Source organism: Campylobacter sp. LMG 7929 (genome assembly GCF_024723595.1).
Lineage (GTDB): Bacteria > Campylobacterota > Campylobacteria > Campylobacterales > Campylobacteraceae > Campylobacter_D.
Genome location: NZ_JANQCY010000005.1, coordinates 57,672 through 115,342 on the forward strand (window position 1 = coordinate 57,672; position 57,671 = coordinate 115,342).

The following is a 57,671-nucleotide window of genomic DNA, read 5'->3' on the forward strand; positions in this document are numbered from 1 at the left end:
AATTCCTGAAAAGAAAATTTCATCCAAACCACTTGTATAAACCTTATCGCCCATTTTAAGCTCAAGCCATTTAGGAATATACTTAACTAAAATATAATCATTTCTTCCATGAGCTACACCTGGTGCTTGTTCTTTACCTATGTAAACAGAAAAAATACATTCTTCATCACCTTGCAAAAGACCCAAAGCTCTACCATTTTTTTCTATGACTATGCCTGCTGTATAGCCATTATAAATTAAGCCTTTGATTTTTCCTTTATAATCAACATCAAGCCAAACCTTATGATAATCACTAATTTGCGCATAAGAAGTTGCTTTAACTAAACTCACATTAGGATAATAAAAACTTGAGTTTTTATCACTTAAAATATTATTTAGCTCATTAGCAAAGTTTTTCATATAAATATTATTTTTTTCAAGCACAGCATTTCTTTCTCTTAAAGTTCTAATTTCTTCAGCTTGATTAAAATGTTCGTTGAATTTGTTTTTTAAAAGATCAATACTTTGAGAAAATTGATTAACAATAGCAATATTTAAATCTAAAACATTTCGTTTTATTACATCTCCATAATAAAACGAAATAAATACTAAAAAAGATAATATTAAAACGCTAAGAATTTTACTCTTCATTCGTTAGCTGGTGTAATAATGAAATTTCTTCTAAAGCTTTACCCGTACCTTTTGCAACTGCTAAAAGTGGCTCATCAGCTACATATACTGGAAGTTTTACAATTTCAGATAAATATTTATCAAGCCCGCGTATTAAAGCTCCACCTCCTGTTAAAACAACACCATTTTCAACAATATCAGCTGCAAGATCAGGTGGCATCATTTCAAGAACGATTTTTAAAGCATCAGCGATTTCTTTTAAATGTTCGCGCATAGCTTCTCTTACATCTTCACTTGTTAGTTCGATTCTATTTAACAAGCCTGTTACTTGATCGCGCCCTTTAACCACCATAGAAAGCTCTTTTGGAAGCTGAACTGCTGAACCAATAGCAATTTTAATTTCCTCACCCGTTCTTTCACCTATGACAAGATTGTATTTTTCTTTTACATAATTTACTATACTAGTATCAAGTTTATCGCCGGCTGTGCGGATAGATTTTGAAATCACAAGTCCACCTAAAGAAGTAACGCCAATCTCAGTTGTACCACCACCAATATCTACCACCAAGCTCCCTTGAGGCTCTCTAATAGGTAAATTTGCACCAATAGCTGCTGCCATAGGTTCTTCTATCAAAAATACTTCTCTAGCGCCCGCACTTAAAGCACTTTCTCTAACTGCTTTTCTTTCAACTTGGGTTAAACCATAAGGTACTGAAATGATAATTCTAGGTCTTAAAAAAGATTTTCTTCTATGAGTTTTTTCTATAAAATAACGGATCATTTTTTCAGTCATATCAAAATCAGCAATCACACCATCTTTCATAGGACGGATTGCTTCGATATTACCTGGGGTTTTTCCTACCATTTCCTTAGCTTCTTTTCCAACAGCTAAAATTTTAACCCTACCATATCTTTCACGCTCTACTGCAACAACTGAAGGTTCATCAATCACTATACCTTTATCTTTTACCAAAACTAAAGTATTTGCGGTACCTAAGTCAATCCCCATATCACTTGAAAAAAATCCAATTATTTGATCTAAAATCATTCTCAGCCTTTAACTTTTTTATTTTTTATAAATAAAGGTTTTGCACCTTCTTTAATTACCTCTTTGGTAATTACTATACTATATCCATTATACTCTGGCAAATCAAACATCAAATCTACCATCATCTCTTCAATAATACTTCTTAAACCTCTAGCCCCTGTTTTACGCTCCAATGAAAGCTTAGCAATCTCTCTTAGTGCTTCATCTTCAAATTTTAATTCCACATTATCAATAGCAAAAAGTTTTTGATATTGTTTAATAATGGCATTTTTTGGCTCTGTTAAAATACGCACCATGCTTTCTTCATCAAGCTCTTCTAAAGAAGCAAGCACATGCAATCTTCCTATAAGTTCAGGGATAATCCCAAAATGCACTAAATCATCAGGTTCTAATCTTTGAAGTAAAGCTTCTTTTTCATCTTTTTTATCATCAGTAAAAAAGCCCATGACATTATCGCCTAGTTTTCTTTTAATGATATCACTAATACCATCAAAAGCTCCACCACACACAAATAAAATATTAGTCGTATCTATTTGTATAAAATCTTGATTTGGGTGTTTTCTACCACCTTTTGGTGGGATATTTACCAAAGATCCTTCGATGATTTTAAGCAAAGCTTGTTGCACACCCTCACCGCTCACATCTCTTGTAATGGAGCGATTTTCACCCATCCTTGCGATTTTATCTATCTCATCAATAAATATAATCCCTTTTTGAGCTCTTTGCACATCTCCATCAGCAGCTTGCAAAAGACGAGTAAGGATATTTTCAACATCTTCTCCTACATAACCTGCTTCAGTTAAAGAAGTCGCATCGCAAATTGCAATAGGCACATCTAAAAATCTAGCTAAAGTTTGCGCCAACAAAGTTTTTCCACTTCCTGTTGGACCTACTAATAAAATATTTGATTTTGCTAATTCTGTATCATCATCTTCTAAGTCAGATCTAAAAAGCCTTTTGTAGTGATTATACACCCCTACACTAAAGATTTTTTTAGCCCTATCTTGCCCGATGACATATTTATCTAAATATGCTTTTAATTCTTTAGGGGTTATGTCTTTAAAATTTTCTTTATCAACTTCTTTATTTTTTAGCTCTTTTTCCTCTCCAAAGAAAATATTGCAAGCACTTTCAGCACAATACTCACATATAAAGGCATTATTATAATCATTTACTAAAATTCTTCTTTCGCTTGTTTCTATTTCGTTACAAAAACTACATCTTTTAACCATGGTTTTTTTCCTTATATATAGGAATTCCTCTTTTTGTTTCTAAGATAAAATTACACATTTTTTTAACATTTTCACTAGAAGTACTTTCTAATAAATTCAAAGCATTATCTTTTAAATTTCCTTGTCTGAATAAAAATTTAAAAGCCTTGCTTAAAACATCCACTTCTTCTTTATCAAAGCGTCTTCTTATACCCACCAAATTCAAACTTCTAATGCTTGCGCGATTTCCCTCAGCCAAGCAAAATGGCACCACATCTTGAGAAAGTGCGCTAGCACCTGCTATCATACACCCTTCTCCTACTTTTACAAATTGATGTATTGGAGTAAGCCCACCTACTACAGTATAATCTCCAAGTTCTACATGGCCTGCTAAAGTAGCATTATTTGCTAAGATGATATGATCTCCTAAAGTACAATCATGCGCAATATGAGAATAAGCCATGATAAAAGCATTATCACCTATCCTTGTAAAGCCATCGCCTTTAGCTGTACCTGAGTTAATAGTAACAAATTCTCTAATAACCGCATTCTTTCCTATGATAACACCTGAGCTTATCTCATCTTTATAAGATATATCTTGCGGGATATCTCCAACTATAGCATAAGAAAACACTTTTGAATTCTCACCTATAGTTACATTAGGTAAAATTCTTGCACCCTGTTTGATAATGGTATTTGCGCCTATGTTAGCATTTTTACCAACATAAGCATAAGCTTCTACTACAACATCATCTGCTATAATAGCTCCATCTTCTATAACTGCACTTGGATGAATTTTGCTCATCATTTATCTACTATCATGGCTTTAAGTTCAGCTTCTGCAACTAATTGTCCATCTACAAAAGCTTTTCCTTGGAAAATCCACATATTTCCACGATTTTTTACTACACTCATTTCATAATCAAGTCTATCACCAGGACGCACTGGATTTCTAAATTTTGCATTATCAATACCCGTAAAATATACTACCTTAGTGCTTGGATCTACTTTATCATCCATACTTTCAAATGCTAAAACCCCTCCAGTTTGCGCCATGCCTTCTAAAATTAACACACCCGGATAAATTGGATGATCTGGAAAATGTCCCATAAAAACATGATCGCTTATGCTAATATTTTTATAACCTCTGACAACTTCTTTGTTTTTTAATTCTACGATTTTATCTACAAGTAAAAATGGATACCTATGTGGTAAAATTTTTTGAATTTGCATTACATCTATCATAAATTTAGCCTTAAAATATATTCAAAATTCAGATTTTACAAAAAAAATATTAATAAATTAATTAAGTTTTATAACTTCACAATCTTTTCTTTGCTATCAAAATAAATTTCACTTTTTGCCATAAATTCATAAGCACCTTTAATAATATTTTCAACAATAATCACCGGTGAAAGATCATAAGCACCAAAATGCTTTTGTCTTATTTTGATTTCTTGCTCTATTTTTAAAGGATTTTGTAAAAAATCTTCGTAATTTTTAAATCGCATTTTACATAAGCTATTAAAATAATCAAAACTCCATAAATTAATCTCATCCTTTGCACTTTTATAATGCTTTAAACCCTCATCTAAAATACTAAATTTAGTGTAAGAATTTTTAAAATGTGAGTAAAATAAAATATGAGTTCTTATAGCTTGCTTGTTTTGTTTTATCAAAGCTCTTAATAAACGATAATTTAAAAATTTCTCTCTTTGAATTTCAAATTTAATGCCTTTTTTTTCTAACTTTTTTACTTGGTTGTAGAATTTAATTTTCTCTTCTATGCTTGAAGGCAATATTTGTTTATTAATAGGACTCATCAGCTCATCTATAAAGGCTTTTTGACCTTTTTGCTTAGAAAGCGCATAAATACATCCGCAATAATTTTGATGATAAAGCATATCTTGCTTTGCTAGGGCAAATTGTCTTTGCGTGCCTCCATTTTTTCTAAAATCAGGTGCTAAAAACTCTATACCAAATTTATCACATTCTTTTTGTAATGCTAATTTTAGTTGCTCTAGGTCTTTTTTAGGAGATGTTAAAAGAGTTGTTGTAAGTTTTTTTTCTCCTATTTTTTGAGCAAATTCAACACTTTTATGCATTCTAAAATCAAAACAAATTTGACATCTTGCACCTTTTTCAGGCTCATCCTCATAGCCCTTTATGCTCTCAAGCCATTTTTCATACTCATATTCACCCTTATAAAGTTTAATGCCTAATTTATCACAACTGCGTTTAACATCTAAAAATCTAAGCTCATGCTCACTATATGGATGGATGTTTGGGTCATAAAAATACCCGATGATTTTTTCTTCAGGATAGGCTTTGCTTAACTCTTGCATAAAATAATGACTATCCACACTACAACAAATATGAACTAACATAATTCTTTTAACACCTTAAAAGCATGATCTTTAGCTTTTACATTTTTATAAATTTTTGCGATATTTCCTTCCTCATTAATTACAAAAGTAGATCTTATAAGCCCTTCATACTCTTTTCCATAATTTTTCTTTAAACCCCAAGCACCATAAAGTTTGCAAATTTCTTTTTCGCTATCACTTAACAAAGTGTGCTTTAAATCATATTTTTTTATGAAATTTTCATGTGATTTCACACTATCTGGACTAATACCTATAATCACAGCATTTTGCCCTAAAAAATCTTCATAATTTTGACTAAATTCACAAGCTTGTGTAGTACAACCTGGGGTATTATCTTTTGGATAAAAATACAAAATAATTTTTTTACCTAAAAAATCACTTAGAGAAATTTTAACCCCATCTTGATTTAAAAGTTCAAAAACTGGGGCTTTATCGCCAATTTGCAATTCTTTCATTTTTTACCTTTCAATCTTAATTTTTCTACATTTTCACCACCAAAAGCAATATTATATGGCTCAATATCTTCTAGCATTATGACTATATTTTGCTTTGGTTTATTATATTTTGTATGCAAAAGCTCTGTAATATCTGCTATTAACTCTTCTTTTTGTGCTTTGCTAAATTCTGGTTTAGCGAGTTTGATACTAATAATAGGCATTGTTTTTCCTTACTTTAAATAAAGAATTTTACTATATTCTAGCAATTATTAGTATATTTTTGATAAAATTAGTTTTATTTTCAATAAAGGCTTATTTATGATTAGGGCAAAAAAAATTTGGATGGATGGAAAAATCATTGATTTTGATGATGCAAAAATTCATGTTTTAACACATTCATTACATTATGCAAATGCAGTTTTTGAAGGAACAAGAGCTTATAAAACACAAAATGGTTTAGCAATTTTTAGATTAAAAGAACATACCAAAAGACTTTTAGAGTCTGCAAAAATCACTTTAATCAACTCACCTTTTTCTCAAGAAGAACTTGAAAATGCACAAGTTGAACTTTTAAGAGCAAATGATTTTCAAAATAACACTTATTTGCGCCCATTGATCTTTTTGGGTGATGGAACTATGGGAGTTTATCATGCTAAAGCTCCTGTTAGAGTAGCTATTGCTGCTTGGGAATGGGGCGCTTATTTGGGCGAAGAAGGCTTAGAAAAAGGTATTAAGGTTAAAATTTCTTCTTTTGCTAGAAATAGCGTAAAATCTAGCCTAGGTAAAGCCAAAGCAAGTGCAAATTATTTAAATTCTCAAATGGCTAAATATGAAGCTATAGAAGCAGGATATGAAGAAGCTTTAATGCTTGATGAAGAAGGTTTTGTAGCAGAAGGGACAGGCGAATGCTTTTTTATGGTTAAAGACGGGAAATTAATCACCCCGCCAAATGATTTTTCATTAAAAAGTATTACCCAAGATACTGTTTTAAAAATTGCACATGATTTGGGCATAAGCGTAGTGCGCCAAAGAATTTCAAGAGATGAAGTTTATGTGGCCGATGAGGCATTTTTCACAGGAACTGCAGCAGAAATAACCCCAATAAATAATATTGATGCAAGAATTATAGGAAATGGAAAAAGAGGTGAGCTAACGACAAAGCTCCAAAATGCGTATTTTGATATAGTTTATGGACGCAATGAAAAATACGCTTCTATGCTAACTTATATTTAACAAAGGAACTAAATGCCAGCTGATTTGAATGATTATTTTAATAAAAAAAACAATCAAAACAACAATAAGCAAAATTTAAATTTCAAAGCCCCAGAATTTAATTTCAAAGGTTTTGGGAAATTTTCTCCATTAATTTATAGCGCGATTGCAATTGTTTTAGTCTTTGCGCTTTTTAAACCTTTTGCAATAGTTAATTCAGGAGAAATGGGGATCAAGTCTACCACGGGTAAATACAGCCCTACTCCGCTTGAGCCAGGACTTCATTTTTTTATGCCGGTATTACAAAAAATCACTATCGTAGATACTAGAGTAAGACAAATTAATTATGCTTCTATTGAAGGCGTAAATGAAAATTTACAAATAGGCTCAGGGGTTGTAAATAAAAATAGTATTTCGGTGCTTGATTCGAGAGGTTTGCCTGTGTCTATTGATGTAACTGTTCAATATAGATTAAATCCTTTACAGGTTCCTCAAACTATCGCGACATGGGGGCTTAATTGGGAAAATAAAATCATTGACCCAGTTGTAAGAGATGTAGTAAGAAATGTGGTAGGTCAATATACTGCAGAAGAGCTTCCAACAAATCGTAACACCATAGCAGTGCAAATTGATCAAGGTATTAGAAAAACTATAGAAAGCCAACCAAATGAGCCTGCTGAGCTTCAAGCAGTTCAACTTAGAGAGATTATCTTGCCTATAAAAGTAAAAGAGCAAATTGAAAGAGTACAAATTGCTAAACAAGAAGCTGAAAGAACCAAATACGAAGTAGAAAGAGCTAATCAAGAAGCACTTAAAAAAGCAGCTTTAGCTGAAGGGGAAGCAAATGCAACCATAATTAGTGCTAAAGGTAGAGCAAGTGCGGTTAAAATAGAAGCTGATGCACAAGCGTATTCAAATAGAGAAATAGCAAAAAGTTTAAATAATCCTTTGCTTGATTTAAAACAAATTGAAACTCAAAAGCAGTTTAACGAAGCACTTAAGGTTAATAAAGATGCCAAAATTTTCTTAACACCTGGTGGAGCTGTGCCAAATATTTGGGTTGATAGCAAAGATAGTAAAAGAACAAGCTCAGTAGCAAATTAAAAACTAAAGAAGTGATAATGAATGCCCAGCACATTCGAGAGCAAATGATTTTTTATACTACTCATTTACACTTAATAGATTTTTTATTAATGGCCTTGGTTGTATTTTTTTTCATTATCACTTTATTTTTAGCTTTAATCATCAGAAACAAGCCTGCTTTTGCCTTTATGGTGATTTTTTTAGGAATTTTATGTTCAGCAGGTATCGCTTATTTAGGATATTTTTTAATTGATACTAAAGTTAGATCAAGAATAACCAGCTTAGATAATGCTCAATTTTTTGTATATGATAACTCACTCAGCGTTGATTATAGCTTAACAAATACTTCTAAAAAAAGCTTTAGATACTGCAAATTAAAAGTAGAAGTTTTTAAGAAAAGTGATGATAATAGTACTTTTAAAAATTTAATACATACTATAAAACCTCTAAGAAGCAAATCAACCATGATAGAAAAAACAATAAATCCACAACAAACTATTAATTTAAAAACCAAATTTTCCGATTTTAAAGAAGGTCAAAATTTTGACATTGAGATTAGTTCAAAGTGTTTTTAATGGGATATTTTACATTTTTTCATATTTTAATCATTGTTATTATGTTAGCTTCTACAGGTTTAACTTGGGTTTTGCTTTACTTAAAAGTTCAAAATAAAAAATATATGATTATTTTTTGCATAGTGAGTTTTATACTAGCATTAATTTTAACCATTTCATTACTATTAACTATAGATCAATATACCAAAAAAGCAAGTTTGAGTAATTTTTCAACCTACAGACGCTTAGCAACAGAAAGTATTATTGTAAAAGGTAGAGTAACTAATGATACTAATTTTAAAATTTCTGAATGCTTTTTAGAGCTTAGGATAATTGATGATAACAAAAAACATGAGGTAAGTGGTGAAATCTTTAATCAACAAAATTTTGATAGCATAAAAAGAGCAAATCAAGAACAAAGAGATGCTTCGTATAATATCAATATTGCAAAAAATTTACCAGGGCATACTTATAAAGATTTTTCATTTGAAGTGGGATTACCGCCTCATTTTCAAAGCTATAAGGTATTTAAACAATTAAAATGCAGATAAGGATTATTTAATAAAATAATCCCCATCAAAACTAATTAAAGAGTATTTTCTTTCATCGCCTATACTTGAAACTAGTTCATTAATATCCAAAAAAGTCAAGCTATCTGCACCTGTATACTCTCTAACCTCTTCAACGCTTTTATTAGCTGAGATTAATTCTTCAAAGGTAGGTGTATCTATACCATAAATATCAGGAAATTTAATTTCTGGACATGCAATCGCTAAATGGATTTTCCTTGCACCTGCTTGTTTTAAAAGAGCAATAATTTTTTTAGAAGTTGTTCCTCTTACCACACTATCATCAATCACCACTATATCTTTGCCTTCTAAGACTTTTTTCATAGGATTGAGTTTTAATTTTACCTTCAAATTTCTCATTTCTTGAGTTGGCTCTATGAAAGTTCTTCCAACATAGTGATTTCTCACTATTGCCATTTCAAGTGGGATTTTTAAATATTGCGCAAAACCTATAGCAGCACTTACACCACTATCTGGAACTGGCACTACAAAATCCACTTTTTCTTTAAATTTTTTAGCCAAGGCTTCACCCATTTTTTTACGCACTTCATATACGCTTTTACCTTCTATAATACTATCAGGTCTAGCAAAATAAATATACTCAAATGCGCAAATTCTTGGATCTGTCTTATCAAATACTTGAATGCTTTCAAACTCATCACTACCTTGAGTAAAAATCAACATCTCGCCTGGTTTTACATCGCGGATAAATTCAGCCTCTATCAAATCAAAAGCGCAAGTTTCACTCGCTACAATATACCCACCATCTTTTAATCTACCCAAAGATAAAGGTCTAACCCCATAAGGATCTCTTACTACAAAAAGTTGATTTTTACTAGCAAGCATAAAGCAATACGCTCCCTTGCTTTGAGTCAAGCTTTCTATAAATCTATCTTTTAAAGTTTCTTTTTTGCTTTTTGCTATTAAATGCACCACATTTTCTGTATCCATATTAGAATGAAAAATAGCCCCATTGTTAATCAATTCTTTTCTAACTTCTTCTTTATTAATCAAATTTCCATTATGCACTAAAGAAATATCACCCAAAGAACAAGTAGCTGCAACAGGTTGAGCATCATGCAAAGAAGAATTTCCTGCAGTAGAATAACGATTATGTCCTATAGCTATCTCGCCTTTTAATCCTGCTAGAATTTGTGTATTAAAAATTTGCCCTACTTCACCTTTAGCTTTGTGTGTTTTGATACTCAAACCATCACTTACGCTAATCCCACTTGCCTCTTGTCCACGGTGCTGCATAGCAAACAAGGCATAGTAAGCCACAGTGCTTGCATTTTTTGAATTAATTACTCCAACTACTGCACACATTTAAATTCCTAAACAATCATCTATATCATATAAGCCATTTTCTTGAGAAACTAACCATTTTGCACATTTTATCGCACCTTTTGCAAAAGTAGCTCTTGAAGTAGCCGTATGATTTAATTCTATAAATTCACCTTCATTGTAAAAACCAACCCTATGTGAACCTACTATATCACCGCCTCTTAAACTCATCACCGCGATTTCATCTTTACTTCTTTGTCCAATAATCCCATCTCTACCGCTTACTCTGACCTTTTCTAAGTCTAAATTTCTAGCCTTAGCAACATTTTGTGCTAAAGTCATTGCGGTACCACTTGGAGCATCTTTTTTCTTATTATGATGCATTTCAAGTATTTCTATATCAAAATCTCTCAAAGTCTCACTAGCTAAATAAGAAAGCTTTTTTAAAATCGCCACACCCAAAGACATATTAGTTGCATAAAGAATAGGCATAGTAATACTTGCACTTTGCATTAACTCATTTTGCTTAGCATCTAAACCTGTAGTACCTATCACCAAAGGCTTGAGATTACTTCTTGCATATAAAAGTAAATCCTCACAACCCTTTGGAGTAGAAAAATCAATAATTACATCACATTTATTAAAAAAATCTTCATAATTTGATCCTTGATCAAAAAACGCACTAGCCTTTGCCTGCTCATCATCTTCTAGGCAAAGTCTTATTTGAGTACCCATACGCCCATTACTTCCATGGATTCCAATATTAATCATTTTAAATCTGCCTTTTTAGAATTTGGAAAATTGTAGCGTTTATTTATTTAAAAGCAACTAACGCTTTTAATTAATCATCCCATTTTTGCCCTAAAAAATTTCCATTTCTATCAAAAAACATTTCCATATTATTACTTAGTTTAATTTCATAACCAAATTCTTCCCAATCCACATCTACAATAAAAGCTCCAGGAAAAGAACTTTGAATTTTATCCATAATAGGTTTAGAAAGTCCATAATAATTTTGCGCATAAGGATTATGCTGAGGCATATGAGGCATATTTTGTTGATATGAATTAGTATTTTGTTGTGTAATATTTGCACTAGCCATTAGCGCTAAAGTTGTACTTAGAATTAGTATTTTTTTCATTTTAGATTCTCCTTGATTTTTTATAGGAGAATCTTAATTAATTTTTGTGAAATTTATGTGAAGATTAATGCAAGTTTTCAATATATGCTAAAGCACTAAGTGCTGCGACTGCTCCATCGCCTGCTGCACATATTACTTGTTTTGGAGCATCTTTTCTTAAATCACCTGCTGCAAACAACCCTGCTATATTAGTTTGCATTTTAAGATCAACACTCACTTGACCACTTTCTTCCATAGCACATAAAAACTCACCATTTTCTTGTTTTAAGATTTCATTTCTCACATTCAATCCAACAAAGGTAAAAATTCCAGGCACATCAAGATCTCTTTTAGATCCATCATTAAATGCTATTTTTACCTTATTAACACCCATATTATCACCACAAACCTCATCAACTACTGCATTTGTGATTAATTCTATTTTATCATTATTTCTTACTTTTTCTACCGTTGAAGGCGCTGCTCTAAACTCATCTCTTCTATGGATTAAATATACTTTTGAGCAAATATTAGCTAGATACAACGCCTCTTCTAAGGCTGTATCTCCTCCACCTAAAACAGCTACTTCTTTATTTTTATAAAAAAATCCATCGCAAGTTGCACAAGTACTTACACCTTTGCCAAAAAATTCATCCTCGCCTTTAAAACCTGCACGACGTGGAGTAGAACCTGTACAAACAACAACAGCCTTTGCTTGTTCGATTTTACCATTTTCTAATTTGATATTAAAACTACCATCAGTATTTTTGCTAATTTGTTCTACACCTATCATTTCATGTTTTAAACCAAAACGCATACATTGTTCATTCCATGGAGCCATAAAAGAAATTCCATCTAAAACTTGTGCAACTCCAGGATAATTTTCAATTTCTGAACTTGAAGTTATTTGCCCACCTGGTGTACCTTTTTCAAACATTACAACATTTTTTAATCCGCCTCTAGTAGCATATAATCCCGCACTTAAACCAGCAGGGCCACCGCCTATAATAGCTAAATCTAACATCATTATTTTCCTTGTGATTTATTTCAGAGATATTATACAAATTTTTCTTTAATTATAAATAATAAAAATTATTAAATAGTAAAAAATATGAAGAAAAGCCACTAAAAGTGGCTTGAGATTATAAAAGTGAGTTTAGTTTATCTGCTAAAACTTGTTTTGATTGAGCACCAACTAATTGATCAACCACTTCACCATCTTTAAAGAAAAAGATAGTTGGAATAGATCTTACACCAAATTGCGCAGCTAAATCACCTTGCTCTTCTGTATTTACTTTGCAAATTTTAGCCTTGCCATCAAAATCATTTGCAAGCTCATCAATTACCGGTGCAAGCATTCTACAAGGTCCGCACCATGGAGCCCAAAAATCTACTAAAGCTACGCCTTCTTTTGCTTGTGCAAAATTTTCTGCAGTTAAATCAATATATTTTCCCATGTTATCTCCTTTAATTTTTTAAGATTTTATTAGATTAAAATAAACATTCTCTTAATAACTAATGTTTTCTAAAAGTTTTATATCATCTTTATACACGCAAAGTAAATCTAATTGAAAATTTTCATTACTTTTGTGTTTCATAAAGTAATACTCTATGGTTTTAATAATTTTGTTAAATTTTTTGCCATCTAGTCTATAGGCTACTTCATAATTTCCTTGTGTACTTTTAACTTCAATAAAATGTAAAATTTTATCTTTTTTAGCAATAATATCAATTTCTCCAAATTTAGAATGAAAATTTCTTTCTAAAATTTCAAAATCTTTATTTTTAAGATATTCACATGCTATATCTTCACCTTTTATACCAAAAAGATACTGTGATAAAGCCATTTAATCTTCTATTCTCATCATAAAAACATCATCTTTAACAAATTCTTGTTCTTTAAGTTTTTGAGTTAAAATTTGTATATTTTTTTCATAAGTTTGATGAGTAATAAAAAATAAAGTACTACAATCTTGCTTTTCTTTTTTTGGCTTTTGCAAAAAAGTATCGATTGAAATTTGATGTTCGCTCATTAATTGCGTAATTTTTGATAAAACCCCTATTTTATCTAATACCTTTAATCTTAGATAGTATCTTGTATAAATTTCATCCTTATTTAAAAGCTTATAAGAAGTATCATTTAAATATCCAAAAATAGCACTATTTTTTTCTTTTCTTGCTATATCGATTAAATCTGCTACAACAGCACTTGCAGTTGCCTTACCACCTGCTCCTGGACCATAGTATAAACTTTCACCCAAAATATCCCCATCTATACTGATAGCATTCATCACCCCATCAACTTTTGCTAACATTTTATCTTTATTTAACATAACAGGATGAACCCTTAATTCTATTTTTTCATCTTTTATTTTAGCAATACCTAAATGTTTTATGGTGTACTCAAATTCCTTTGCAAAATAAATATCCTCATCGCTTACCTTACTAATACCCTCAATCAAGATATCCTCAGGTTTTACTCTTAGTCCATAAGCAATATTTGCTAAAATTAAAAGCTTGTGCGCAGCATCAAATCCTTCTATATCAAAAGTAGAATCAGCTTCAGCATATCCTAAATCTTGGGCTTTTTTTAATACCTCTTGAAATTTGGCATTATCTTCTGCCATCTTGCTTAAAATATAATTACTTGTGCCATTTAAAATGCCTTTAATAGAAACGATATTATTGGCACTCAAACCCTCTTTTAAAATTTTAATAATAGGAATTCCACCCGCTACACTTGCCTCATAACCAAAAGCTGTATCTTGTGCTAATTTTTCAAGCTCATAACGATGATAAGCAAGTAAAGCTTTATTAGCAGTTACTACTGATTTTTTTCTTTTTAAAATTTTTGAAATTATCTCAAAAGGTAAATCAATACCACCCATTAACTCCACAAATACATCAATATCTTCACACTCTAAAACCTCATCAATATCATTAACCACAGGAATCAATGCATTTGGTTTTGGATTTCTTGCTAAAGCAATTACCGGAATAATTTCTTCATCACATCTTGCTTTAATTAAATCTTGATTTTCTAACAAAGTTTCTACAACAGCACTTCCTACCGTGCCATAGCCTAAAATAGCTATTTTCATTTTATTCTCTTAAATATTTTTTGATATTTCTTGCTGCTTGACGGATACGGTTTTCATTTTCTATTAAAGCTATTCTAACATACTCATTACCCGCTTCACCAAAGCCAACTCCAGGACTTACTGCTACATTTGCTTTTTGTAAAAGCTGCTTAGAAAATTCCATACTACCAAGATGAGCCTTGCTTTGAGGGAGTTTTGCCCAAACAAACATACTTGCATTAGGTTTTTTTAATTCCCATCCTGCTTGGTAAAATGATTCTAGTAAGACTTCCAATCTTTTTGCATAAGTTGCCTTAATCTCTTCAACACAAGTTTGATCTCCATCTAAAGCTACAGTAGCAGCAACTTGTATAGGCGTATACATACCATAATCAAACCAAGATTTGATCTTTTTCAAAGCCGCAATTAAGCGTTTATTACCTACCACAAAACCTACACGCCAACCTGCCATGTTGTAAGATTTTGAAAGTGTATAGGTTTCTACTGCTACATCTTTAGCACCTTCAACTTCAAAAATCGAAGGAGTTTTATAAGAGCTAAAAGTTAAGTCCGCATAAGCAATATCAGAAATAATATAAAATCTTTCTTTTTTTGCCATAGCAACCAATCTCTCATAAAAACTTTTTTCCACTGTAACTGTTGTAGGATTATGCGGAAAATTTACCACTACATATTTTGGACGCGGAATACTTTCATGTAGTGTTTTTTGTAAATTTTCAAAAAAAATATTTTCGTTTAATTCATAATTTTCATTAAAATCAAAATTCATAGTTGCTACATTACCACCTGCTATGATAAAAGCTTGAGTATGTATAGGATAAGCAGGTGTAGGCACAATAGCTACATCCCCTGGGTTAATAACAGCTCTTGCTAAATTTACAAAGCCTTCTTTAGAGCCCATCGTTGCAACTACTTCACTTTCAGGATCTAAATCAACATCATATTTTCTTTTATACCAATTACAAATTGCAAGTCTTAGTTTATAAATTCCACTCGAAGCAGAATACCCTGAAGTTTTGTCTTTGTTTGCACTTTCGCAAAGCTTGTCTATAATATGTTGAGGAGTTTTGCCATCAGGATTTCCCATAGAAAAATCTATTATATCCTCCCCTGCTCTTCTTGCTGCCATTTTAATCGCATTAACTTCAGCAAAAACATAATTTGGAAGTCTTTCTATGGTATTAAAATGAATTTCTTCAAACATCGTCCGTCCTTTTTAGCGTCTTAGGTAAATTTTTAAACCCCTTTTTATATTATCAAGGCTAAACATATCTCCTATAATAGCATATTTTGCGCCCAATGGTATATTTACATTTACTTCATTTTGCTTATGTGTATTTTCTACACCTTGTATAAAATTCAAGTTTTTATCTAAAAATTGAATTTTGCAAAACCAAGAATCAAGATTGTGCGCACTAAGCTCCATACTTTTTGCACCTTGCAAATCAATAATATATTCTCTTAAAGGTTTGTTTAATTGAGTAATAGTATTTAATGGAATTTGAGTATTGACTTTAGGTTTTGCTTTTGAAAAATCTAGCTCATATTCATAATTTAACTCTGAAATTTTATAAATATCCTTAATAAAAACAGAACTACCCAACAAAGCCTTATAAAAAACTCCTGGATCAAGCATGTACTGAGAATCTACAGCTAACTTATATGTGATATAGTTTTCCCTTAAAGTTAATTCAGTTGGTATAAAATAAATATAACCTAGTTCATTTAAAGTATCATTGATTGTTTTAAAAAACAAAACAGAATCAGCTTGGGCTTTAAAACTAAAAGTTAAAGTTTTTGGTTCATTTAATATAAAATTTGCCAAAGAATTAGTTTTTAAAATTTGAGAAATAGTGTAAATATCTACATTTCCGCGCTCATCTTTATAATCATTTCTTGCAAACAAAAGTTCCAATTGCGCATCTTTAGAATTATCATTAACAATATGCTTAGCAACTTCTAAAGCACTTAACGCAAAAGCATTAAGAGTAAAAAAAATGGAAAATATTAAAATTCTTACCATAATTTTCCTCTATTTTCTTTTATAAACTCAGCTTTTGTAATTTGTTTGATTTTACCATCTTTAATCATTAAAAACTTAGACACACCATTTTTAAACTCTAAAGTATTATTATTCTCATCATTCAAACTAAAAGCAGCATGACCTGTAGTAATAAGCATATCTTTATCTAAAGATAAAGTATAATCATTTTTAATAGTCAAAGAACTTTTTCTAAAAGTTTTTAAATCCACCATACCAAGCCAAAGCTCTGCGCTTGGTTTTATAATACTTTCTTTAAGCAAAACCATATTTTCTTCGGGCATATTTAAACTAGTATTACCCTCTAATGTTTCTTCTATAGTATTATTACTCTCATCTATTGGTTCTAAAATAGCACTTGTGTTTGTTTCATTGTTTTCTGTGGTTTCATCAGCAAAAAAATTAAGAACCGGAGTTTCATTCTCATCAACTTTTTCTTCTAAGATAATTTGTTCTTGATTTAGCACATTAGTAGTATTTTCATCTAGTGTGGAACTTTGGAAAAATCTTGAAACACCCCAAGCTAAAGCCACTATCAAAAGCACTACTACTATAATCACAATATACCATACACTTGAGCTTTCTTTGGTGTATGAGTTCATTCTAGGAGCAATATGCACATGATTTTTTTTCTCAATACCATTTTCTTCTAAATAGGCATGATATTCTTCTAAAAAGCTAGAAAAATCAAGCTCATATTCTCTTTGTAAAATTTTGATAAAACCATTTATATTAAAACGAGATAAAGACTTAAAATCTTTTTTAATAATATATTCAAGACAAGTTATTTCTATTTGTGTTCTTTTTTGAACTTCTAATAAATTTAAATCTTCTAATTTTTTCCAACTATCCATTTTTCATCCTATCGCAAAGTATTGCAAATGCTGCACTAACATTTAAACTATCAAAATCATTGTGCATTTTTATCCCTACACATTCATCGCATTTTTTAAGCACCTTTGGTGCTATACCAAAACCCTCACTTCCCATAATCAAAACTTTTTTATTTTTGGCCTTGATAGTATGTATATCACTACCTCCGCTTGCACTAGCATAGATATAAAAACCTTTTTGTTTTAATTCATTTATCATGCTTAAAATATCATCATTTAAAACTATTTTCATATCTAAAGCCGCGCCACTACTTGCACGAATAACTCCATCCATAGCCACGCTTTTAGCTACCAAAATAATCCCATCAGCACCCAAAGCATAAGCACTACGCACGATAGCGCCTATATTTCCAACATCACTAATATTATATAAAATAACTATAAAATCTTTTTCTTTTAAACTCTCAAAAGAGCTAAATTCAAACTCATCAATTTCCATTAAAAAACCTTGATGATTTCCACCTCTTGCCAAACTTTGCGCGGCCTTAAAATCAAGTTTTTTAATTTTTTTTGATGCCTTTGCTATTTTTGAAAAATCAGCTTTTTCACATTCTTTTGCTAAATAAATTTCTTTAATTTTTTCTTTGTGCTTTTCTAAGATATAAAAAAACACTTGCTTACCATAAACTATCATTTTTAAATAATAACCAAATTCAACTTAAAAGCAGTTTTTGATAATTTTCTTTTGGAGATTTCGCATTGATTTTTGAAAGAAGCTTTGCCTTTGTTTTTAAAGGCAAATCAAGTTCATAAATATCTTGCTCACACAAGGTATTTTGGTGAAATTGCTTTTCTTTAGCACTTACGACTACACACCATTCACCACGCAAGTCCATTGTTTTTAATTTTTCTAAAGCTTCTAAGGCATTTGCTCTAAATTTGGCTTCAAATTTCTTTGTTGCTTCTTTTATGATAAAAATTTCTCTTAAAGGATCAATTTTGCTAATTTCTTCTACTAAATTAAGTATCCTAGTAGGTGCTTCATAGACTATACTAGGATAAGGATTAAGCATTAAATTTTCAATATCTTTTTGTCTTTGAGGATTTTTATTAGCCAAAAAACCCATAAAAATAAATTCTTTTTTACAAAACGCGCTTGAAACTAATGCAAGCAAAGCAGCATTTGACCCTGCCAAGACTTCATAATCAATATTATTTTTAATGGCATATTCAATTAAAAATTGCCCCGGATCACTAATACCTGGCATACCCGCATCACTCAAATATACAACATCTTGTTCAAAAAAATCATCATCTATTTTTGCTAAAAAATCTTTTTCATTATGAGTATGTAAGGCTAGATATTTATCAGGTTTTATTTCTAAATTAAATTTTTCATTAAGGAGATGAACTAAGGATTTGCAAACTCTCGTATCTTCGCATAAAAAGAGTTTGCATTTTTGTAAAATTTCTAAAGAATGAAAAGAAATATCGTTTAAATTTCCTATGGGCGTAGGAATAAAATATAACATTATTGCATTGCGTATTTTTTCTTAAATTTCTCTACACGACCCGCAGCATCTACGATTTTTTCACTACCTGTAAAAAATGGATGGCAGCTTGAGCAAATATCAACTTTAATTTCTGGTTTATTTGACTTAGTAGTAAAAGAATTTCCACAAGCACAACTAACTTTGCATTCTACATATTCTGGGTGAATTTCTTTTTTCATTGTTTATCCTTTTTCAAAACATTAAGGCGTAATTATATAAATTTTTATATAAAAAATAGCTAAATTTAAGCGTGTTTTTAAATTATGAATTTTGAAGCAACCCCTATTAAAGCTGTTTGCGCTTTAAGTATAAAATCAGCCTGTAATTTTGCTTTTTTTACATTCTCCTCTCTTTCTTTTTGCGAAAATCCACCTTCAGCTCCAATTAAAAATACATGCTTACTAGGTTCAAATCTCATCAAATCTTCACCTTCAAAGTCTATTAAAACAATATTTTCATAAACTTGCTGAAATTTTTTAAAATCATCAAAGCTTTCAAGCTCCATTAAAGAGGCACGACCGCATTGCTGGGATGATTCTATAAGAATCTTTTCCATTCTTTTAAAATCTAATTTAAAATTCTTTTGTGAATAATCCATATACACAAAAGAAAGCTTTACCACTCCAAGTTCATTTAAAAAAGGTAAGGTTTTTTCTATAATCTTTGGATCAATCACCGCTAAAGCTAGGTGTAAATGCGTTTTTAATTCTTGTTTTTCTTCTTTTTTGTCAAGTAAATTTAATGCACATGAGCGTTTAGAAAACTCTATGCATTCATAAGTGTAAGCAAAAAAATCTTTTAAATTTTTTAATATGATTTTATCGCCTACTTTAATTCTTCTAGCTTTTAAATGCAAGAAAGCTTCATTTTCCAACTCTAAATTTAAAGCACCACTTTGTGGGTGATACAAAAATCGCATTAAAAATAAAACCTTTGAAGCAAATAAGGCACAAAAAGTAAAAATATACCCGAACACAAAATAAAAAAGCTTAAAAATCTAAATTTAGCATAACGTTTGAACAATCTTGCTTTTTTAAATAAAACAAATTGATAAATAGCCAAGGCAAAGATAAAAATCCAACAAAACCACATAGAAAGCATGTATAAATTTAGCTCAAAATGCTTTAAAGCCCAAAGCAAACTTCCTGTAAAAAGTGTAATTGCTAAAAATAAATAATAAATTGGCAAAAATAGGCGAATTCTTTTTATAAAAATAAACTCTTGCGAAAAACTACTTTGAGTTAAATACAAATAAAACAACATTAAAAAGCCATTTGCGTATAAACTATATACATGCAATGCTAAAAAAAACTCATAACTTTGATCCATCACTGTCCTTGTGTGTTATTTTCATCTTTGATATCATCATCTACAGGTATAGGAAGCGTATCATCATCTATAATAACATTAGAATCACTTTGCTCAATTTGAACTTGCTCAGTCTGTACCTCTTTTTTTACGTTTGTATCTTCTTGACTTGAGCAAGCAATAAAAAACAATAATGGCACAATCAATAAAATCTTTTTCATTACACCTCCTTTTGATTAATAAAAACAAAATTTGCATCTTGAAGTTTTTTAAAAAAATCTTTATCTTTCCATTCATCGCTTATAGCTTGTGAAAATTCAATATCTGCCAAATTTATCTTTGGTAAAAACTCACTATAAGCATCTTCTCTAAAACCTTGTGCATAGCCTGTTCTTGTTTCATGCACAATAATACTTTTTAAGCTAACACCTTGCTCGCCATTGACCATCTTAGTCTTTAAAAGCAAGGTATCTATCAGTACAAAAAATATGCGTACAAAATTTTCTGCACTTACATTCACAGGTAAACTTACCCATCTTTGTGAGTGTTTTTTTATATCTTCTAAATAAACCTTATCATCATCTTTAAAAAGCGTAATAGCATGGTCAAAACTATCAATAATTTGTTTTATTTCATCTTTTAACAAACCAAAATCATACACCATTCCCGCATTGTCAAGGTATTTACTCTCAAGTAAGATTTCTACCTTATAAGAATGACCATGTATGCTTGTTTTACATCGCTTGGAGCTACAAAATCTAACAATATGAGCATTTTCAAATTCAAACATTTTTCTAATAATCATACGCCTTCTTTATCTCCCCAAATTCTAATATGCAATCTATCAGAGTAATTATATCCATTTTTTATACAAAATTCAGCAATGCTTAAGGCATTTTTAGAAATTTCTTCTTCACTTGACCCCATAGGCATGCAAAATACCTCATTTTCACAAATTTGTAAAATTTCATTGATTTCGCCTAAGGCTTTATTTTCTTGTAAAAAATCCTTATCTAAAACAAATTTATAAAAACTATCTTTAGCATAACATTTAAAAGCTTTCAAAGCTTTTTCATTAATCCTTTTTTCTTTTTTTACACCGCTATTACTAAGCTTTACACCCAAAGCAAAATAACATTTTTTATACAAAGGATATTTTTCAAAATCAATTTCAATGCTTGCATTTGTTTCAAAATGCACTTTAAAGTCATTTTCTAAAAGCAAATTAACAAAGCACAAAAAGTCTTTATTTTGATAATTTAACAAAGGCTCACCACCGGTAATGACAACTATAACTTTGCGTGAATTTGCTAACTTTAAAACCTCATCAAAAAGCTTTACTGAAGTATATGTTTTATAACAAGTTTTAAATTCTTTGGTAAAAACAGCTCTTATAGTATCACAGCCCAAAAACATTTTAGAATCTTTTTCTTTTTTTACTCCAAAGCCTATACAGTTAAAATTACACCCAGCAAACCTTACAAATACAGCTAAATTTCCACTATATTTTCCCTCACCTTGCAAGCTTAAAAAAGTTTCAACAATTTCCATTATCCACCTGTTTGATAAAAGGCTCTTGTAGAACTTTGATTAGCCTCATTTTCAGCCCATCTATTTTTTTCTGATTTGTTTTTTATCACGGTTTTTAAAACCTCACAAGCACCTGCTATGTCTTTATTACGTATAGCCTTTTTAATGCTTAAAGCCTCATCATAATACAAACAAGGTATTAAAAGCCCTTCAGCTGAAAGTCTTATACGGTTACAACTATCACAAAAATCATGGCTATGTGGATCAATAATGCCAAACTCATACCCATCTTCAAGCTCATAAATAGTTGCAGGTGCATTTGGACTTTTTTGTCCTTGTTTGAAAGAATATTTTTGAGCAATAATATTTAAAATTTCTGCTGATTTTAAGCCTTTTAAATCTCCATAAGCATGATAATTTTCCATAAATTCTATAAAGCGAATTTGACTTTTGCGTGTTTTGGCAAATTCTAAAAGATCAATAAATTCACTATCATTAATCCCTTTAAGAGCTACGGTGTTAAATTTAATATTAAAGCCTAATTCTAAAGCCTCATTAATACCATTTAATACATCTTTAAGTATATTTTTTTGGGCTAACTTAAAAGCCACTTCTTCTTTTAAGGTATCTAAAGAGATATTAATTCTTTTTAAACCTGCCTGTCTTAAATCTTTTGCTTGTTGTTTTAACAAAGAAGCATTGGTAGTAAGTGCTAAGTCTATATCCTGCTTATACTCACTAATCATAGCAATAAATTTATGCAAATCTTTTCTTACTAAAGGCTCACCGCCTGTAATACGAATTTTTTTAACCCCCTCATCAATACAAACTTTAACAAACATAAAAAGTTCTTCAAATGATAAAAGATTTTCTTTAGCACTCCATTCAAATGGAGTTTTTGGCATGCAATAAAGGCAACGAAAATTACATCTTTGTGTTACTGAAATTCTTAAATAATCAATCACTCTTCCATAACTATCTACCAACATCAAAGGCCTTTATAATAATTTATTAAATTTCAAAATAAGCTCAACTCTACCCATACCTATACGCAAATCTTTGGCAATTTGCTCAATGGATTTTTTTTGATTAAAAAGCTCTATTACCTTTTGTTCTTCATTATCATAGCTTGGGCTTAATTTTGTAATACTTTGGGTTTTTTGTTCTAAATTTAATAAACGATTTTTTTGCTCACTTTGAAATTCTTCAATTACCTCTTCTACTTCTTTTAAAGCACTTAAAATAGGAATGATATTTTGATTAATTTTTTGTTCTAATACCTGCAAAAGTTCTTCTTTTAGCTCTTCTTTAATGGCTTCAGTATCTATTTCTTCTTTTTCTTGCTCTTGTTCATCTAAACTTTCTTTTTTTAAATAATGATATTGCTTATTTAAATCTTCTATCATCTTACCAAGCTCGTTAATCTTAGCAATACTTTCTTTTTCTTTTATCATCATATAAGCAAACATAGCAAAAATTAATAAAGCTACCACAAGCCACAATAATAAATCACTACCCATTTTCTTGCTCCTTTAAAATCTTAATCATCGCTCTTTGCATATTTGCCACAAAATTATCATACACAAGCTCATCTTCTGCTTTTATTTGTGTGATTTTTGCCTCATTTTCATTTAAAGCTTTAAAAAAAATACTAATTTTTTGACCATTTAACTCAAACCTTGCATAATATTCCTCATCTTGAGTCAAACACTTATCTTTAAACTGAATGTGTGCAAAATTTACACCTACCACAAAGGCTTTATATTTTAAATCTGTAAATAATTTTGTTTTATTGATATCATTTTTTATCAAATATAATTCTTGTTTTAAATCCATAAGCAAATCAAAAATAATTTGCTCACCTTCGCTAAATTCCACTCTTGAGGCAAGCTTTTTCCATTTGCTTAAATTGACATAATTATTACTTGAAAGATATTCTTGTAAAAACTCTTCATATCTTTCTTTACTCTCTTCAAACTCAAGCTCTAACGAACTTTTAAAAAAATTTATCTCCATAAAAGATCAACCCAAATAAATATAAAAAACACTATACTTAAATACCCATTTAAAGTAAAAAATGCTTTATCGATTTTTGCAAAATTCTTTCTAACTATGCGGTGCTCAAAAAACAAAATAATCGCACTAATTATCACGCCTAAAAAGGCAATATTTCCCGTTGGAGCCACCCAAACAAACAAAAGCCAAAAAAGTACTGCTAAAACATGACAAAATGCTGAGATAAATAAGGTTACCTCAAACCCAAATTTAGCAGGTATAGAGTGCAATCCTGTTTTTTTATCATATTCCATATCTTGCAAAGCATAAAGCAAATCAAAACCAGCCGTCCAAAAAGTAACACCCAAACACAAAATCACACTATAAATTTCAATACTTCCCAAAACTACAATGCTACCTGCAATAGGAGCAAGTCCTAAGCAAAATCCTAATACTAAATGTGCTAAAGATGAAAATCTTTTAAAGGCTGAATAAATAGCTAAAATAAATAATACCGGCAAAGAAAGAGCAAAAGCTAGCTTATTAATAAAATAACTTGCCAAAACAAAAACAATAGCATTTAAAATAATAAAAAGTAAAATACTAGTTTTACCTATACGCCCATCGATATTAGGTCTATTTGCACACCTTGGATTATTTTTATCAATATCCTCATCCATCAAACGATTAATCGCCATTGCAAAATTTCTTGCACTCACTGCACAAATAACACCCAAAAATAAAGCCTTAAAGCCAAACCAAGTGCTATCATTTAAAATAACAGAAGCCACAATCATTGAAGTAAATAAAAAGGGCAAAGCAAAAATAGAATGCTTAAAAACTATCAAGTCTAAAATATCTTTCAATTTTTCTTTTAATATAGGCATTTTTTCTCTTTATAATATATTTTTGTTATGATTTTACTAAAATAATTTTAAATTTAGGATATTTTTACGATGTTTTTTGAATTTGCACTCATTGGAACCACTGCAAGTGGCAAAACAGAACTTGCTAATAAACTAGCCTATGAATTTAACGCAAGTATTTTAAGCCTTGATAGTCTTTGCGTGTATAAACAAATCAACATCGCTTCAGCAAAAACAGAGCAAAAAACCCTAGATGAGCTTGATTATTTTGGTATAAATTTGTTAAATGTCAATGAGCATTTTAACATTGCTTTGTTTTTTGAAGAATACAAAAAAGCAAAAGCCTTTGCTCAAAAAAACAATCAAATGCTTATCATCACAGGTGGAACTAGTTTTTATCTAAAAGCCTTAATGGATGGTTTGAGTGAAAATTTTAAAGAAAGCCAAAGCACACTAAGTAATGATGAAATTTATCATTTAATGATAAAAATTGATCCACAAGCAAAAATAGAAAAAAACGATACTTATCGTTTGAAAAAATGGCTTGGAATTTATGAGCAAACCAATAAAATTCCAAGTGAAGTTTTAAAAGAAACCAAACAAGAAGCTTTGATTAAAAAACTTGATATTTTTGAAATTTCTTGGCAAAAAGATCTTTTAGAAAAACGCATTATCAAGCGCACTAAAAATATGCTAAATGAGGGCTTAATAGATGAAGCTAAAATGTTATTTGATAATTATGATCATCATTTAAAAGCACTAAACTCCATAGGTTTAAAAGAATGCAAAGAGTTTTTAGATAAAAAAATAAATTTAAATGAGCTTGAAGAGCTCATCATCATCCATACAAGACAACTTGCCAAAAGACAAAGAACTTTTAATAAAAAATTCAATAAAGAAATTTTAGATTTTCAAAGTGCTTATGAGAATTTAAAAGCTTATATTTTAAAAAAATATCAAGGCTGAGTATTTAAGACATTTAATTTATCTTTACATAAATTTTGCCAATTACTCGTTACATTAATATCTATACAATTTTGTAAGCTTTGTTTTTGATTTTGCACATCTTTTAAATCTTCATAAATATTGCTTTGCACATAAAAAACTCTTGCGCGCTCATCATCTTTTAAAGGATTAGCAAGTAAGTCTTTAAACAAAGTTAAGGCTTTTTGAGCTTGATTGCTTTGTTTTAAAGCTTTGATATAGATAAATTCTAAATCGGGACTAAAAAGATTTACTCCCTTTAAGTTTTGATAATCAATAGCCTTTGGAGCATAGTTTAAAATACTTGTTAGAAAATTATTTTTTTCACAATAACGCAAAAACTCATAATATAATTCCACCATACGATAATTCATAGGAAATTGCTCTAGTTTTTGTAAAGTTCTTATCATGGCATTATAATCTTGCAATCTAAGTTCGGCAAAAAATTTAATATAATTTGCTTCAAATTTTTCATTATCACTAATAATCGTTCTTGTGTTTAAAATATCGTTAATTGTTTTTATAACAAAGTTATAGCGTTTATCTTTAAGAGCTAAATCAGCACTTTGAAGCTTATAAAAGATAATATCATCGTTTTCATTTTCCACTATGTATTTTTTAGCTTCTTCTATGCGCGTTGTGCGTTTAAAACACTCAAGCATTTGTTTTTTATTTTGTATTTTGCCTCCTATATTATAAGCCTTAAAATCATCATATATTTTAATAGCAGCCAAACACTCATCATTTTTTAATCTTTGCTCTAAAACCAAAATAGCAGCTTGTTCTAAAAGATTTTTTACTTCTTTATTGGAGTATTTTTCAATGTCTTTTTGATAACTTATAACCTTTTCATAATTTTTTTCTTGAAAATATAATTTGACATTATCAAACAGCGCCTTACTAGAAATTTCTCCAGCGTATTTTTTCATAATTTCTTCATATTTTTGATGCAAAAAGCTTGCATTAGCATCTTTTAAATATAAAAAGTTTTTATCTTGTGCTTCTTTAATTAAACTCACATATTCACCCAAAGGAAAATCTTCTGCATAAAGATCTAAATATTTTTGAGCTTTAATATGCTCATTTGCATTTAATAAAGACAAGGCAAGATCTTTTAATACTCTTTCATATTCTTTATCTACCTTGGTTAAATGCGTAAAAATATACTCATAAATTTTAGAACTTAAATCATAAACCCTATTATTAGCAAAAGCTTTTGCTAATAATAGAGAATTTTCCAAATCACTCATGAAAAATTCAGGGTTTGATTCTAAAATTTTATTTGCTAACTCTTTGGCTTCTTTTATATTTTTTGCCTCTAGATGATTTTTTGATAAAAATAAAGCAGCTCTACTGGCTAAATCTGCATTTGGAGTAGAATAATACACATCTTGATAAATATTATTTGCGGTATTTTTTTTACCCAAATGATACAAATAATCTGCATAATCAAGTAAAGCCATTATAGTATATTTATCGCCTTTGTGTTCAGTATTTAAAGTATCTATAATATATTCAACATTAGATCTTTGCGATAAACCCATATAAACTCTCATCATAATATACATTACTTCTGTATAATCTTTATCGTTAATATAAGTTCTTACCCATCTTTTAGCATCATCTAACATTTGCTCTAAAATTACTTGGTCTTTATCAAGTTCATAAGTGTATAGTTTATTTTGAGCTCTTAATTTATAAAGCTCAAATTCATTCATAAATACACTACCCTGATAACGCTTAATAGCGCTAGTTGCATCCCTTAAAACCTGATCATATTTTTTTGCTTCATATTCTTGTTTTATACTAAAATAAGCATTAAAATCTGCACTTTTTGAAGTTTCCATAGGATTAGAATTTAAATCTAATGCTCCAATATAAGGCATTAATGCATCATCAAAATAAATATCAAAATCAAGCCCATCGCTAGGTTTATAATACCTTAAATCTTTGGTAAAAATAAATACAAAATGCTTAGAAGCATCTTCACTTTGACTTTGAATTTCTTTAGCATTAAAAATATCTTGAGAATAATTAAACATCTTAGCTAAAATTTTAGGATAGATTTTGATTGTCAAAAAAGTTTGGTGCTTTTCAAAATAAATCGTAAAATCATCAAATTCTTTATTTTGAAACTGCATATTGCTAACACCTAAAACATTGCACTCAAAATGGGTTTTTTCAAATTCAAAAACGCTTTTGCAAGTAAAATCCTTATCATCTTTTAAATGCAAAAGCGTAAAAGGGCGTTTATGCTCTTCCCCTTTATTAACAATAATTTCAAAAGAAAATGTATAAGTTATACTTAATAAAAATAAAAATAAAACCCTTATCATAAGCGTGATTATAGCAATATTATTTTACAAAAGCAAAAACACGCAAGAAACACTTCCAATCAAACACAAGCATAAAATAATCTTTTGTTTTACATCTAAGTTTGCACTTTCTATGATTTGAGCCTTTTTGAAAAAAACATAAATTAAAATTTTTAAATAAGCATAAAGCATAATCATAGAACTTAAAGCTATAGCAAATACAAGTACATAATAGCCTGAATTTAAAATAGAAGCTAAAATTAAAATTTTACCCCAAAAAATACCAAAAGGCGGAATACCTGCTATACACAAAATGAATATAGCTAACATTATAGACAATACTGGTCTTTGATCAAACAAACCTGAAAAACTCTCAAATGAACTTTTTTGAAATAAACTCAATATTAAAAAAATTCCATAATTTGCAAAAGCAAAAGATATCCAATACACAAACAAAGCAAAAATTGAAAGCAAATAAGAAGTCCCATCTCCTTGAGAACTCACACTCATACTAGAAACAATAACTGCTAATATAAAAGAAGAATGAGTAATAGAACTATATGCTAGCATTTTTTTCACATCTTTTTGGATTAAAGCTACTATACTTACAACAAGCATAGAAAAAATTGCTAGTAATGCTACTATGTATTCAAATTTTACTCCACCGCCTAAAGCAGAAAAAATTCTTAAAACTACTATTATCATAGCTATTTTTGGTACTATAGATATAAATGCTATAAAATTTGTATGCACTCCACAATACACATCTTTTAACCAAAAATGAAAAGGTGCAATAGAAAGTTTTACTCCAACAATAACTAAAAACATTACCCCAGCACAAAGCAAGATAGGATCTGAAATATATTCAGAATGCAATAGATTATCTAAATCCAAAGATTTTGTTTTTAAATATACAAAAGCACAAGCAAAGACAAAAAACCCAGCGCCTACCGCAGCTAAAGTAAAATACTTTATACTAGAGCTAATAGCATTATGAGTTCCTCTTAGTGCTATTAACGTATAAAGAGCTAAAGAAGAACCTTCTAAAGCTAGGAAAATTACAATTAAATTAGTGCTTGATATCATTAATATCAAAGAAGCAATCATAAATAAAAACAAGGAAAAAAACTCTGCCTTTTGCTCATCTTTATCCATTAATAAATAAAGCATTGAAAAAACTAAAATAACTATTTGAGCAAAAATTGCATAATTATCACTTACAAATAAACCAAAAAAGGCATGAGAATTATCTAAAACAAAGCCATTATAAAGCAATAAAAAACACAAAGCGCTAAATAAAGCTATAACACTTGCTCCTATATAAAAATTTCTAGAAAGTTTTTTAAATGCATCCAATAAAAGCAAAACAATAGCCCAAAAAAGCAATGATAACACAGGAAATAATAATACAAAATTGAATTTTTCTAAACTAAAGCCACTCATTAAAAACCTCTTATATCATCTATGATTTTTTGATTTTCTATTGCAATATTTCTTGTTTGCATAACTTCAAGAATGCTATTTACATTCAAAGCAATTTCATCAAGCATAGCACTTGGAGCTATCCCTAAATAAATTACCAAGGCACTTAAAATACTCAAAACAAAAATTTCACCTTTTTTTAATATTATTTTCTCTATTTTTTCTTCACTAGTGGCAAAAAACATATTTCTATAAATATTTAACATATAAATAGCCCCTAAAATAATCACACCACCTGCAAATAATGCATACCATAAATTCACACTTGCTATGCCTTGTAAAATTAAAAACTCACCTACAAAAGAAATAGTCAAAGGTAGAGAAATAGATGAAAATAATAACACCGCAAAGAAAAAGCTAAATAATGGAGCTGTTTTAGCTAAATTTTTATAAAAGTCTAAATCAAAAGTATGATATCTTTTATAAAGCATATAAGCAGCCAAAAACAAACCACCTGTTACTATACCATGTGCAAACATGTAAAATACAGAACCACTAACCCCATTATAAGTAAAAGTCACAATACCCAAAATCACCACACCCAAATGCGAAATTGAGCTATAAGCAATTAATTCTTTCAAATCTTTAGTTTTAAAAGCAATTAAAGCTGCATATAAAATTCCAACTATACATAAAATAGCAAGTAAAGAATAATAATGATTTAAAGTATCAGGTGTTAAAGGCAAGATAAATCTTAAAAATCCAAAAGGAGCCATTTTAAAACTAACAAGCATTACAGATACTAAAGTCGGACTTTTTGCATAAACTTTTGGCGCCCAAGTGTGGAAAGGAAACAAAGGACTTTTAATCGCAAAAGCGATAAAAAATCCTATAAAGATTAAATTTTGCACACTTTCAGGTATGAAAAATTCACTCTTATACCAAGCAAGTAAATCAAAACTCCAATACCCAAAACTTTGATAATACAAAAATCCTACATAAATAATAGCTAAAAGCATGAGCATAGAACCGCAAAATGCATAAATGAAAAATTTAATCCCTGCTTTATAATTATCTGAATATCTGCCTATTAAATAAATAAGAGGTATAAGAGAAAACTCCCAAAATACATAAAACAATAAAGCATCCAATGAAGCAAAAAGTCCTATAATACAAAATTGCAATAAAAATATACTTACAACAACACTTTTATCTTGAATATCCAAACATATAAAAGATAAAAAAATCATAATAGAACAAAGCAACATCAAGTAAAGCGCTATAGCATCTACACCGATATGAAAATTAACTATTAAAGAATTTAAACTAAACTCATAAGCTATACCATTATGATAATTAAACAATAAAAAAACATTAAAAACTAAAATCAAAAAGCTAACTAAAATAGCAAAAGACTTACTATCTTCTTTTTGCAAAAACAAAGCTATAAAAGCTGCAAAAAACGGAAATAACATTAATAAACTAAGCATTCTACACCGCCAACGCTAAACAAAATAAACATACAAAAGCCAACACTGCAATTCTTAAAACCAAAGAATAATCCTTACCTATACTAAGAGTCCTAGCAAAAGTTTTAAGGAAAAATGCAACACTATCTACCAAAGTATCTAAAATTTCTTTATCGCTTTTTCTTAAAAATTCACAAAATAAAGCATATTTACTAACAATAAATTGATGATAAAACCTTGGTATATAGTATTCATTAAACAAAAGCTTATAAATACTTGTTTTAGAAAGTGATGGTTTAAACCAATTTTTCCAATAAGCCATGATAGCCAAAAGCACTCCAAGTACCGCAGCAGCACTTGCAAGCACCATAACTAAAGAATTTTGCCCATCAATAAAAGCTAAATTTTTACTTACAAACTCCATAAAGCTATGCTCAAAAAATCCTACAACAATAGCAAGCAAAGCCAAAGGACTCATCGCAAATAAAGCTATTTTACTAGCTTCATGAGGATGTTCTTCATGTCTTTTTGGAGTAAAAAATACAAGCATTAAAAGTCTAAAACTATAAAAAGCTGTCATAAAAGCTGCTATCAAAAGTACCAAGAAAATTCCATGATGATGACTTATAAAAGAAAATCCTAAAATTAAATCTTTAGAGAAAAATCCTGCAAAAGGATAAATTCCTGCCAAAGCCAAAGAGCCTATGAGCATTAAAATAGCACTAAAACGCATACTTTTATAAAGTCCACCCATCTTGCTAATATCAAGCTTATCATTCATCGCATGCATAACATTACCTGCACCTAAGAACAATAAAGATTTAAAAAATGCATGGGTTGCTAGATGAAATAAAGCTATAGCATAAGCCCCAAGACCTGCTGCTACAAACATATACCCAAGTTGAGAAAGCGTTGAATAAGCAATAATTCTCTTTAAGTCTTTAGCCACCATAGCCATAGAAGCGGCAAAAAGCGCTACAAAAGCTCCAAGTATAGCGATAAAATACCCTACTTCAGGGACTTGCAAATAAAGCTCTCCAGCACGAATCACCAAATAAACTCCAGCAGTAACCATAGTCGCAGCATGGATTAGTGCTGAAACTGGTGTAGGTCCTGCCATAGCATCAGCAAGCCAAGTATGGAAAGGAAATTGTGCTGATTTACCCATAGCACCTACAAAAAGCAAAACCGCTATTAAAATCAAAATCATATCATTTTCATGCCCTAAAGATAAAAGGGTAAAAAACTCATCGTATTTTAAAGAATTGAACTCTATATAAATTAAGAAAATTCCTAAAAGCAAAGCCAAATCTGCAATTCTATTCATGATAAATGCTTCATTAGCAGCAAAGGTATATTTTTCATTATGATACCAAAAACCTATCAAAAGCCATGAGCAAAGTCCAACGCCCTCCCAACCTATGAAAAGTCCTAAGAAATTATCACTCATAATCAAGAACATCATAGAAAAAACAAAAAGTCCTAAATAACTAAAATAGCGATTAAACCCTTCATCGTGTTCCATATAAAATATACTATATAAATGCACAAAAGTAGCAACTATGCTTACTACATTCATCATAATTAAAGTAATAGAGTCTATTTTAAAACCAAAACTAACATCTACCAAAGATATCCAAGTACCAAGTTCAAAATTAAAATGCACTCCATTGCTTAATAAAATAATTGAAGCAAGTGCCGAAAAAGCTATAAGCAAAGAAGCTAAATAACCTAAAATAATTTTCTTAGCACTAAAAGCAAAAATACCTAAAACAATAGCTGAAACTAAAGGAGAAAAAAGCGCAATTAAAGCTAAATTTTGCATTTTAACTCTCCTTTTTCAGCTAAAGAACTAAGCTCTAGTGTTCCTGTTTTTCTATACCATAAAACACAAAGTGCTATCCCAACAGCTACCTCACAAGCTGCAACCCCCATTACAAATAAAGCAAAAATTTGTCCTTCAATATCTTTATGAGAAACTCCTGCTGTAACTAAAGCTAAATTAGCAGCGTTTAATAAAATTTCACTTGAAATAAAAAGCATAATTAAATTTTGGCGTTTTATAATACCTATTAGACCAATGATAAACATCAAAATAGCCACAATGTAGTATTTTTCTAACATCATTGCTCATCCTTTTTTATATTTTTTTGAGTAAGTGCTATAGCGCAAATTAAAGCTATTAAAAGTAAAATTGCCATAAATTCAAAAGCAAGCATGTATTTTGTAAATAAAGTAAAACCTATTTGCTGAGTTGAATCAAGATCATAAACTTCACTAGTTTCATTTAAACCAAAGTTATAGCCCATAATAATACTAATTAACAAAATAGCACTAAAAACCACAGCAAAAATAAATACTCTTTTACCTTTTAGACTTTCCTTTACTTTTATCGAAGCATCAAAAAACATCATAGCAAAACTATAAAGACCTAAAATAGCCCCGCTATAAACGATAATTTGAATTGCTCCAATAAATTCAGCATTAAGTAAAAAATAAAATCCGCTCAAAAAAACCATAGCCGCAGCCAAAGAACTAATAGCATAAAGCACACTAGTACTTAAAACGCTAATTAGAAAAAATCCCAATACCAAAACACTTAACAAACAAAAAGCTATCGTTTCAAACATTTTCTTCCTTTGGGGTATCTTGCTGTCTTTGCAAATCTATCTCATAATAATTTGGAGTTTTCTTTACTAAATCATCAGCATCTTTTCTTAAACTACCACTTCCTTCAAATACCACTTGATTTTTAAGCTCATCAATAGGAGTTAAAAAATCTTGCTTTTGACCAAAATACGATCTTTGCTCTGCTGCATTTTCATACTCTTTACCATGTACAATAGCAAGTTCAGGACAAACATCAGCACAAAAGCCACAATAAATACAACGTCCTAAATTGATACTATAATTTTCAACCTTTTTACGTCCATCTTCGCTTAAACTTGTTTCCATTCTTATGCAATTGCTAATGCAAATTTTTTCGCACAAGCCACAACCAATACAACATTCATTTTCACTTTCAATAAAACGCATCAAACGATGTACCGCACGGTAGCGATTATCTAAAGCAACTTTTTCCATAGGGTATTTAATCGTTGCACTATTATTTTTTTTAAACATTTCTCTTAATACGACAAATAAACCTACAAAAAGCTCTGTATTTAAAGAACGCTTGATTACTTGTATGAATTTTTCATAAGCATTTTGAGGATTTTTACGCTCAAAATCTACTTTAAAATAACCTTTTTTCATTGTTTTTCCTATATCACAAGCACTAAAGCACTAATTAATAAATTTAAAACCGCTAAAGGAATTAAAACCAAATAACACATTCTCATTACTTGATCAGGACGCAGTTGCGGAAAAGCCCCTCTAGCCCAAAAATACCAAAAGAACACAAAAGAGACTTTCAAAAGCATCATAATAGCCCCTGGTATAATCCAAAAATCATTAAATCCACCCAAAAATAAAAGCGATATCATAATCGCTCCGGTGATCATAGCTGTATATTCTCCGATAAAAAACATACCCCATCTAAGCCCACTATATTCGGTGCCATAACCTGAAACAAGTTCAGTTTCGTTTTCACTTAAACAAAGTGGAGTTCTATTAGTTTCTATAAAAATGGCTATTACAAATAAAATAAAAGCTAAAGGTTGTTTAAAAATAAGCCAAGAAAGTATGCCTTCACTTTGATAGTTATTAATATCTACTAAAGATAAAGAGCCAACAAGCATTACAACACATACCAAAGAAAGTCCTGCAACGCTCTCATAAGAGATAATAGAAACAAGCCCTCTTGCCCCGCCTAACAATGACCATTTATTATTACTAGCCAAGCCTCCTAAAAAAATCGCATAAAAACTAACCCCGCCCATACCTATGACAAATAACAAGGCCACATTAATATCAGCGATAATAGGGCGAATCACTCTACCAAATAAAGTAAATTCAGGAAAAATAGGTATAGCTGCAATTGCTACAAAAGCACAAATTGCCGCAATCAATGGAGCGATTAAAAACACCACTTTTTGAGCATAAGTTGGCACTATATCTTCTTTAGTGAAAAGCTTAATCATATCAGCAACTACTTGAAGCAATCCAAAAGGACCTACCATATCAGGCCCTAAACGACGATGAAATAAAGCCAAAGCCTTTCTTTCAAGATAAGTTGCCAAGCCTGCTAAAGTAGCAAAAATAGCTATAACAAGTACGCATTTAATAATTGTTTCTATAATAAAAAAAGTAATATCACTCATATTTTAGCTCCTGCTTTTTCAAGCCAAACTTTTGCATATCGAGTATTATTAAATAAAGATTTAAAATCAATCTTACTATCATAATCCCCAAAATACGCGCCATTCTCTAAAGATTCATCACATTTTACACTTATAGCAATTTGAGTTTTTTCATTTTTTAAAACAACACTATCATCTTGGTTTAAATCAAATTTTTGCATTAAATCAAGTGATAAAAATAAAGCTCCAACCTCATTAAAAGCTCTATTGCTAAGCTTTGAAAACTGATGAATACGATTTGCATAATATAAGGTCAAATTTCCTTCATTTTGTTCTTTGATTTCTTGAGTATTTAATGTTTTTTCAAACTCAAAATGAGAAAAATCAAGCTCATAGCCTCTATGATTTGCCCCACCATTATCATAATGATTTTCCAACTCATCAAAATCAATTGCCATAAAGCCTTTATTTTGTGGTAAAAATTTAGTATAGTTGATTGTAAATTCCTCATCAAAACCTAAAGCATTTGCTAAATCATTTAAAAAATAACCTTTAAATTCTAAAGCTGCATTCGTAGGAACTAATCTTTTGTCATAATTTACAAAGCTACCTTCTTGTTGATTTAAACTAGAACTTGCAAGATCAAAATGCCCATCATAAGAAAAAGTAAAATCGCCTTTTTCGTTATAACCTAGTGTTTTTCCCGCTTGAAAATCTTGACTTAAATCACAAATTAAACTCACGCCTAAAGTATTGGTACAAGTTGGATTTAAAAAGACTTTAAAATCAGTATATTTTTGCACCAAAGCACAAAGTTTTGCTAGCTTTACACTTTGCTCATCATAGTAAAAATCACTTCCTATAATAAGTGTAAATTTTTGCTTTTTTGCGAGCAAAGTTTCTAAAATATCCTCATCTATACCAAGATTTTTCGCATAATTTGATCTTTGCACTTCTATGCTTTTTTTAATTTTTTTAGGCACAAGTTTTTTAACTTCTTCTATAATAGTTGCACCATTTTCATTTTGCTTTTCTATCTTTTCAATAACTTCTTCATTAATAGTTTCTTCTATTTCTTTAGTGCCTTGGTAATACGCATTTTCTAATGTATTTTTAAAATCTTGTGGAAACTCTTTAGCAAATTTTTGCAAGATAAACAATAAAATATTTTCATTATCTTTAATATCATGATTAATCTGCAAGAAATTTTTAGAATATTTATCCACACCTTTATCTTTTATAGGATGAAAATATAGCCCTGCACCTTTATTCATCACTAAAGCATTATTAACTTTATATCCTAGCGTTGGCGCATCATAGCGTAAAAATGAACCTACAATGATTAAAAAATCACTTTGAGTAATATCATCTGTATTTGCATTATACATTGCATTTGCATTTTGATAAAAACAAGCTAGGAAATCTTGGAATTTTTTAGCTTCATGGTTTATAAGGTTAAGATTAAATTTTTTACTTAAATTTTGCAAGATTAAAGCTTCTTCATTGGTAATAAAACTATTAAATAAAATATTTTTTATTTCATCATTTTTTATCATATTTACTAGTTTTTCAAAAGCTTTTTCATCTTTACCTTGAACTTCATTTTGGGTATTAAAACCATATCTTGCAGCTTTATTTAGCGTAGCAAAAGCAAAATCATTACTCACTCTATAAATTTTTTCTTTTTGATTATTAATACTAGTTTGTTTAATATCATAATACATCAACTCACAATCACTTGAATGTGGATTGCTAGCTGGAATTTTCTTTAATTCCCAAGCATTAGATGTATATTGAAAAGCCGAACCCACCAAGGCTCCTGTTGGACATACACTTGTACATTCTCCGCAAAAAGAACAATCAAGTATATCACCACTACTTGGCGCAATTAAACTCTTTTGAAATTTAGTCCAAATCGCTAGCGCGTCTTTACTCATACTCTCTTTAAAACTTGCATCGGGCGCGTTTGCTCCTCTTGGAGTAGTTTTTAAAGCACTTTCACCTATTTTATCTTTACAAACTGTGATACATCTTTCACACACTATACATAAGGCTGGATCATAATTAATCTCGCCCCATTTTTTATGTTCTTTATGGGTATCTTTAATCCAATAATTTTGCACATTTACTCTTGTTTTGTGTGTAAAGTTTTGAAGCTCGCATTCGCCAGATTTATCACATACCCCGCATTGTAAAGGGTGGTTGATACAATATGCTTGCATGATAGCATTGCGTTCATCCCATAAATTTGGCAAATCACTCTCTACTACCATACCTTCTTTAACTTTAGTATTACAAGAATAAACCTTTTTACCATCAGCTTCTACCATACACATACGACATGCAAGTGTTGGAGAACAACCATTTAAATAACAAATTGCAGGAATGAAAATATCATTTTTTCTTGCGACATTTAAGATATACTCACCCTCATTTGCCTCACATTCTATACCATTAATGATAACTTTCATTTTATAACCTTAACTTGAGCTTTTGAAAAAGCAAAACCAGCGCTTTCATAATCAAACAAAGCCACCGTGCCTTTTAAATCATGATTGATTTTTACTATAGTTGTAAATTCTTGAGTGTTTATTTTTAAATTAATTTTATCCTCATCCTTAACCTTGGCAATCAAAGCAAAAGATGAAGAACAATGCAAATTTTTATCCTCTAAAGGTGCTTGCATGATGATAGTTCCGTCAAAATTATCAAGTTCTAAAAGTTCACTAAAAGAATTTTGTATTGACAAATTTTCTTCATTTTCATTAGAACAAATCAATAAAAGTTCAAATTTATGACAAAGTTTTTCTAAAAAATACTTAATATTTTCAAAGTCTTTATGTTGGTATAAATTTTCATCAAAAATAATACACTTTGCTTCTTTTAAAAACTCCAAAATCTCTAAAGCCTCTTCTTCGCCAAAGCAAGATTCAGCACTTAAATAACCCTCATCAAGCTCGTTAAATTCAGTATCCAAACTCATCTTACAAAGCAATGCAAGTACAAAAGATACACTCGCAATCTCACATTTATAAAAGCTTGCTTTTAAATTTTTATCTTCTAAACAGGAAATATTGTAATTTTTACTTTTGTTAAGTTTAGCACAAAGTGAAGGATTTTTTAAAGAAAGTAAATCCACAAAACACAAAGCATTTAAGCCTTCTTGATATTTTGCTAATTTCATTGTCCTACCTTTTTAAAAACTATAGTCCAATCTACTTGATTAAATTTTAAAGAATTTAAAAGTTCACAATTTTGCTCTTTTATGAAAGCAAAACTTTTTTCTACATTAGAAAAATCTCCTATTTCAAACAAAACCACCAAAACTTCACCCATATAAGCATTTTGAATGATTTGTTCTAAATCCTTAAACAAATCTTGACTTTTTCTTAAATCCACGCGTCTCATCGGTCTATCTCACCTAAAACTATATTAATACTCCCTAAAATCGCCACCGCATCAGCCAAATATGACCCTACAAGCATTTCTTCTAAAAACGCACAGTGAAAAAAACTTGGAGTTCTAGCTCTTAATCTATATGGCCTACCGCTACCATCTGAGTGAATAAAAAACCCAAGTTCGCCTTTTGGACTTTCAGTTGGTACATACACCTCTCCTTTTGGTGGTTTTAAGCCTTGGGTTACTAGGACAAAATGTTGCATAAGCGAATAATTTTGTGTCATGATTTGCTCTTTTGAAGCACTTACATACTCAGGATGATTGCATAAAATTTCAGGCGGAGTATCTTGATAAAGCTTAGCACATTGAACTAAAATTTTTAAACTTTCTCTAAATTCTTGCATATAAACTTTATATCTTGCATAAGAATCACCCATTTTAGCCACAGGTACGCCAAAATCTACCTCATCATAAAGCAAATAAGGTTCTTCTTTTCTAACATCATAAGCAATCCCGCTTCCTCTTAGCATAACCCCGCTACAACCCCAACTTAGCGCTTGTTCTTTACTTACCACTCCTACATTTTCAGTTCTTGCACGCCAAATTCTATTATCATCAAGCAAGGCTTCATAATCTTTTATATCATTTGGAAATTTATTGCAAAATGCCAAAAGCTCATCTAAAAAACCTTCAGGTAAATCAAGCATTACCCCGCCTATTCTCATAGATGAATGTGTAAGTCTTGCCCCACAATATTTTTCTATTAGATCAAGCACATATTCACGCTCTCTAAAGCAATATAAAAATACTGTCATCGCACCAATATCAAGAGCATGTGTAGCAAGCCATAGCAAATGCGAAGCAATGCGGTTTAACTCAAGCAAAATCATCCTTATCACACTTGCTCTGCGTGGAATTTCCAAACCACAAAGTTTTTCCACAGCAGCTACATAGGCATAATTATTTGCACTAGCTGCGATATAATCCATTCTATCGGTAGTTGGGATAAACTCTTGATAGATCATATTTTCAGCCATTTTTTCCATACCACGATGCATATAGCCTATGCAAGGAGCAGCCTTGGTGATTTCTTCTCCATCAAGTTCTAAAATAAGGCGTAAATTTCCATGAGCGCTAGGGTGTTGGGGACCAAGATTTACTATCATAGTACCATCTTCACGCTCAAAGCTTATATTTTCATAATAAGGTTTTAATTTAGTAGAAATTTGCATTTTATCTTCTCTTATCTAAAATTTTTATTTGCGTTCTTTTAGCTTTTTTCACAAAAGGCACGCCACCTTCTTCTTGATATTCTTGTAGATATTTATCTTCTCTTGGGGCTTCGCCTTTACCAACCTCATGATAAATTCTGCTAAAGTTTAGCGTGTCTTTTTCATCTACAAAACCTGGATCTCTATTTTCCTCACCTACAACCTCGCGGTATTCTTTTCCAAAAATTTTATCTATCTCATACCATTTAGCAAATTCATCACCATGCAAAGGATAGCTTTTTAAAAAAGGATGTCCATACCAATCATCAGGCATTAAAAGTCTTTTTAAATTCGGATGATTGATGATGAAAATCCCAAACATATCATATATTTCTCTCTCACACCAGTTAGCACCCTTAAAAACACTCATAACACTTTGAAGTTTTTCTTTTAAACCAACGAAAGTCTTTACTCTCACTCTTAAATTTTTCTCCATATTTAAAAGCTGATAATATACTTCAAAACCTTGTTTTTGAGCAACAAAATCAATCGCACTTGCATCAGTAAAACAACTATAACCTAAATTTTTAAGCTTGCTAAGAATAGCAACATTATCATCTTTGTTTATCTCAATCACCCAAAAATCAAGCTCTATAAAAGAATTTTTTAACTCAAATTCTTGGCTTAAGATTTGATGATCACCCTCAAAAGCACTACTCTCTGTGCTTAGTTTTTTAGTTGCAGGTGCATGGTAAAATCTATCTTCATAATAATTTTTTAGCTGAGCATTTTTCTTATCGCTATATTTTCTCATCATATAAGCCTTTTTGGAGCTATTTTTCTGCTTGCTTTTTCTTTACGAATTCTTTTTTGCAAAATCATCAAAGCAAATTGAAAAGTTTCAGGGCGTGGGGCACAGCCTGGCACATAAATATCAACAGGAATGATTCTATCTACCCCTTGAACAGTAGAATAGGTATTAAACATACCGCCGGTATTTGCACAAGAACCCATAGAAATAACCCATTTAGGATCAGGCATTTGATCATAAAGTCTTCTTGTAAATTCAGCATGTTTTTTGCTTAAAGTACCCGCTATAATCATTACCTCAGATTGTCTTGGACTTGCTCTAAAAATCGTTCCAAATCTATCAAAATCATATCTTGCACCACCTGCTGCCATCATTTCAATAGCACAACAGGCAAGCCCATAAGATAGTGCCCATAAAGAATTACTCCTACCCCATTGCACTAACTTATCAACCGTAGTTAAAACAACTGGTGCATTGCTCATTTTTTGATACTCTGCCATGCGAATGCTCCTTTTTTATAAGCGTATAAAAAACCTATTGCAAGCAATAAAATAAAAACAAATACTTCTACTAAGGCAAATAAAGATAGGCCATAATTTGAAAGCTCTGCGGTTAAATCTTTAAAAATTACCGCCCAAGGAAACAAAAACACCACTTCAATATCAAGCAAAATAAAAATCAAAGCAAAAACAAAGAATTGAGAATTAATTTTGTTTGCTTGCTTAGAAGCCATAGGCCCACACTCATAAATCCCAAGTCCTAGTTTTTTTCTATTATGAGAGGCGAGTTTGGATCCTATTTTAGAAGAAATGTACACCAAAGTAAAAAATATAACACTTGCAATAACAAGCATTGCAAAGATGCCAAAGTATTGATGCTCTATAGTTGCGTGCGTCATAATAAACCTTTTATTCAAGCATAATTAAAATTTATTTTACTTTAACTTAGCTATATAAAAACTTATTATCAAAAAAATAATTTTTTAGGTATTTCAAAATGAAACAATTTTTATCTTTATTATAAAAACACTTTTTTATGGCATATATCTTGCAAGATTTTTTCTTGATGAGAAATAAATATATAAGTAATATCATGCATTTTTTGAAAAGTGTGCAAATAGTTTAAAATTTTATAAGCAGTTACTACATCAAGCGCTGCTGTGATTTCATCTAAAATAAGCAATTTTGGCCTTAAAAGCAAAGCTCTAATCAAACCTAATCTTTGGCTTTGACCACCACTTAGCTTAGAGGGTTTTAAATTTAAAATATCTTTTTCAAGCTCAAAAGCATCAAAAAGCTTAAAAAGCTCTTCAAAATCGGGCTTAAGTTTAAAATTTTCATACACATCAAGTAAAAGTCTTTTAGCGCTTTTGTAGGGATTTAAAGCTAGCTTTTGATCTTGGAAAATATATTGAATTTTTTGGCGTAATTTTCTTTGAGTATTAAAATCTAAATTTAATATACTTTCATTTTCAAACAAAACTTCTCCAGTATTTGCGCGTTCAAGCATACAAAGAATTTTAGCTAGAGTGCTTTTGCCACTGCCACTTTCCCCACAAAGCAATAAATTCTCATTTTGTTTTAAAGAAAAACTCACATCTTTAAAAACAAAAATTTCTTCTTCTTTTAAATACCAGTGTTTTTTAATTTTATAAGATTTGCTTAAATTTTTAACTTCTAAAAACATTTTCATTCTCAAAACAATTTAACAATTCTTTAGCAAAAACACCTTTTGGATTGCTTAAAAACTTTTTCATAGGCATTTGATAAAGTAAAGTTTTATCTTCTATGATAGCTACCTCATCGCAAAGCTCTTTAGCTAAATTTATATCATGCGTGATGAAAATGAGATTTTTAAATTCTGCTTTTAACTCTTTTAAAATAGTGATGATTTTTTCTTCATTAGCTCTATCAAGTGAGCTTGTAATCTCATCACACAATAAATACTTAGCCTCGCTTAGTAAAGCTAGAGCTATTTGAATGCGTCTTGCCATACCACCACTTAACTGATATATAAAAGAATGCCACAAAAGATCATGATTTTTAAGCCCTAAACACTCAAAATAATAAAAGGCTTTTTCTTTAATCTCTTTTGTGCTTAAATTAGTATGAGTTTTTAAAACTATATTAAAATAACTCCCTATATCAACAAGAGGATAAAAACTCCCATAAACATCTTGAAAAAGCAAATTTACCTTAGCTCTTAATGCATTTAGCTCTTTTTCTTTTAAATTTAAAATATCTTTTTGATCTATCTGAAATTTTTGTGCATTGAGTTTATAGTGTTTATCAAAAAGCTTAATCATACTTTTTAAAAGCAAGCTTTTTCCTGCTCCACTTTTACCCATGATAGCCAAAGCTTTGCCATCTTCTAAATTAAGATTTACATCCTTTAGTAAGATTTTATCTTTAAAACTAAGGTTAAGATTTGAAATTTCTATCATGCTTTAATCTCTTCTTGTAAATCATTACCCAAAGCAAGCAAAGGCAAGATAAGCATAAGTATAAAGGCTACTGGAAAAACTATCATCCACCAAAATCCTAAAAACACGGCCTTGCTTGCTTCATTTAGCATATTTCCTAAACTTGGAGTCCAAAGCTCTACACCCAAGCCAAAAAAACTCAAAGTGGCTTCACTTGTAATAGCATGAGCAATATTTAAAACAAAAAGCACAAAAAGCAAATTCCAACAAGCAGGCAAAAGCTCACTAAATAAAGCTTTCATCTTGCTAGAACCTAAAATGATAGCATTTTGATAAAACTCAAGTTTTTGAAATTTATTCAGTTGAGTATCAAGCACTTTTGCCACAAAAGCAAAATGCCCCAAAGCGATGATAAAAATCATACTCCACAAAGATCCCGCCAAAAAGCTTTGAAAAAACATAATCACAAGCAAAGAAGGTAGTGCTAAAAGCATATCAAGCACCCTAGCAAAAAAAGCATAAGCAAAAAATCTTGTTAAAAACACATAAACACAAGCAAAAAGTACGCTAAAAAATGCTGCCATTACCCCTACAAACAAAGAAACACGCAAGGCATATAAAATACGTGTAAAAACATCTCTACCAAGCAAATCTGTGCCAAAAATATGACTTAAATTTGGGGCTATTTTAGCCTTGCTTAAATCTACTAAATTTGGATCATAAGAACTTATTAAAGGTGCAAAAAGTGCTAAAATAAAACTTAGCAAAATCATCATCACACAAAACTTACGCATTAGCAAACCTTGGATTAATCATCTTGCAAATTATTTCTACGATCAAATTTACAAGCACCACCACCAAAATGCTAAAAATCACCACAGCTAGCACCACAGGATAATCTTTAAACAATATGCTTTTAATCACCAAATTTCCCACACCCTCATAAGAAAACACGCTTTCTACTATATAAGTTCCCATTAAAAAACTCACAAAAGAAGCACCAAAATACGCAAGTATAGAACCAAAAGCATCTTTTAACACAAAGTGCAAATAAATTCTTGTTTTGCTAAGCCCTCTTGCAAAAGCACTTTCTATAAAGCTTTGATTTAAACTATCAATCAAACTTGTCCTTATAAAACGCACAAAAACAGCTAAATGTGAAAGCACTAAAGCACATACTGGTAAAAACAAATGCCACAAACGATTAAGCACATCATCTTCAAAACCAATATCAGCAATAGCCGAACTTGGAAAAAGCTTAAAAAATACAGCAAAAACTAAAATAAGCATTAACGATAAAGAAAAAGCAGGCAAAGCAAAAAAACTCATCGTTAAAAAAGTGATAAATTTATCTAAAAAGCTATCTTTATAAAGAACACAAAAAAGTGCTAAAACCAAAGATAACACAAAAAGCACCAAAAAAGCTAAACTCCCCAGTATGATGGTATAGAGAAGTTTTTCTTTTAAAATTTCACTAACCTTTTCTCCGCTGATTAAAGAGTAGGAAAAGTCGCCTTTCATAGCATTAAAAAGCCAATTTTCATACTGCTCTAATAAGGGCTTGTCTAAATTTAAATTACGCTCGATTTGCTCTTTTATTTTAAGGCTAGTACCTTGAGGCACACTAGCAAAAACCACGCTTCCTTTAGCATGATAAATCATCACAAAACATAAAAAACTTGCAAAAATCATCAAGAAAAACGCCCATAAAAGGCGTTTAAAAATGAGTTTTAGCACTAATTTTTGCTCCACTCATAAGCATTCCAAGTAAAACCTACCCCATGATGACCTAAAATATGAGGTTTTATACCTTGGATATTTTTAGCAAAAACTAAAGGATAATCAATATAAGCTATAAATAAAAACGCAGGATCTTTATATAAAGCATCGATAAATTCTTTATAGTGTTTTTTTCTTTCATTTACATCAAGTGAATTTCTAGCCTTTGTTAAAGCCTCATCAACTTTAGCATTTTGATAATGGCCAAAATTCCATCCACTTGAGTTTAAAGCACTATCTTGAGAGCTTGCAAAAACTCTAAAGGTATGAAAATCAGGATCATAAGGACTACCCCAACCCACCAAAAAGCTATCAATTTTCGTATAATCAAAACTTCCACTTGGCTTAGCTACCGCTTTTGCTTTTATGCCAAGCTTTAAAAACTCACTTTGTAAGATATTTACCAAAGCTATTCTTAGTGGATCTTCACTCATAGCATACATTTCAAAGCTAAATTCTTTGCCATCTTTTTCTAAAATTCCATTTTTATTTTTTACAAAACCTGCTTTTGCTAAAAGCTCATTTGCTTTTTTTACATCATAAGCATAGCTTGCAAATTCTTTAGGATTTGCCCATGATTTTTCTAAAGGATGATTTGCTACTTTTCCAAAAGAATGCAAAAGTGAATTTATAATAGCTTGTTTATCGATAGCATAATTTAGTGCTAAACGCACATTTTGATCTTTTAAAAACTCATGATTAAGATTAAACATCAAAGCACGATAATCAGCCGAAGGCTCTATAAGCATTTTAAAGTTTTTATCATTTGCAAAATTTGAAGCTAGAGCAAAATCAACCAAAGCCACATCAATAGAACCATTTTTAAGCTCAATAGCACTAATACTTGGATCTTTAATGTGTTTTAGTATGAGTTTTGGTGTTTTTACTTTAGCTAAATGATAATTTTCATTTGCTTCTAAGATCATGTATTGACCTTGTTTCCATTGCTTTAGCTTATATGGTCCTGTTCCTATAGGCATTTGGTTAAATTTAGTGGTATTTAAATTTTCTTTTTCAAGTAAGTGTTTTGGTAAAATCCCTACACTCAAAGCATCTAAAAATGCAGGAAAAGGCTTTGAAAGTGTGATAAACAAGTGATAATCATCGATGATTTTTACTTCCTTAACTGCGTCAAAATTTACTTTTGAAGGTGAATTTAGCTTCTCATCTTTTAAAGCATTTATACTAAATTCCACATCTTTAGCGCTAAATTTAGTCCCATCATGCCACAACACATCATCTCTTAAAGTAAATTCATAAACAAGCCCATCTTTGCTAACTTTCCAAGAACTAGCAAGATCAGGCGCTAATTTCATATTCTCATCAAAGCGTGTAAGCCCTGAAAACACAAGAGCAATTGCCACATCATGATCTTCACTAAAAAGCGGATTTACACGCTCTGGTTCATTTTCCACTGCTATAACAATCGTATCTTTTGGCGTGATAGCAAAAAGATTTAAAGCACAAAAAAGCATGATAAAAAATCTCAACATAAAAAGCCTTTCTTATAAAATAAAGTGAAATTATAACGCTTTTTAATCATAAGCTTTGGTAAAAATTTCATTTTTATCATCAAATAAAAGTTGCAAATACCTCTCATACTGCTTTAGTATATCTACGATGATTTCTTGCTCGTTTAAATACTCTATATTATAACCATTACGCGAATCAGCAAAGAAAGTCTGTGGCTCAAAAATAAATTCTTTAGAATAAGTTGGCATAAATTTATCATCGATTATGCTTTGACTTGCTTGTTTTTTTACCACTTGCACTCCATAGATAAAATCTTTTGCAAATTCTTTTTTTATAATCAAACTTATGCTTGATTTTTTTTGAACAATTTGTGTTTTTAAGCCATAGTTTTTTAGACTTTGATCAAGCAACTCCATAGCATTTTTAACTTTAGTATTTAAGAAATTTTGTATGTCTTGTTCTTTACTTTGTTTTAAAATTCTAGCTAGTCTTTCTTGCCAAAATTCCCCTGAAAAATACACACTACTTTGACTAAGCTTAGTTAAAGAGTAATTTACATCTACGATTAAACCTTTAAGCAGTGAAAAACACATCAAACAAAGCAAAAAAGCAAAAGGTAAAGCCACTATCATAGTGATACTTAAAATCGCCCCCAAACCACCTGAATACAGCAAAGAAGTAGCTAAAAGTGCAAGTACAAAACCCCAAAGGATATTTTGCCATTTGTATGGCTCATGAGCCCCACCACTGCTTAAAGAATTTAACACAAATATCCCGCTATCTGCTGAAGTGATGAAAAACAAAGCTAAAACCAAAAGCGCAAGCAAAGAGCTAAAATAAGAAAAAGAAAAATTTTGTAAAAAATAAAAAAGCAAGCTTTCGGGTGCTGAAGTAAAAGGGCTTAAGATATCATTGAAATTTAAAGCACTATTACCAAAAATGCTAAACCAAAGTATATTAAAACTAGTAGGCACTACAAGCACACCAAAGATAAATTCCCTTATCGTTCTACCACGAGAAATTTTAGCGATGAAAAAGCCTACAAAAGGCGCCCAACTAAGCCACCAAGCCCAATAATAAATAGTCCAGTTATTAAACCATTCTATATGTTCTTTTTCATAATAATAAGTCTTAAAGCTCAAAGAAATTAAATTTTGCAAATAATTGCCAATATTAGAGCTAAATTGTGAAAGGATTTGAATGGTGTTGGTTGAAAAAAGCACAAAAAGCATTAAACACACTGCAAAAACCAAATTTGCCTCGCTTAAAATTTTTAAGCCCTTTGTCAAACCGCTAATCGATGAAAGCGTAGCTAAAGAAATGATGATGATTATAATCACGCTTTGTTCTAAAAAGCTTTGTTCGTTTAAAATGCCTAAATTTAAAAAGCCAGCATTAAGCTGAGAAGCACTATAACCAAGTGTGGTACTAATGCCAAAAACCGTGACAATCAAAGCTAGCATATCGACTAAATTTCCCCAAAAGCCATAAATTTTGTCTTTAAGCAAAGGGTAAAAAGCGCTACGCAAACTAAGAGGCATTTTATATCTAAAACCAAAATACGCCATAGCCAAAGCACACACCCCATAAATAGCCCATGGGTGAATTCCCCAGTGGAAGATAGTATGTAGCATAGCTTCTTCATCGCTTGTTTGCAAGGCTTTTTTATGTATGAGAGGTTCAGCCACACCAAAATACATAAGCCCCACACCCATACCCGTAGCAAAAAGCATAGCAAGCCATGAAGTGAATTTAAAATGAGGTTTTTCATCATCATCGCCGAGCTTGATATCGCCAAATTTTGAAAGAGCAAGTGCTAGCATAAAACACACAAAAAAACTCACGCTTAATATATAAAACCATGAAAAATTTGAAAAAATTCCACTTTTAATATGATTGATAAAATCATTTGTAAGCTTAGGCAAGAAAATACAACTAAGACTTAAGATGATTATAATGCTAATGCTTGGGATAAAAACTGATTTTTTAAAACTTGTCTTTAGCATGGTACTCCTTTTTTGGATAATTTTCATTATACCATAAGCTAAATTCCAAAATATCTTATATAAAAATATATACCATTTTCTCAATAAATAAAGATATATCTTTTAGTTTCTCTTCGTATAGATAAAATAAAAAATTTGCAAACATAATTAACAATACACTCACATTAAACCCGTAGAGAAATTTTTTATTATGTTGAAAATCATGCGATAATGAAATTTTTAAAAGAAATGCGAATAAAGCATAAAGAGTATTTCCCATAAATAAAGCTATAAATGACATAACAAAAATCAGTCTATATATGCTTGATTTATCTATATTTGAAAAAACAGAATTTGAAAAAACCAAACCACTTACAAAAGTTAAAACAATAGAAGCAAAAATACCTAAAATAGTGATATATTGAGTTTGTTGCTTGCTAAGGTTGTCTTTTATATTATTGTAGTTTTTATAAAGCTCATTATATTCATCTTTTATCTTTTTTATTTTACCATCAGAATCTTGTAATCTGACACACTCTAAATTAATATGATCATAAAAATCTTTAATTTTTTCTTTAATACACTTATCGCAATTTTTATCATCTAATTTTTCCTCAAGCATTCTCACATTTTGAGCTAATGTCATCAAATCTTGTTCTCTGTCGCTTTTTGTAATATTTAATATTATCGTCGTAAGCTCTGAATACTTATGCTTATATTCTGTTTTATAAATTGCGATTAACTTTTCTACAATGTCATCACAACTACTTTCTAAGCTTTGCTCATTATATATTTTTTCTATAATTACTTTTAGTTCCTTATGTTCTTCTTTAAAATTCATTTTTGGCTTCTTGTTTTATTAATTTCTTATCGATAATTTCCTTTTTATTTTCTTTAAAACTCTGCTCCCATGCTCCACCTTTTCTATGACTTTTTTCAACAAGAATCCAATAAGATTGTTTATTACATTTTTTAATCGAATCATTAATTGTATCCAATTCATCATTGTCAAGATTTAATTGAATTTCTTCATTAGGCTTATCTATAGAATTAGCTCCATAATTTCTGTATTCACAATAAACATCTCTAGCAACAGGGCCATACTTCCAAGCTTCAAAATCATCATTAATAAGATGTTTATCAAATTTTTTAATATAATCAAGTTCCGTAAAATATAAAGTTTTTTGTAGTTCTAAATTACTCAAATCTTTATCTGATTTATAAAGAATATATTTTGCTAAATCTAAAGCATTAACCATTGTTACTCCTTTAGTTTGTTTTATTAATCATATCAACATATAAAATCCTAATCAATTGTTTAAAGTATATCATATATAAATTTAAACACCTATTATTATTATTTTATTTCATCTTGAATTATTGTTTTTTCCATTTTTATATTTTTCAACTTGGCACTATGGAGTTTTTACGTGCGGTTTTTTGGAGTGAGAATATCACTAAAGCTACAAGTATAAAATACACCACCGATAAACTAAGCAATAAAAGGTAAGTAGCATTGCTGTCTTTTTCTAAAAAGCTTCCAAACACAGGAAGCATTAAACTAGGTTTTGCAAGTAGTGCAAAAATGCAAACTATATAAGAAATACCAATGATGATTTTTCTTATAATTTCTTGCTTATCATCAAGTAAAATAAATTTCAATACAAAAAATACAAAAAGACTTATAATAGCAATATGTGTATACAAAGCTACAAAATCTAAAAAATTAAAAATCACATAAAAAAAGCTAACAAAAATATATAAATTAGTAAAAATATTGAAAGAAAGTATCGGTAAAACTATAAATAACAAAATCAATATATAAACAAAATTGTTTTTTATAAATTCATCTAGCTTGCCACTTTCTTTGTTTATATTTAAACCAAAGATATTATAAGTCGTTTTATTGTGTTCTTTAAAGATATAGCTTTCGTTAGTATCTACTTGAACGATGTGATATTTTGCATGATTTTCTATGCTGGGTTGTTTAAATTTATCAAGTACAAAATAAAAAACACTAAAAAGCATGATGATGATAAGTAGATTATGAAATACCTTTAGCAAGTCTGTATGATGATCACAAAGCTTGCGATAAAAAACAAGTTGCCATTTGTCTATCCATTCTTTAGAAAACATCTTGGGCTTTTTCTCTTCTAGTTCTATCTCTTTACAATAAAGCTCGTATTTGTGAAACTTTGAAGCTTCCAAAAGATTATTATCTTTTATCAATGCATTTTTAAAAACTCTAAAAGAATCTCTAAAATCATTTGCAAATTTATCTAAAGATTTTTGATATTGTTCGTTTTTATTTTTATTAAAATATTCATGCTCTTGTTTGATCTGTTTTTCCAAATCATCAAATGTAAAATTTAAAGTTATATTTAAAGCATTAAAATTATCTTTCAAAATTATTTGAGAAAAATTTGGAGCTTTATCAAAAATTGCTCCATACAAACAAGCTATTTTATTAAATTCGCACTCGTGAAAATCAGCATAACTATAAAATTTAGAATTGTTAAAATAGGCATTATCTTCAAAACGAGCATTTGAAAAATTTAATTTTGCTTTATTATCCTTATCTCGTTCATATCCAAATTCACTATCCACAAAATAAGATCTATTTTCAAATTTGTTTTTCCACAAATTTATATTTTCTATAGTGCAATTTTTTATAAAAAGATATCCTTCAAATATGTTTTCTTGTAGATTTAAAGATATGATTTTTGTATCATTTTGCTTATCATGGCATTTTATAAAAACCAAATGGCTTAAAAATCTATTATTGTACATGCATACTCTTCTTTTAAATTTACATTGATTAAAAAATAATATTTTTTCAAAAGTAATATTTTCTAATTTTATTAATGCTTTTTCAAAAGTACAATTATAAAAATATAAATTGGCTTTTACAATACAATCATTCTGCGATTGTTTATTGTTTAAACTAATACTACATTTACTAAAAATGATATTACATTGTACATTGCTCTTATTATATAATGAAGATATATCTAATGTTTCTTCGCAAACCATATACCATTCCTCATCATCAGAAAACAACTCATTTTTTTGTCTAAGGATTTCCTTTTTTAGTTTTATTACTCCTGTATCACTTGGTGTGTATATATTATCCTTTTTTATTTTTAGAACCTCAGCTAAATTATCTTTAATTTTATCTTCATCAACTTTATCCTTACCATTCTGATGTGTTTTTTTACAACATTTCTCTAAAGTATGAAGTATTTTTTCAAGTGTTTCTTTTATCATTTCATCTTCCTATATTTCAACTTGGTACTATGGAGTTTTTACGTGCGGTTTTTTAATACCCCCCCCCCTTTTTTTTTTGTCAAAATTCATTTATTTCGTGATATAACTTTATCAAATGCTCAATAGATGTGTCTAAAATAGGTTCATACATAAAAGAATTTATATGAATGTTATCTGAAGTTATTGCTAAAGCTTTTTTAATTATAAAATCTTGTTTTTTATTTATTACATTTTGCTCTTTGGCTAATTTATATAATTTTCTAGTTTGATCTTTGGTAATTTCGTTTTGCAAATTAACTTTAGATAATATAAATTCTTCTACTCTTAATCTAATACCAATTGATAAGACAATTTTGTTTTGCAATTCTATAGGATTAATATCGTTGGAATTTACAATTTCATCACAAGTTTTATAAATAAAATCTAACAAACTATCATCTTCTATATTAACCTGATATTCTTGCATATGGCTTGTTAAAACATCTAATACTTGTTTCACTTTTATATTTCTAGTGTTATCTTTTATATGCAAGCAACTTGTCAGTAATAAATATTCTTTATCATGTTCATTTTTAGTATATTCTAAAATATTTCTAACAAATGGTATTAGAGTGATAAAATTTTTCTCAATATTTCTATTGTTTTCTTTAAGAGATTTTATAAACTCTTTAGTATATTCACCTCTTTTAAATATAATTTCTCTCTCATCATTTCTATGTATCATAAATTTTAATGCACCGAATCTCGCTACAGCTCTATAAAAATCAAAATTATGTGTCATAACTATAATCTTAAAATTTGCATTTTCTCGTATCTCATCAAGATACTCCGTAACAGCATGTTTATTTTTATAGTCAAAAGAATCTACAATATCATCAAATATGAACAAAATAGGCTTGTTTGTATTTTTTTGAGCTTCTATTTCAAATAATATCTGTAAAATATATAAAGCCCTTTTTTCTCCATTACTTAAGATATCTTCTAACTTCTCTTTATTAATAATTCTTTCATTTGAATTATCTTTAAATCTAAATACAAATTTTGCCACTTCATTTTTTAATAAAACATCGTCCTGATTTTCTATATCAACCTCAAAAGGAACTATAAATCTACTATTAAATATTTCTATAATCTTTTTCCATGATTCTTGCTCTTGCTTTGACGCACTTATAATTTGTTGTATTCTCTCTTTTTGATTTTCATACAGTGAAACTAAATTTTCAATTTCCTCTATTTTTTTATTAAGATATGAAAATATTACTTCTTTTCTAAAATCTTCATAATTAATTAATTTTAACAATATTCCCTTATTTTTATTAATTGCTTCTTTGAAATCTTTTAAATTTTGATTTTTTGTAATCTTTTTTTCAATTTCATCAAATCTACTTTTTATCTCTTTGTTCTCTAAAATTCTATCAATTTCGTTTTGTATTAAATTATTTAAATTTTCGCTTGTTGTTATCTCTTGATTAGAAATTAATAATTTATGGTTTGCTAAGAAAAATCTATCATCGCTTAAAGCACTTTGTAGTTCTTTGATTTTATGCGTTCCAAATTCTCCATTTTCTGTTTTTTTGAAAATGTCAGATGATGATAAGATTTCATTATATTTATAAAAATACTCTTGTAAAAGATTCCTATTTGCATCAACAAATTCTTTTACTTTGTTTTTATCATCAAAGATATCGTGGTATTTAAACTCATAATTTTCTTTTATTTCTTTTATAAAATCAATATTATCCGATAAAATTTGATAAAAATTTTTATTTGAAAATACTTTTAAAATTTCTTTCTCACAATCAGAGCTGCCTGTATATTTTTTTAAACTTTTTAATAAACTTTTCTTTTGCTTATCTAGTTCTGAAAAAATTTCATCATACTCTTTTTTTAACTTAGGACTAGCCATGAAAGTAGTTACACTTTTAGAAGAATCAAATTCTTTATCATAAGAATCAAAAACAAAAATATCTTCTTTTTTAATTTTTTCGCCATTAAATTCAATATCAGCTTTTGGTATTCTTTCTGAAAATATTTCGTCTTTAATTTGCTTATCATCTTTAATGCTTTTGAATATTTTTGCAAAAGAAGTCTTAAAAATACCATTTTGAGCATAAAACAATACAACATTTTTATTTGAAAAATCAAACTCTTTTTGTAGCCTCCCTATGCCATAGCAATTTTCTAAATCAAGTTTTAATTTCATTTTTATTCCTTATTTTCAATGATTTTTATTTCTTCTTCGGTTAGGTTGTAAAGTTTATAAACGATAGAGTTTATTTTATCTTCTTGGATTTTGGTGTTTGCGTTTTTATCTTGCTCTTTTAAATTTAAAATCTCATCGACTAAGCTTATAAGCTCGTTTGCTAGTTTTTCATTTTTAGAATTTATTTTTGGTATAGGAAGTCTTTCTAAAAATGCCTTTTTATATCTAAATCCATTTTCGCCTAAGTTTCCACCGGCGTAAAATGTTTTAAATATAAAAGCCACAAAATCATTGTTTAAAAAAGCAATAAGATATTTTAGATTTTCCCCCGTTAAAATAAAACTTGTTGCTTCTGCGTAAAAATTTAACTTTGTATCTAAATAAAATTGCGGGCTTCTCACGATTTCACTATATACTATTTTTTCCTTTTCAAACTGTGATAAATAATCTTTATTTGGATTGTTATCTAATTCAAGCCAATGATGTTGTCCTAAATATGGTTTTTGATCCGTTATGGGCTTATTAGTGCATTGTCCCCTAGCTTGAAGTTTTTTCTTGTATTGTTTTAAATGATTATATATAGCAGGATATTCTTTTTCTAAAATTTTATAACTTCCAAATTCAAAAACTATAATCCACAAATTCGCCCACTCATAACTATATCTTTTTATATCTCTACCGCGTAGCATTTTGCGTATGAGTTTGGCGGTGCGTTCTTTTTCGGCTTCATCTTTGCATTTAGCTAGAATTTCATCTCTTTTTTCAGTAGTGATGATAAAGGCTTCATTATAGCCCGTTTTTATACCATAGTTTATATTAAGCCCATGCCAGTCTTTAAGCGGAGTGCCGTGTTTTTCTATCTTTGCTTTTAGTGCGTTTGTGCTTTCATCGTTAAAAGTAAAGCTTTCTTTGCTTAAAGAGTTTTGTGCGATTTTGTTAAAATTTAAAATGCTTTCTATGCTAAAGTCGTTTTCTTTTAAAAGCTCGGTGTTTGGGGCTAGGTACTTAAAGCTATTATCTTTAGTTTTTGCTTTTTCAAAGCTTAGTATGGAAGTATCTACCGTGGCACTATCAAAGACTTTTATACCATTTAGATCGATGTATTCTAAAAGTGTGGTATTTTTGAGTAAAAACTCTCTTAAAGCTTCTCCATAACCTGCTCTTGTGTATTTGTTTGAAGTAATGAAAGACAAAACACCATTTTGCTTTAGCACATTAAACCCAAGCTCATAAAAGTAGGTATAAATGTCGCTTGTGCCTTTATATACCTTATAGTTTTTGGCTAAATTTGGTTTTAGTTCTTTGATGTCTTCTTGTCTGATGTAAGGTGGATTGCCGATGATGAGATCAAACCCTTGAAAGCTCCCGCCCTCATCAAGCACTTCGCTAAATTCAAAACGCCATTCAAAAGGATTTGCACTTTCTAAGTCAAATATACTCTCATAAAGCTTTTTAAGCTTTTTAAATTCTTTCTTAGCGGCACTTTCATCAAAGTCAAATTCAAACATATTTTTAGAGAAAAATGCTCTAAAATTCTCATCTTTTTCATCTTGTGCTAAAAAATCGCCGTATTTTTTAGAGTATTCATTAGCGCCGTTGGTAAGTTGCTTGATCTCTTTGGCAAATTTGTCTTTTAAGCAGAAATTTTTAAAAGATTCTTTGAGGTTTTTGATCTCTTTTGCGATGAGAGTTTTGTCGGTGTAAAAGCCTTCTTTGTAGTCTTTGACTATGCGTTTGTATTTATCCATGCGTTCTTTGATGTTGGGGTAGTGAGAAAGGCTTTTGTGAATTTCAAAGTAGCTTATTAAAGAATTTCCGCATTTTATGTTGATATCGATGTTTGGTAGGGTTTTAAGATCATGATAGTTTGCATCATCAAAGCTTTCATAAAAGCTGTGTTTTAAAAGCTCTATCCAAAGTCTTAGCTTAGTGATCTCGCATGAGTTTGGGTTGATATCTACTCCAAAAAGGTTGTTTTCTATGATGTCTTTTTTACGCTCGAAAAGTTCTTTTTGACAAAGGTGGGTTTTGTCTTTGTCAAAATCAGGGCGTTTATACTCTAAAAACTGACCTTTGTGATTTTGCACTAAAATTTCATCATTTTGCACGCTTAGGTAAAAGTCCTCTTCAAACAAGCCAAGCTCATAATGCACCATAAGCATGGCATTTAAAGCTGAAACTAAAAAATGTCCACTTCCCACCGCAGGATCGCAAATGCGTATGGAACTTAGCAAGGCTAGTTTTTGTTCTTGAGGGATTTTTTCTTGACGCAACTGGGTTCTTAGCTCGTTTAGCTTGGTGGCATTTAGCTTAAAAGTATGGTTAAACTTATCTAGCACGACTTTTTCTATGCTTGCTTTACACATATATGAAGTGATAAAGCTTGGGGTATAAAAACTACCTTCTTTGTAGCCATTTAGCTTTTCAAAGACATTTCCTAAAACGCTTGAGTTGATGAGTTCTTTTTGTTTGATGAGTTCTTCGCTTTGCTCATCTGCTCCAAAATCAAAGCTGTCTAAAAACTCAAACAAATACTCAAGCAAACCTACTTTGCCTTTTTTACTTTTTCCTTTGTCATCTTTTAACTGCGTGTGTGGGTGATACTCTAGCAAAGCATCGTTTTCCAAAGTAGCGATTTCTAGTGTAGTTTTTTCGATGGCTTGTTTTTCAAAAAGTGATGAATTTAAATAAGGCAAATAGCTAAATTTACTCTGCACTCTTGTGTGCTTTTCTTTAGCTAAGATATCAAAGAAAAGGTGTGAAAGGGTAGTAAAATTTGGAATTTTTTCATAGTTTAGAAATTTAAGGGTTTTATCATCATTAAATCTAACTAAATTAGACTCAATAAGCTTTAAAAATAAAATGCGGTTTAGCCAAAGTATGATGAATTTTAACACCTCTTCAAAGTCATGCTTTGGAAGTTTGCTCGCTATGAGATGATAAAGCGTGCCTTGGGCTTGTTTGCTTTGCTCACTTTGTGTGATGATGAATTTAGAAAGCTGTTTGCTCTCGCTTAAACCTAGGATGTACAAAAGCTCTTTATAGAATGCGTTGTTTAGTGAGTTTGCGTCATTTGGGCTAAATTCATTTAGCAAAAAGTCTCTATGAAAGGTTTTAAAAATGCTTGCTAGGTTTTTGAAATTTGACTTTTGCTTGTCTTTTAAAAAGGCTAAATCGATGAAAAAACCTTTTAAGCTTTCTTTGGAATTTTCTATAAGTTTGCTTGCTTCTTTGTAAAATTCATCAGTGTTGCCTTTAAAAAGTGAATTTGGGCTTTGAAATTCTTCAAAAAGCTTTTTAAAGCTTGTGTTTTTATAAAAAAGCTCTTCAAATTCACTAGCTTTGAAAATGTAGAATTTATAAAAGTCTGTGATGATGATAAATTTCAAACTAAAACTATACTCTCTGTTTCTAAAATAATACAAAATGGCTTCATGCAAGGCTTTGGAATTTGGCTTTGTATGGGTGATGAATTCTTTTGAGTTGGGCTTTTTAGCTTCGATGAGAACTTCTAAGTCTTTGCTAAGCTCATCTTTAGCAATGGCTAAATCAATCTCGCTTTTGCCTTTTTGTTTGGTTTTGATGTGGGTTTTGAAATTTAGCGTGGTTAAAAATGGACTAAGTGCGTTAGCTACAAGATAGTCTTCATTTTCATTTTGTGAGCTTTCAAGCCTTTCTAGATACTGCATTAAAGCCTTGCTAAAAGTGTCAAATTCATTTTGTGTGATTTGCTTTTTGCGGTAGTAAGGGTTGAAAAAATCTTTTTCATTTAGCAAAGTAAAGTGCATTTTTAACCTTTATAAAGAATATTTTGTATTTTACTAAAATTTACTTTAAAGGATTGAAAAGACTTTGTGAAAATATAAAAACAAATAAACTGATAATCAATAAAAAATTATTAAATAATATTTAATTTTACATTTTTTGTACTAAGAAATTTTTAATTTTA

The 57,671-nt window shown here is 29.9% G+C and carries 61 protein-coding genes (1 of these 61 only partly in view); 5 read left to right on the forward strand and 56 right to left on the reverse strand.

All coding sequences use genetic code 11. The annotated features are described in order from the left end of the window. The 8 genes from mreC to CAMP5118_RS03565 form a co-directional block, all read right to left on the reverse strand. A protein-coding gene (gene mreC, locus CAMP5118_RS03530) for a rod shape-determining protein MreC (protein WP_337216626.1) crosses the window boundary here: on the reverse strand, positions 1–630 show its 5' portion. It extends 114 nt beyond the left edge of the window; only the first 630 of its 744 coding nucleotides appear in the window; the start codon lies at positions 628–630; its stop codon lies off the left edge, out of view. Then, positions 620–1,657, reverse strand: a complete 1,038-nt coding sequence (locus tag CAMP5118_RS03535; protein ID WP_012662095.1) for a rod shape-determining protein — start codon at positions 1,655–1,657, stop codon at positions 620–622. Before CAMP5118_RS03535 ends, mreC begins: the two co-directional genes overlap by 11 nt. 2 nt (positions 1,658–1,659) lie before the next feature. Next, on the reverse strand, positions 1,660–2,889 hold the full coding sequence (clpX, locus tag CAMP5118_RS03540; RefSeq protein ID WP_263727636.1) for an ATP-dependent Clp protease ATP-binding subunit ClpX: 1,230 nt from the start codon (positions 2,887–2,889) through the stop codon (positions 1,660–1,662). After that, positions 2,882–3,673 carry an acyl-ACP--UDP-N-acetylglucosamine O-acyltransferase gene (lpxA, locus tag CAMP5118_RS03545; protein WP_257942047.1) on the reverse strand — a complete coding sequence of 264 codons (792 nt, stop codon included), beginning with the start codon at positions 3,671–3,673 and terminating at the stop codon, positions 2,882–2,884. Before lpxA ends, clpX begins: the two co-directional genes overlap by 8 nt. Continuing rightward, the gene (gene fabZ / locus CAMP5118_RS03550) at positions 3,673–4,113 is read right to left on the reverse strand and encodes a 3-hydroxyacyl-ACP dehydratase FabZ (protein WP_039619275.1); all 441 of its coding nucleotides are present in this window, start codon (positions 4,111–4,113) and stop codon (positions 3,673–3,675) included. Before fabZ ends, lpxA begins: the two co-directional genes overlap by 1 nt. Before the next feature lie 68 nt (positions 4,114–4,181). Then, complete coding sequence (locus CAMP5118_RS03555; protein WP_337216627.1) at positions 4,182–5,255, reverse strand: epoxyqueuosine reductase QueH; 1,074 nt, start codon at positions 5,253–5,255, stop codon at positions 4,182–4,184. Next, positions 5,249–5,710, reverse strand: coding sequence for a thioredoxin-dependent thiol peroxidase (gene bcp, locus CAMP5118_RS03560; RefSeq protein WP_263682466.1), 462 nt, complete (start codon positions 5,708–5,710; stop codon positions 5,249–5,251). Before bcp ends, CAMP5118_RS03555 begins: the two co-directional genes overlap by 7 nt. Continuing rightward, entirely contained in the window at positions 5,707–5,913 is a 207-nt protein-coding gene (locus tag CAMP5118_RS03565; RefSeq protein ID WP_337216628.1) for a tautomerase family protein, read from the reverse strand. The genes bcp and CAMP5118_RS03565 overlap by 4 nt, the downstream gene beginning before the upstream one ends. A gap of 97 nt (positions 5,914–6,010) precedes the next feature. Between CAMP5118_RS03565 and ilvE the strand changes: the two genes are divergently transcribed. Genes ilvE through CAMP5118_RS03585 form a run of 4 tightly spaced genes read left to right on the forward strand, consistent with a single transcriptional unit; the run spans position 6,011 to position 9,092 of the window. Then, positions 6,011–6,925: a branched-chain-amino-acid transaminase gene (gene ilvE / locus CAMP5118_RS03570; RefSeq protein ID WP_012662102.1), complete on the forward strand. Its 915-nt coding sequence runs from the start codon at positions 6,011–6,013 to the stop codon at positions 6,923–6,925. A gap of 12 nt (positions 6,926–6,937) precedes the next feature. Then, positions 6,938–8,008 carry a prohibitin family protein gene (locus tag CAMP5118_RS03575; RefSeq protein WP_263663891.1) on the forward strand — a complete coding sequence of 357 codons (1,071 nt, stop codon included), beginning with the start codon at positions 6,938–6,940 and terminating at the stop codon, positions 8,006–8,008. A 17-nt stretch (positions 8,009–8,025) separates the two neighbouring features. Further along, a complete protein-coding gene (locus tag CAMP5118_RS03580) occupies positions 8,026–8,562 on the forward strand; it encodes a DUF2393 domain-containing protein (protein ID WP_263663890.1) in 537 nt (178 codons plus the stop codon). Beyond that, entirely contained in the window at positions 8,562–9,092 is a 531-nt protein-coding gene (locus CAMP5118_RS03585) for a DUF2393 domain-containing protein (RefSeq protein WP_263663889.1), read from the forward strand. Before CAMP5118_RS03580 ends, CAMP5118_RS03585 begins: the two co-directional genes overlap by 1 nt. Before the next feature lie 3 nt (positions 9,093–9,095). Here the strand turns inward: CAMP5118_RS03585 and purF are convergent, their stop codons facing one another. The 22 genes from purF to mqnP all read right to left on the reverse strand — a co-directional run bounded on the left by purF (position 9,096) and on the right by mqnP (position 24,762). Next, a complete protein-coding gene (purF, locus tag CAMP5118_RS03590) occupies positions 9,096–10,436 on the reverse strand; it encodes an amidophosphoribosyltransferase (RefSeq protein WP_220555473.1) in 1,341 nt (446 codons plus the stop codon). Next, positions 10,437–11,165, reverse strand: coding sequence for a 4-hydroxy-tetrahydrodipicolinate reductase (gene dapB, locus CAMP5118_RS03595; protein WP_337216629.1), 729 nt, complete (start codon positions 11,163–11,165; stop codon positions 10,437–10,439). Between the two features lie 70 nt (positions 11,166–11,235). Beyond that, complete coding sequence (locus CAMP5118_RS03600) at positions 11,236–11,535, reverse strand: PepSY-like domain-containing protein (protein WP_070255351.1); 300 nt, start codon at positions 11,533–11,535, stop codon at positions 11,236–11,238. A 64-nt stretch (positions 11,536–11,599) separates the two neighbouring features. Beyond that, positions 11,600–12,538: a thioredoxin-disulfide reductase gene (trxB, locus tag CAMP5118_RS03605; protein WP_337216649.1), complete on the reverse strand. Its 939-nt coding sequence runs from the start codon at positions 12,536–12,538 to the stop codon at positions 11,600–11,602. Positions 12,539–12,656: 118 nt separating this feature from the next. Continuing rightward, positions 12,657–12,971, reverse strand: a complete 315-nt coding sequence (gene trxA, locus CAMP5118_RS03610; protein ID WP_012662110.1) for a thioredoxin — start codon at positions 12,969–12,971, stop codon at positions 12,657–12,659. Between the two features lie 51 nt (positions 12,972–13,022). Further along, positions 13,023–13,361 (reverse strand): YraN family protein, encoded by a 339-nt coding sequence (locus CAMP5118_RS03615; protein ID WP_220555475.1) that lies wholly within the window; start codon positions 13,359–13,361, stop codon positions 13,023–13,025. Then, the gene (locus CAMP5118_RS03620) at positions 13,362–14,615 is read right to left on the reverse strand and encodes a homoserine dehydrogenase (protein ID WP_337216630.1); all 1,254 of its coding nucleotides are present in this window, start codon (positions 14,613–14,615) and stop codon (positions 13,362–13,364) included. It lies immediately after the preceding gene. A gap of 1 nt (position 14,616) precedes the next feature. Further along, positions 14,617–15,819 (reverse strand): LL-diaminopimelate aminotransferase, encoded by a 1,203-nt coding sequence (locus CAMP5118_RS03625; RefSeq protein WP_337216631.1) that lies wholly within the window; start codon positions 15,817–15,819, stop codon positions 14,617–14,619. 12 nt (positions 15,820–15,831) lie between these two features. Continuing rightward, entirely contained in the window at positions 15,832–16,638 is an 807-nt protein-coding gene (locus tag CAMP5118_RS03630) for a hypothetical protein (protein WP_039629070.1), read from the reverse strand. Continuing rightward, positions 16,632–17,510: a hypothetical protein gene (locus CAMP5118_RS03635; protein WP_263702302.1), complete on the reverse strand. Its 879-nt coding sequence runs from the start codon at positions 17,508–17,510 to the stop codon at positions 16,632–16,634. Before CAMP5118_RS03635 ends, CAMP5118_RS03630 begins: the two co-directional genes overlap by 7 nt. Next, positions 17,503–18,183, reverse strand: coding sequence for a 23S rRNA (guanosine(2251)-2'-O)-methyltransferase RlmB (gene rlmB / locus CAMP5118_RS03640; RefSeq protein ID WP_263702301.1), 681 nt, complete (start codon positions 18,181–18,183; stop codon positions 17,503–17,505). The genes CAMP5118_RS03635 and rlmB overlap by 8 nt, the downstream gene beginning before the upstream one ends. A 19-nt stretch (positions 18,184–18,202) precedes the next feature. Continuing rightward, on the reverse strand, positions 18,203–19,021 hold the full coding sequence (gene rsmI / locus CAMP5118_RS03645; protein ID WP_337216632.1) for a 16S rRNA (cytidine(1402)-2'-O)-methyltransferase: 819 nt from the start codon (positions 19,019–19,021) through the stop codon (positions 18,203–18,205). Beyond that, complete coding sequence (gene rpmE, locus CAMP5118_RS03650; protein ID WP_012662118.1) at positions 19,021–19,221, reverse strand: 50S ribosomal protein L31; 201 nt, start codon at positions 19,219–19,221, stop codon at positions 19,021–19,023. The genes rsmI and rpmE overlap by 1 nt, the downstream gene beginning before the upstream one ends. A gap of 77 nt (positions 19,222–19,298) precedes the next feature. Then, positions 19,299–19,961, reverse strand: coding sequence for a 16S rRNA (uracil(1498)-N(3))-methyltransferase (locus CAMP5118_RS03655; RefSeq protein WP_337216633.1), 663 nt, complete (start codon positions 19,959–19,961; stop codon positions 19,299–19,301). After that, the gene (locus CAMP5118_RS03660; protein WP_039668881.1) at positions 19,961–20,371 is read right to left on the reverse strand and encodes a hypothetical protein; all 411 of its coding nucleotides are present in this window, start codon (positions 20,369–20,371) and stop codon (positions 19,961–19,963) included. The genes CAMP5118_RS03655 and CAMP5118_RS03660 overlap by 1 nt, the downstream gene beginning before the upstream one ends. Then, positions 20,371–20,571, reverse strand: coding sequence for a cytochrome C (locus tag CAMP5118_RS03665; RefSeq protein WP_263679517.1), 201 nt, complete (start codon positions 20,569–20,571; stop codon positions 20,371–20,373). Before CAMP5118_RS03665 ends, CAMP5118_RS03660 begins: the two co-directional genes overlap by 1 nt. Then, positions 20,571–21,155, reverse strand: a complete 585-nt coding sequence (locus CAMP5118_RS03670) for a 6-pyruvoyl trahydropterin synthase family protein (RefSeq protein WP_337197509.1) — start codon at positions 21,153–21,155, stop codon at positions 20,571–20,573. Before CAMP5118_RS03670 ends, CAMP5118_RS03665 begins: the two co-directional genes overlap by 1 nt. After that, the gene (locus tag CAMP5118_RS03675; RefSeq protein ID WP_337216634.1) at positions 21,152–21,901 is read right to left on the reverse strand and encodes a 7-carboxy-7-deazaguanine synthase QueE; all 750 of its coding nucleotides are present in this window, start codon (positions 21,899–21,901) and stop codon (positions 21,152–21,154) included. The genes CAMP5118_RS03670 and CAMP5118_RS03675 overlap by 4 nt, the downstream gene beginning before the upstream one ends. Beyond that, the gene (gene moaA / locus CAMP5118_RS03680; protein ID WP_337216635.1) at positions 21,901–22,869 is read right to left on the reverse strand and encodes a GTP 3',8-cyclase MoaA; all 969 of its coding nucleotides are present in this window, start codon (positions 22,867–22,869) and stop codon (positions 21,901–21,903) included. The genes CAMP5118_RS03675 and moaA overlap by 1 nt, the downstream gene beginning before the upstream one ends. 9 nt (positions 22,870–22,878) lie before the next feature. Beyond that, entirely contained in the window at positions 22,879–23,400 is a 522-nt protein-coding gene (locus tag CAMP5118_RS03685; protein WP_070255378.1) for a hypothetical protein, read from the reverse strand. Then, positions 23,393–23,896, reverse strand: coding sequence for a hypothetical protein (locus tag CAMP5118_RS03690; RefSeq protein ID WP_263679520.1), 504 nt, complete (start codon positions 23,894–23,896; stop codon positions 23,393–23,395). The genes CAMP5118_RS03685 and CAMP5118_RS03690 overlap by 8 nt, the downstream gene beginning before the upstream one ends. After that, positions 23,887–24,762, reverse strand: a complete 876-nt coding sequence (mqnP, locus tag CAMP5118_RS03695) for a menaquinone biosynthesis prenyltransferase MqnP (RefSeq protein ID WP_337216636.1) — start codon at positions 24,760–24,762, stop codon at positions 23,887–23,889. The genes CAMP5118_RS03690 and mqnP overlap by 10 nt, the downstream gene beginning before the upstream one ends. A 69-nt stretch (positions 24,763–24,831) precedes the next feature. On the opposite strand from mqnP, the gene miaA reads away from it, so the two are divergent. Continuing rightward, positions 24,832–25,707 (forward strand): tRNA (adenosine(37)-N6)-dimethylallyltransferase MiaA, encoded by an 876-nt coding sequence (miaA, locus tag CAMP5118_RS03700; RefSeq protein WP_263679521.1) that lies wholly within the window; start codon positions 24,832–24,834, stop codon positions 25,705–25,707. On the opposite strand, the gene CAMP5118_RS03705 is transcribed toward miaA, so the two are convergent. The 26 genes from CAMP5118_RS03705 to CAMP5118_RS03830 form a co-directional block, all read right to left on the reverse strand. Continuing rightward, complete coding sequence (locus CAMP5118_RS03705; protein WP_263679523.1) at positions 25,698–28,061, reverse strand: tetratricopeptide repeat protein; 2,364 nt, start codon at positions 28,059–28,061, stop codon at positions 25,698–25,700. The genes miaA and CAMP5118_RS03705 overlap by 10 nt on opposite strands. 24 nt (positions 28,062–28,085) lie before the next feature. Beyond that, on the reverse strand, positions 28,086–29,483 hold the full coding sequence (locus tag CAMP5118_RS03710) for an NADH-quinone oxidoreductase subunit N (protein WP_263682484.1): 1,398 nt from the start codon (positions 29,481–29,483) through the stop codon (positions 28,086–28,088). Continuing rightward, complete coding sequence (locus CAMP5118_RS03715; RefSeq protein WP_263679525.1) at positions 29,483–30,952, reverse strand: complex I subunit 4 family protein; 1,470 nt, start codon at positions 30,950–30,952, stop codon at positions 29,483–29,485. The genes CAMP5118_RS03710 and CAMP5118_RS03715 overlap by 1 nt, the downstream gene beginning before the upstream one ends. A 1-nt stretch (position 30,953) precedes the next feature. Continuing rightward, positions 30,954–32,756, reverse strand: a complete 1,803-nt coding sequence (gene nuoL / locus CAMP5118_RS03720; RefSeq protein WP_337216637.1) for an NADH-quinone oxidoreductase subunit L — start codon at positions 32,754–32,756, stop codon at positions 30,954–30,956. Then, positions 32,744–33,055 (reverse strand): NADH-quinone oxidoreductase subunit NuoK, encoded by a 312-nt coding sequence (gene nuoK / locus CAMP5118_RS03725; protein ID WP_070255456.1) that lies wholly within the window; start codon positions 33,053–33,055, stop codon positions 32,744–32,746. Before nuoK ends, nuoL begins: the two co-directional genes overlap by 13 nt. After that, a complete protein-coding gene (locus tag CAMP5118_RS03730) occupies positions 33,055–33,561 on the reverse strand; it encodes an NADH-quinone oxidoreductase subunit J (RefSeq protein WP_220701703.1) in 507 nt (168 codons plus the stop codon). Before CAMP5118_RS03730 ends, nuoK begins: the two co-directional genes overlap by 1 nt. Then, positions 33,554–34,186, reverse strand: a complete 633-nt coding sequence (nuoI, locus tag CAMP5118_RS03735; protein ID WP_039629100.1) for an NADH-quinone oxidoreductase subunit NuoI — start codon at positions 34,184–34,186, stop codon at positions 33,554–33,556. The genes CAMP5118_RS03730 and nuoI overlap by 8 nt, the downstream gene beginning before the upstream one ends. Before the next feature lie 8 nt (positions 34,187–34,194). Continuing rightward, positions 34,195–35,193: an NADH-quinone oxidoreductase subunit NuoH gene (nuoH, locus tag CAMP5118_RS03740; RefSeq protein WP_337216638.1), complete on the reverse strand. Its 999-nt coding sequence runs from the start codon at positions 35,191–35,193 to the stop codon at positions 34,195–34,197. Then, complete coding sequence (locus CAMP5118_RS03745; RefSeq protein ID WP_337216639.1) at positions 35,190–37,643, reverse strand: NADH-quinone oxidoreductase subunit G; 2,454 nt, start codon at positions 37,641–37,643, stop codon at positions 35,190–35,192. The genes nuoH and CAMP5118_RS03745 overlap by 4 nt, the downstream gene beginning before the upstream one ends. Continuing rightward, complete coding sequence (locus CAMP5118_RS03750; protein ID WP_263679531.1) at positions 37,640–38,356, reverse strand: hypothetical protein; 717 nt, start codon at positions 38,354–38,356, stop codon at positions 37,640–37,642. The genes CAMP5118_RS03745 and CAMP5118_RS03750 overlap by 4 nt, the downstream gene beginning before the upstream one ends. Then, positions 38,353–38,580, reverse strand: coding sequence for an NADH-ubiquinone oxidoreductase subunit E family protein (locus tag CAMP5118_RS03755; RefSeq protein ID WP_039642382.1), 228 nt, complete (start codon positions 38,578–38,580; stop codon positions 38,353–38,355). Before CAMP5118_RS03755 ends, CAMP5118_RS03750 begins: the two co-directional genes overlap by 4 nt. Beyond that, complete coding sequence (gene nuoD, locus CAMP5118_RS03760; protein WP_039619347.1) at positions 38,577–39,803, reverse strand: NADH dehydrogenase (quinone) subunit D; 1,227 nt, start codon at positions 39,801–39,803, stop codon at positions 38,577–38,579. Before nuoD ends, CAMP5118_RS03755 begins: the two co-directional genes overlap by 4 nt. A 1-nt stretch (position 39,804) precedes the next feature. Beyond that, positions 39,805–40,596, reverse strand: a complete 792-nt coding sequence (locus tag CAMP5118_RS03765) for an NADH-quinone oxidoreductase subunit C (RefSeq protein WP_337216640.1) — start codon at positions 40,594–40,596, stop codon at positions 39,805–39,807. Next, positions 40,596–41,093 (reverse strand): NuoB/complex I 20 kDa subunit family protein, encoded by a 498-nt coding sequence (locus tag CAMP5118_RS03770; RefSeq protein ID WP_039619352.1) that lies wholly within the window; start codon positions 41,091–41,093, stop codon positions 40,596–40,598. The genes CAMP5118_RS03765 and CAMP5118_RS03770 overlap by 1 nt, the downstream gene beginning before the upstream one ends. Continuing rightward, positions 41,072–41,491 (reverse strand): NAD(P)H-quinone oxidoreductase subunit 3, encoded by a 420-nt coding sequence (locus tag CAMP5118_RS03775; protein WP_263679533.1) that lies wholly within the window; start codon positions 41,489–41,491, stop codon positions 41,072–41,074. Before CAMP5118_RS03775 ends, CAMP5118_RS03770 begins: the two co-directional genes overlap by 22 nt. 119 nt (positions 41,492–41,610) lie before the next feature. Continuing rightward, complete coding sequence (locus CAMP5118_RS03780; protein WP_337216641.1) at positions 41,611–42,279, reverse strand: ATP-binding cassette domain-containing protein; 669 nt, start codon at positions 42,277–42,279, stop codon at positions 41,611–41,613. Continuing rightward, a complete protein-coding gene (locus tag CAMP5118_RS03785; RefSeq protein ID WP_337216642.1) occupies positions 42,263–43,036 on the reverse strand; it encodes an ATP-binding cassette domain-containing protein in 774 nt (257 codons plus the stop codon). Before CAMP5118_RS03785 ends, CAMP5118_RS03780 begins: the two co-directional genes overlap by 17 nt. After that, positions 43,033–43,809: an ABC transporter permease gene (locus tag CAMP5118_RS03790; protein ID WP_039668901.1), complete on the reverse strand. Its 777-nt coding sequence runs from the start codon at positions 43,807–43,809 to the stop codon at positions 43,033–43,035. Before CAMP5118_RS03790 ends, CAMP5118_RS03785 begins: the two co-directional genes overlap by 4 nt. Next, positions 43,802–44,740 carry an ABC transporter permease gene (locus CAMP5118_RS03795; protein WP_337216650.1) on the reverse strand — a complete coding sequence of 313 codons (939 nt, stop codon included), beginning with the start codon at positions 44,738–44,740 and terminating at the stop codon, positions 43,802–43,804. The genes CAMP5118_RS03790 and CAMP5118_RS03795 overlap by 8 nt, the downstream gene beginning before the upstream one ends. 11 nt (positions 44,741–44,751) lie before the next feature. Beyond that, positions 44,752–46,287, reverse strand: coding sequence for an ABC transporter substrate-binding protein (locus CAMP5118_RS03800; RefSeq protein ID WP_337216643.1), 1,536 nt, complete (start codon positions 46,285–46,287; stop codon positions 44,752–44,754). 42 nt (positions 46,288–46,329) lie between these two features. Then, positions 46,330–48,273, reverse strand: coding sequence for a BCCT family transporter (locus CAMP5118_RS03805; RefSeq protein WP_257927721.1), 1,944 nt, complete (start codon positions 48,271–48,273; stop codon positions 46,330–46,332). A gap of 55 nt (positions 48,274–48,328) precedes the next feature. Next, a complete protein-coding gene (locus CAMP5118_RS03810) occupies positions 48,329–49,093 on the reverse strand; it encodes a hypothetical protein (RefSeq protein WP_263702281.1) in 765 nt (254 codons plus the stop codon). Continuing rightward, a complete protein-coding gene (locus CAMP5118_RS03815; protein WP_263688009.1) occupies positions 49,083–49,511 on the reverse strand; it encodes a Panacea domain-containing protein in 429 nt (142 codons plus the stop codon). The genes CAMP5118_RS03810 and CAMP5118_RS03815 overlap by 11 nt, the downstream gene beginning before the upstream one ends. A 145-nt stretch (positions 49,512–49,656) precedes the next feature. Next, the gene (locus CAMP5118_RS03820) at positions 49,657–51,516 is read right to left on the reverse strand and encodes a pentapeptide repeat-containing protein (RefSeq protein WP_442863226.1); all 1,860 of its coding nucleotides are present in this window, start codon (positions 51,514–51,516) and stop codon (positions 49,657–49,659) included. Positions 51,517–51,598: 82 nt separating this feature from the next. Further along, a complete protein-coding gene (locus tag CAMP5118_RS03825) occupies positions 51,599–53,722 on the reverse strand; it encodes a hypothetical protein (RefSeq protein ID WP_337216645.1) in 2,124 nt (707 codons plus the stop codon). A 2-nt stretch (positions 53,723–53,724) separates the two neighbouring features. Further along, positions 53,725–57,510, reverse strand: coding sequence for a type IIG restriction enzyme/methyltransferase (locus CAMP5118_RS03830; RefSeq protein ID WP_337216646.1), 3,786 nt, complete (start codon positions 57,508–57,510; stop codon positions 53,725–53,727). Positions 57,511–57,671: the final 161 nt, after the last annotated feature.

Bases quoted from the DNA above. Each gene is read 5' to 3' on its own strand.
- CAMP5118_RS03535 (WP_012662095.1), bottom strand. From the start codon at position 1,657: ATGATTTTAGATCAAATAATTGGATTTTTTTCAAGTGATATGGGGATT.
- CAMP5118_RS03780 (WP_337216641.1), bottom strand. From the start codon at position 42,279: ATGTTTTTAGAAGTTAAAAATTTAAGCAAATCTTATAAAATTAAAAAA.
- CAMP5118_RS03630 (WP_039629070.1), bottom strand. From the start codon at position 16,638: ATGGTAAGAATTTTAATATTTTCCATTTTTTTTACTCTTAATGCTTTT.
- CAMP5118_RS03615 (WP_220555475.1), bottom strand. From the start codon at position 13,361: ATGGCTTTATCACAGTATCTTTTTGGTATAAAAGGTGAAGATATAGCA.
- rpmE (WP_012662118.1), bottom strand. From the start codon at position 19,221: ATGAAAAAAGAAATTCACCCAGAATATGTAGAATGCAAAGTTAGTTGT.
- mqnP (WP_337216636.1), bottom strand. From the start codon at position 24,762: ATGCCTATATTAAAAGAAAAATTGAAAGATATTTTAGACTTGATAGTT.
- CAMP5118_RS03585 (WP_263663889.1), top strand. From the start codon at position 8,562: ATGGGATATTTTACATTTTTTCATATTTTAATCATTGTTATTATGTTA.
- miaA (WP_263679521.1), top strand. From the start codon at position 24,832: ATGTTTTTTGAATTTGCACTCATTGGAACCACTGCAAGTGGCAAAACA.
- CAMP5118_RS03665 (WP_263679517.1), bottom strand. From the start codon at position 20,571: ATGAAAAAGATTTTATTGATTGTGCCATTATTGTTTTTTATTGCTTGC.
- CAMP5118_RS03580 (WP_263663890.1), top strand. From the start codon at position 8,026: ATGAATGCCCAGCACATTCGAGAGCAAATGATTTTTTATACTACTCAT.
- CAMP5118_RS03745 (WP_337216639.1), bottom strand. From the start codon at position 37,643: ATGAAAGTTATCATTAATGGTATAGAATGTGAGGCAAATGAGGGTGAG.
- CAMP5118_RS03810 (WP_263702281.1), bottom strand. From the start codon at position 49,093: ATGAATTTTAAAGAAGAACATAAGGAACTAAAAGTAATTATAGAAAAA.
- ilvE (WP_012662102.1), top strand. From the start codon at position 6,011: ATGATTAGGGCAAAAAAAATTTGGATGGATGGAAAAATCATTGATTTT.
- CAMP5118_RS03800 (WP_337216643.1), bottom strand. From the start codon at position 46,287: ATGTTGAGATTTTTTATCATGCTTTTTTGTGCTTTAAATCTTTTTGCT.
- CAMP5118_RS03655 (WP_337216633.1), bottom strand. From the start codon at position 19,961: ATGCGATTTTTGTATCACCCACAAAGTGGTGCTTTAAATTTAGAGTTG.
- CAMP5118_RS03675 (WP_337216634.1), bottom strand. From the start codon at position 21,901: ATGGAAATTGTTGAAACTTTTTTAAGCTTGCAAGGTGAGGGAAAATAT.
- clpX (WP_263727636.1), bottom strand. From the start codon at position 2,889: ATGGTTAAAAGATGTAGTTTTTGTAACGAAATAGAAACAAGCGAAAGA.
- CAMP5118_RS03600 (WP_070255351.1), bottom strand. From the start codon at position 11,535: ATGAAAAAAATACTAATTCTAAGTACAACTTTAGCGCTAATGGCTAGT.
- CAMP5118_RS03755 (WP_039642382.1), bottom strand. From the start codon at position 38,580: ATGAGACGCGTGGATTTAAGAAAAAGTCAAGATTTGTTTAAGGATTTA.
- CAMP5118_RS03770 (WP_039619352.1), bottom strand. From the start codon at position 41,093: ATGGCAGAGTATCAAAAAATGAGCAATGCACCAGTTGTTTTAACTACG.
- nuoK (WP_070255456.1), bottom strand. From the start codon at position 33,055: ATGTTAGAAAAATACTACATTGTGGCTATTTTGATGTTTATCATTGGT.
- CAMP5118_RS03830 (WP_337216646.1), bottom strand. From the start codon at position 57,510: ATGCACTTTACTTTGCTAAATGAAAAAGATTTTTTCAACCCTTACTAC.
- CAMP5118_RS03730 (WP_220701703.1), bottom strand. From the start codon at position 33,561: ATGTTTGAAACGATAGCTTTTTGTTTGTTAAGTGTTTTGGTATTGGGA.
- CAMP5118_RS03790 (WP_039668901.1), bottom strand. From the start codon at position 43,809: ATGCGTAAGTTTTGTGTGATGATGATTTTGCTAAGTTTTATTTTAGCA.
- purF (WP_220555473.1), bottom strand. From the start codon at position 10,436: ATGTGTGCAGTAGTTGGAGTAATTAATTCAAAAAATGCAAGCACTGTG.
- CAMP5118_RS03625 (WP_337216631.1), bottom strand. From the start codon at position 15,819: ATGTTTGAAGAAATTCATTTTAATACCATAGAAAGACTTCCAAATTAT.
- CAMP5118_RS03660 (WP_039668881.1), bottom strand. From the start codon at position 20,371: ATGGATCAAAGTTATGAGTTTTTTTTAGCATTGCATGTATATAGTTTA.
- CAMP5118_RS03775 (WP_263679533.1), bottom strand. From the start codon at position 41,491: ATGACGCACGCAACTATAGAGCATCAATACTTTGGCATCTTTGCAATG.
- CAMP5118_RS03805 (WP_257927721.1), bottom strand. From the start codon at position 48,273: ATGCTAAAGACAAGTTTTAAAAAATCAGTTTTTATCCCAAGCATTAGC.
- CAMP5118_RS03750 (WP_263679531.1), bottom strand. From the start codon at position 38,356: ATGAAATTAGCAAAATATCAAGAAGGCTTAAATGCTTTGTGTTTTGTG.
- CAMP5118_RS03785 (WP_337216642.1), bottom strand. From the start codon at position 43,036: ATGATAGAAATTTCAAATCTTAACCTTAGTTTTAAAGATAAAATCTTA.
- CAMP5118_RS03555 (WP_337216627.1), bottom strand. From the start codon at position 5,255: ATGTTAGTTCATATTTGTTGTAGTGTGGATAGTCATTATTTTATGCAA.
- rsmI (WP_337216632.1), bottom strand. From the start codon at position 19,021: ATGTTATATTTTATTCCTACGCCCATAGGAAATTTAAACGATATTTCT.
- nuoI (WP_039629100.1), bottom strand. From the start codon at position 34,186: ATGAAAAAAGGTTATTTTAAAGTAGATTTTGAGCGTAAAAATCCTCAA.
- CAMP5118_RS03715 (WP_263679525.1), bottom strand. From the start codon at position 30,952: ATGCTTAGTTTATTAATGTTATTTCCGTTTTTTGCAGCTTTTATAGCT.
- nuoH (WP_337216638.1), bottom strand. From the start codon at position 35,193: ATGAGTGATATTACTTTTTTTATTATAGAAACAATTATTAAATGCGTA.
- moaA (WP_337216635.1), bottom strand. From the start codon at position 22,869: ATGTTGGTAGATAGTTATGGAAGAGTGATTGATTATTTAAGAATTTCA.
- trxA (WP_012662110.1), bottom strand. From the start codon at position 12,971: ATGGGAAAATATATTGATTTAACTGCAGAAAATTTTGCACAAGCAAAA.
- bcp (WP_263682466.1), bottom strand. From the start codon at position 5,710: ATGAAAGAATTGCAAATTGGCGATAAAGCCCCAGTTTTTGAACTTTTA.
- CAMP5118_RS03575 (WP_263663891.1), top strand. From the start codon at position 6,938: ATGCCAGCTGATTTGAATGATTATTTTAATAAAAAAAACAATCAAAAC.
- nuoD (WP_039619347.1), bottom strand. From the start codon at position 39,803: ATGCAAATTTCTACTAAATTAAAACCTTATTATGAAAATATAAGCTTT.
- CAMP5118_RS03690 (WP_263679520.1), bottom strand. From the start codon at position 23,896: ATGGAGATAAATTTTTTTAAAAGTTCGTTAGAGCTTGAGTTTGAAGAG.
- CAMP5118_RS03670 (WP_337197509.1), bottom strand. From the start codon at position 21,155: ATGATTATTAGAAAAATGTTTGAATTTGAAAATGCTCATATTGTTAGA.
- CAMP5118_RS03710 (WP_263682484.1), bottom strand. From the start codon at position 29,483: ATGAGTGGCTTTAGTTTAGAAAAATTCAATTTTGTATTATTATTTCCT.
- CAMP5118_RS03620 (WP_337216630.1), bottom strand. From the start codon at position 14,615: ATGAAAATAGCTATTTTAGGCTATGGCACGGTAGGAAGTGCTGTTGTA.
- CAMP5118_RS03685 (WP_070255378.1), bottom strand. From the start codon at position 23,400: ATGGGTAGTGATTTATTATTGTGGCTTGTGGTAGCTTTATTAATTTTT.
- CAMP5118_RS03565 (WP_337216628.1), bottom strand. From the start codon at position 5,913: ATGCCTATTATTAGTATCAAACTCGCTAAACCAGAATTTAGCAAAGCA.
- lpxA (WP_257942047.1), bottom strand. From the start codon at position 3,673: ATGAGCAAAATTCATCCAAGTGCAGTTATAGAAGATGGAGCTATTATA.
- CAMP5118_RS03815 (WP_263688009.1), bottom strand. From the start codon at position 49,511: ATGGTTAATGCTTTAGATTTAGCAAAATATATTCTTTATAAATCAGAT.
- nuoL (WP_337216637.1), bottom strand. From the start codon at position 32,756: ATGCAAAATTTAGCTTTAATTGCGCTTTTTTCTCCTTTAGTTTCAGCT.
- CAMP5118_RS03765 (WP_337216640.1), bottom strand. From the start codon at position 40,596: ATGAGAAAATATAGCGATAAGAAAAATGCTCAGCTAAAAAATTATTAT.
- dapB (WP_337216629.1), bottom strand. From the start codon at position 11,165: ATGATTAATATTGGAATCCATGGAAGTAATGGGCGTATGGGTACTCAA.
- rlmB (WP_263702301.1), bottom strand. From the start codon at position 18,183: ATGATAGTTTATGGTAAGCAAGTGTTTTTTTATATCTTAGAAAAGCAC.
- CAMP5118_RS03635 (WP_263702302.1), bottom strand. From the start codon at position 17,510: ATGGATAGTTGGAAAAAATTAGAAGATTTAAATTTATTAGAAGTTCAA.
- trxB (WP_337216649.1), bottom strand. From the start codon at position 12,538: ATGTTAGATTTAGCTATTATAGGCGGTGGCCCTGCTGGTTTAAGTGCG.
- fabZ (WP_039619275.1), bottom strand. From the start codon at position 4,113: ATGATAGATGTAATGCAAATTCAAAAAATTTTACCACATAGGTATCCA.
- CAMP5118_RS03825 (WP_337216645.1), bottom strand. From the start codon at position 53,722: ATGAAATTAAAACTTGATTTAGAAAATTGCTATGGCATAGGGAGGCTA.
- CAMP5118_RS03705 (WP_263679523.1), bottom strand. From the start codon at position 28,061: ATGATAAGGGTTTTATTTTTATTTTTATTAAGTATAACTTATACATTT.